Origin of the sequence: Acetobacter okinawensis (assembly GCF_002153655.1) — a bacterium.
Lineage (GTDB): Bacteria > Pseudomonadota > Alphaproteobacteria > Acetobacterales > Acetobacteraceae > Acetobacter > Acetobacter okinawensis_A.
This window is the reverse complement of record NZ_JOPJ01000017.1, coordinates 1-56,318: the sequence shown is the minus strand read 5'-3', so window position 1 is coordinate 56,318 and position 56,318 is coordinate 1. Positions and strand designations below refer to the sequence as shown.

Sequence of the window (56,318 nt, the reverse complement as noted above, 5' to 3'; positions counted from 1 at the left end):
GTTGTTTATGGAATGCCACGGGTGGCGGCCGAGATTGGGGCGGCATGCCAGGTTGTGGGGTTGCGCCAGATTTCTGCCGCGGCCATGGCCATTCATACACGCTGAGTACAAAACAGGCGGACCATAACCGCCGTGTGTAGCTGATGCCGGTCTAGTATGACCGGACTTGAGACTAGGAATAAGGGGGAGACAAATGCCTGCCGCTTCACAAATCAAGGCTCTGATCGTTGATGACCAGGCCTCTATCCGTCAGGTTCTGGCCAATAGCATGGCCGAAATCGGGTTTACCAACATTGCCCAGCGCAAGGATGGCAAGGAAGCTCTGGAATATCTGGACCAGAATCCCACGCATCTGGTCATATCGGACTTTAACATGCCGGTTATGGATGGTCTGGCCCTGCTGCGCGCGGTGCGGAGCAACCCAAAAATCCAGAAGGTGGCCTTTATTATTCTGACCGGCGAGGCCAGCAAGGATCTGGTGCAGGAAGCGGTCAAGGCTGGTGTTAACAACTTCCTTGCCAAACCTTACACCGTATCCAAACTGCGTGAGGTGCTGGAAAAGGTGTTCGGGCCGATAAAGTGAGCGATCACGCCACAGTTAAAACGGTTATTCAGGGGGAAGTGGAAATTTCTGGCGATTCGTCAGTAGTTTTTGCAACACTGCTGGGGTCGTGTGTTTCGGTCTGCATGTTTGACCCGATCGCGCGCGTGGGGGGCATTAACCATTTTCTGCTGCCCGATGGGGGGGAAAGCCACTCGGGTACCGCCATGCGCTTTGGTGTCAATTCCATGGAAATGCTGGTCAACGGTCTGCTCAAGGCCGGTGGGCAGCGTAGCCGTCTGGTGTGCAAGGTGTTTGGCGGGGCGGCTGTTGTGCCCAGTCTGGGCCGGATCGGGCAGGAGAACATCCGTTTTGTCACCCATTATCTGGTAGACGAGCGGATCCGCTGTGTGTCCCAGAGTTTGGGCGGCACATTGGCCCGGCGCATCCGGTTCTGGCCCACCACGGGGCGGGCGCAGCAGAATCTGGTACAGGATGTGCAGGGTATTGGCAGGCAGGAAGTCGCCTACAGCCGGCGTGAGGCTGAAGCAGAGCGGAAGTGGGCCACAGAGGCCAGTTCCGAGATCGAGCTGTTTTAAAAAAAAGCCGGGCCGGAGAGGATAATTACATGGATGTCGTGCACCCCCTGTCAAACAGTGCTGCGGGAACAAAACGCAGCGCGCAGGACGTAATGGACCACCTTGTTACGTTGCTGGAGGAGACCTGCCAGGATTTTATGGGGGTACAGCGCGTGGTGGGGGAGAGCATGTCTGCCGCCCCTCTGAGCGATGCGGACGTGCAGGCCCTGCAAAAGCTGGATTCCGCTACCCAGACAGTCGAGGCTGTGGCCACTGTTTTAAAAAATCTGGCGCTCTGCTACGCGCAGCGCAACGAACTGCCGCTTGATGTTGCGGCGCTGAGCCAGAGTGTAAAGCTGAGTCATGTGGTGGATGTGCTGAGCCATGGCACACAGGCCAGCCAGACCAGCCATGCGGGTGAAGTTGACCTGTTTTAAAAACGGTTTTTTCCAAAACGTTTGACCTTTGCGGCAGCCCTGTCAGGCTTTAGCCGCTCAGATTGTGCCAGTGCCAGTGCCAGTGCCAGTGTTGCGTGTGGTGGTGCGGGCCAGAGCCAGCCCCCACCCCAGCATCAGAAAAACCCAGCCCGCCGTCCGCTCCGTAAACAGCGAACTGGTCGAGGCCAGCGGCCAGAACAGCATGCACAGCGTAATCAACAGCATGGACGGCATAAGCTCTGTTGTGGCCAAGGCCGCACGCAGCACGGTTCTGAGCCAGTACAGAACCAGACAGGCAAAAACAGACAGGCCGCTCAGGCCACTGAGTATGGCAATTTCCAGATAGATATTGTGGGGGTGGATGTTGCAGCCCGCCGCCGGGTCCTGCCCGAGCATGAAAGGGGCAAACTGCGGCACACCATAAAAATAGGCAGGCTCGGCGCAATGCCTGCGGAAACCATCAAACCCCAAACCCAGCAGCGGGTGCGCGTGCAGCATATTCAGCCCACGGATGTAAAGCTGACCATAGGGGGAGTGGGCAAAGCTGCCCATCTGCTCAACAAAATGCAGAACCAGCTTGTTATAGGCCGGGGGGGAGAGAACAGGCAGCAGCGCCAGCCCCACCACACCTGCCAGAATGGACAGGGCCACAGCAATCCGGGTTGTTTTGACCAGAACGGCACAGATAAAAAACCCGAGAAAGACCAGCAGTGCAGGCATTCTCTGCCCGATAATGACCATGCTCAGCAGCAAAAAGGACATAAGGGCCAGTGCGAGCAGTTTTTTGCCCAAGGCCCGGTTTTGCACCATGCGCATGGGGTACACCATTAAACCGGGGAACATGATGACCATAAGCGCCGGGCCTGCGCGTGGAGCAAAAAACGGGCCGGTTAACGCGCCATCCCTCCATCTGGGGTAACCCCAGATATTGGCCCCGAACAGATATTGCTCCCAGCACTGACCAAGCACCCATAGCCCTGCCAGTGTGACTGTGGCTCCCAAAAACTGCTGTTGTGTTCTGCCTGCCAGCAGCCATTCTTCCAGTGCTTTGGCAAATACAAAATACCGGACAATGGCCAGCGCTGCCAATGTGCTCTGGAGGGAACCATCCAGTATGGAGGAGGTAACAATCAGCCCCCAGAGCAGCATGGCGTAGGGGAACCACCCACGTTGCAGGCAGGCATAGTGTTTTTTAAAACTGCAATGCAGCAAAAAAACTATGGCAATAAAAGAGATAATAAAGTCGGCAATGGCGCGGCCGCGTAATTGAAAGAACGGTAGAAAACACAGGAGCACAAAAGCGATTTTCTGCCAGACCACAGCCTGAAGAATGGAAATATTTTTTAAGGTCATGCCGTAGAGCTCCAAGTGCTCTTCTTGATAAAATACTCTTTTTGTAAAAGCTATTCTTAAATAAAGCTGTTTAAAGCCGTATAGCGCGGGCCCGCAACCAGATGCGCCACATGGTGGAGGCGTTGCGGTGTGCAGGCCCGGTGCTGCCGTATGCAGGCTGGCAGGGCGCTGGGCTTGTGTGCGGGGCGTGCACCGTGGGTGCGCGGGAGCCTTGGTGCCGCGTCATCTGCGGCAAAGGCTCCCGGTGGCTCAGGACGGAAGGGTCAGGAGCCTGTTGGCCAGAATACTGGCGTTAAGGGGGACAAGCCCGCCCACAATGCTGGACGAACAACTGCCGTATGTCAGGCTTAAACCGCAGGCGGCCGCAGCAATAATACCGCCAACCCGGCCTGCCTGATCCATTTTGCTGGCAACCATGGTGGTCGCGCCGCGTTGGGCAAAGGCATAGCCTATGTCGGCAGATTCCTCGGCATCCAGCCCGGCGGGCAGAACAAGGCTGAGCGTTGCGCCAATGCATTCGACCATCTGCATCATTTTGCCCATGCTTACGGGGGAGTACACGCAAATGCCCGGTAGATCGACCAGAATGGGTTGCCCCGGCTCCCTGTGCTGCACGGCATCGGCCAGAATGTCGGACGTGCTGCCTTGAATGATGGGAATATTATAGGGCTGGAGCAGGGCAGACAGCTTGGCAAAGCTACCTGCGGTGTGGTCGCACGCAATAATCAGCGGGGGTGGGCTGTCCTTGTGTTCCTCGGCAAGGATGTAGCGGGCGGCCAGCTTGGCCAGCACCAGCGTTTTGCCAGAGCCGGAGGCACCGCCAAAGGCCAGCGGCGCCTGTGTGGCATCGGGCAGGGCGCCAAAGGACAGCACATTGTCCAGACCATCAGCCAGTGTTTTGCCCGCAAGGGCGTGGATCAGCGGCTGGGGCACGGAGTGCCAGCGCAGAATGTCCTCAACCGTCAGATGGCTGACCGGCAGGGATACGCCACTGGGGGGAGCCGCATCCGTGTCCGCCACCGGCTCGGGTGCGGGCACTTCCTCGGGTGTGGCGCTTCCCTGACGGCGCTCCGCAACCTGCTGGTTTGCGGTGTCGGAGGGACTATCCTGCATATTCTACTCCCATGGTGCGGTCTGCTGGCTGAGTGTCACGATATGGTCGCAACCGTCTTGATCCGGGCACGAGGGTATATCTCAGCTTGTGACAGAACGGAAATGGAAGGACGGACCCGTTCGACAATGGCGTGCATGGAATCTCTTACAGGGGAGGCGACAACAATAACCGGAATTTCACCGTTGGTGGAAAGGGCGTTAAACGTATCGCGCAGCTTTCCCACAAAAACATTGAGCATGGAAGGTGGCATGGCAAGCTTGCGGTCTTCCGCCGGGCCGGTGATATGCGCCATGAAGTCCGATTCCCATTTGGGGGAAAGGGTGACGATGGGAATATACCCCCCCGGCCCCACCAGTGTGTTGCAGATCTGGCGCGACAGCCGCATGCGCACATGGTTGGTCAGCGGGCCAATGCCGCGCAGGCCCATGCCGCAGGCCTCCTGAATGCTTTCCAGAATGGTGGGCAGGTCACGGATGGACACGCGCTCGGCCAGCAGGGCCTGCAACACGCGCTGCACGGTGCTGAGCGGCACCTGCGAGGGAATAAGGTCGTTGACCAGCTTCTGCTGTTCACGCGGCATGTCGTCCAGCAGGGCCTGCGTGGCCACGTAGGTCAGCAGGTCAGGCAGGTTCTGGCGCACGCTCTCGCTCAGGTGGGTGACAATGACGCTGGCGGGGTCCACCACGGTGCAGTTCATGGCCATGGCTTTGGTTTTCTGGGATGGGTCTATCCATACCGCAGGCAGGCCAAAGGCGGGTTCTGTGGTTTTTTCGCCCGGTATGGGCGGCACGCCTCCAGAGGGGGTCATGGCCAGCAGCTTGTGGGGTTTGACCTCGCCGGATGCGATTTCAATTTCCTTGAGCTTGATGACGTATTTTTCCGAGGCCAGATGGATGTTGTCCTGAATGCGCACAGGCGGGGTGACAAAGCCCATTTCCGTTGCCACGGAGCGGCGCAGCGCCTTGATCTGCTCGGCAAGCTGGGGGGTGTCTCCACCCGTCAGGGGCAGCAGGCCAAAGCCCAGCTCAAGGCGGAGCAGGTCCAGCTTGAGAATGTCGGAAATGGGGGAGGCCGCGGGCTGTGGCGTAATTTCGGTCACGTCCCCGTCGCTGTCGGCTGCGGGGGCGCGGCTGCGCAGCCATGCACCCGTGCCAGCGGCCACCGCAATGGCCAGAAAGGGGAAGGCGGGCAGGCCGGGCATCAGGGCAAACAGGGCGGACAGGGCGGCAGCCACACCAAGGGGTTTGGCGTTGCCGCTGAGTTGGCGGGCCAGAATAACGTCCGCCGTGCCATCCGTCCCGCCCTTGGTGACCACAATACCCGCAGCGGTGGAGACCAGCAGCGCAGGGATTTGCGAGACAAGGCCGTCACCCACGGTGAGCATGGTAAAGGTGCTTGCCGCCTCGCTTAGTGGCATGCCGTGGCGGAGCACGCCAATGGTCAGCCCCCCCACAATGTTGATGGCGGTGATGATGATGCTGGCAATGGCATCCCCACGCACAAACTTGGCCGCACCGTCCATGGAGCCGTAGAAGGCGCTTTCCTCCTCCAGTTCCTTGCGCTTGGTGCGGGCCGTGCGCTCGTTGATCGCGCCGGAGGCCAGGTCCGCGTCAATGGCCATCTGCTTGCCCGGAATGGAGTCCAGAAAGAAGCGGGCCGCCACCTCGGCAATACGCCCCGACCCCTTGGTGATGACCATAAAGTTCACCACCAGCAGGATGCAGAAGATGATCCCCCCGATCACCACATCCCCACCCATAAGGAACCCACCAAAGGCGGCCACCACGTGGCCTGCGGCATAGGGGCCCTCGCTCCCGTGGCTGAGGATCAGGCGCGTGGTCGCAATTTCAAGCGCCAGGCGCAAAAGCGTTGTCAGCAGCAGCAGTGTGGGGAAGGAGGTAAAGTCCAGCGGGCGCTCAAGGAACAGTGCCACCATAAGCACCAGCACCGAGGAGGTGATGGAGATGGACAGCCCCATGTCCAGAATAAAGGTGGGCAACGGCAGGATAAGGATGGACAGCAAAAGCACAACGCCGACCGCCAGACCAATGTCCGTGCCGGGGAACATGGTGCGCCACGGCAGGGCCTTCCACCCGCCATTGCGCAGGGTCCCGGCTGCGTGGGTCAGCATGCGCGAGCCAGATGCCAGTCTTACGCGTGCGGCCGCAGTCCTGTCCGCCAGTGTGCCAGCAGCGGCTTTTTTGACCGAGTTGCCATCGGCAGTATCCAAGAACCACGTATCCTTTTGTGTTTTTAACGGCACGGTCTATGGCGGATTCCGCAACAGTCCATCTTGCTCCAAACCCTGACAGAGTGCGCCATTAAGGCCCATGTCCGTGCTGTGCAAGTACAGTTATCATCAAGTGCAATCCAAGGCCAGAAAATGGTTTTGGTCTGGCTGCCTGCCGCCCCGTGGCCTGCGTGGTTGGGTATGGTTAAGTCGGGCCGGTATGGTAAGGTCGATTGTAACAACCACAGGGATGCAGATCAGCCGACATGAAAGCGACTTGGGAACCTGAAAAAGCCAATATGCAAAAGCTGGTGGCCCGGAAGGAAGCCGTTCTGCAAAACCCCACCCCGCTCAGTGTCGGCCAGTTGTGCGAGGAGCTGTGCCGCTCGGAACTGGCGGTGGAGGCAATCCGCCTGTCGCTGGAAATGGTGCGGCGTGAACCCGACAATGTGGCCTATCTGCTGATCGCAGCGTTTGTGCTGACCAACCATGTGTTCCGCTACGACATAGCCGTGCCCCTGCTGCGCAAGGCCACCCTGCTGGAGCCAGACAACCCCGCCATCAAAATCATGCTGGCGCAGGCGCTGATTGTGAATGGTGATCTGGCCGGGGGCTCTGCCCTGTTTGCGGATATCATCAAACTCTACCCAAGCCAGCGCGTTGTCGCCACGTTGCAGATTTCCCAGACCTTTTTGCGTATGGGCTACCCTATGGAGGCGCTGAACATCCTTTTGTTCGCCGTCCGTCAGGAGCCTGCGCAGCCTGCGCTGTATAACGCCATTGGGTGTGCGCTCGGGTGCCTCAACCGGGCGGAGGAGGCCCTGCCGTGGTACGAGCAGGCCCGGCGCATGGCCCCCCATGACGAGGGGATTTTGCTGGGTTCCGCCATTGCCACGCTCAAGGCCGGGCACTACGGCCCGGGCTGGGCGCTCTTTGCGCAAAGAGCCAACAAGCTGACCGCAGTGACAAAATGGTTCGCCCAGTTCCCGCAGCTCCAGCCCGGTGATGAGGTGTCGGGCAAAAGCGTTGTGCTGTTTCAGGAGCAGGGGCTGGGGGATACGCTCCAGTTCATCCGTTTTGCCTCGGTTCTGGTGGAGCGCGGTGCGCAGGTTACCATTGCCGTGGGGGCTGCCCTTGTGCGCCTGATCGCCCAGTCCTACCCCGAGCTGGTGGTGCGGGACGCCATCTGCTTTGGGCTGGGCGAGATGTTTGATTATGCACTGGCCATTCCCAACCTGCCGTATGTGACCAACATGCAGACTGTGGCCGATATTCCCGGCACGGTGCCCTACCTGCGGGCGGATGCGCAGGACGTGGAGCGGTTTGCTGCGCTGCTGCCCGTGGCGCGGCCACGCATTGGCCTTGTCTGGTCGGGGGACAGGCGGATGTCCGCGCAGGATGTCATGGCCAACCAGCTCCGCTCCAGCACGCTGGCGGTTATGGGCAGGGCGCTGACCCCGGTGGAGGCAACACTGGTCAGCCTTCAGTTCGGGAGCCCGCGTGAGGATATGCAGAGCTGGACCGGCCAGCCGATATGCGACCCGATGGACCACGTAAAGGATATGGCCGACACCGCCGCCGTGATTGAAAATCTGGACCTGATAATCTCGGTCGATACCTCGGTCCTGCATCTGGCGGGGGCATTGGGCAAGCCTGTGTGGCTGCTCAGCCGGTGGGACGCCTGCTGGCGCTGGCTTGATAAGGGGGAAACCACGGCCTGGTACCCGAGCATGCGTATTTTCCGCCCACAGGAGCGCTCCTTTGATCCCGTGCTTGGCCAGATGGGCGAGGCCCTGCGCGCATGGGTGGCGGCATGGAGCGCTGCCCATACGGGGGCGGACCGGGCAGCCCCGGCGCAGGACGGGCCACTAGAGCGCACCCTTTGAGCCGCAGGGTGTGCCGCCAATGATGACGAAGGACCACAGGATGGAACAGCCAGCAGACGCCGCCCCCATAAGGCTGCCCCAAGGCATGACGGTGGAAGGGTTGTGGGCGGCGCGGCAGGCGCTGATGCAGAACCCGACCCCCGAAGGGCTGAAAACTCTGGCAACCCAGATTTTTGCCGTGCAGCAGCATGTGGCCGGTGAGCGGCTGGTGCTCGATGTCATTGGCGCACATCAGGACAATCTGGCCGTGTTGCTGGCGGCGGCTGATGTGCTGGCGACCTACACCATGCGCTATGACCTGATCGTGGCCATTCTGGGCAAGGTGCTGCTGGCGCTTCCACATCTGAGCCAGCTCAAGGTCTTTCTGGCTACGGCGCTGGTCAGAAAAGGCGATGTGACGGCAGGGTTGCGCATTTTTGCCGAGATCATGCAGCAGCACCCCGAGCATCATCAGGATGCGTGTGAGCACCTTGTTGTGGCCCTGCTGGATGCGGGCTACGCGCAGGAAGGGCTTATGGTGCTGGAATCGTGGTTCCGTGGCGGCAAGCCTGTGACCACCGCCCTGCTGAGCAATATGGGCTGCGTGCTGCAACGCATGAACCGCTCGGAGGAGGCGCTGGCGTGGTACAGGCGGGCGCTGGAGCGCGAGCCACACAACAGCGCAGCCTGCACAGGCTATGCCGTGGCGCTGTTCAAGGCCGGACATTTTGGCGAGGGAGCGCCCTATTACCTGCACAGGGAAGGGCTGGCCCCGGATTCGGTCAGTTGGTATCTGTCCCTGCCGCATCTGCGCAAAGGGGAGCCTTTGCAGGGCAAAAAGGTTATTTTCTATCAGGAGCAGGGGCTGGGGGACACGCTCCAGTTCATCCGCTACCTGCCTATGGTGCTTGCACAGGGGGCGCAGGTCACGCTTGTCTCGCCCGACACGCTGCTCCGCCTGCTCCGGCTGGCTTTTCCGCAGGTGCACGTTGTGGCGGAAAAGGACTTTACCCGGCAGGACGGGTACGATGCCATTCTGCCCATTCCCGACCTGCCCTTTGTCATGGGGCTGCAAACGCGGGCCGATATTCCCGCGCAGGTTCCCTACCTACAGGCTCCCCCGGCTGATGTTGCCCGTCTGACGGCATTACTGCCCGCACAGCGGCCGCGTATTGGTCTGGTCTGGTCTGGTGGGCGGCGCACCAAATCTGCGGATGTGCTGACCGACCAGCGACGCTCCACAACGGCGGAGCAGGTGCTGGGTGCGCTTACCCCGGTGGCGGCGGCGCTGGTCAACCTCCAGCTTGGTCCGCGCCGGGAGGACCTTGCGGCATGGCGTGGCCAGCCGGTGTGCGACCTTATGGACCATGTGGCGGACATGGCCGACACCGCTGCCCTGATTGAAGGGCTGGACCTGATTATCTCGGTCGATACATCGGTGGTGCATCTGGCTGGCGCACTGGGCAAACCCGTGTGGCTGATCAGCCGGTGGGATGGATGCTGGCGTTGGGGGGATACGGGCGAGACCTCGCCATGGTACCCCACCATGCGTATTTTCCGCGCGCAGGAGCGCACACTCGGGCCAGTGCTGGAGCAGGTGGGTGCGGCCCTGCAGGCGTGGGTCGCCACATGGCAGCCGGGCAGGGGCGCGCTGGACTAGCCAAGCACCGGGCGGTTATGCCGCCCGAGGGCTGCGACCAGCCAGAAGGCCGGTTTGTCGCGGGTGGGCTTATTCGTTCCCTTGGGAAGAGGCAACGCGCTGGGTGCTGGCCCGCGCGACAGGGGTAGCGCGGTAGGAGGCCAGCGAGCGGCCGTGCATGCCACTTCCCCGGCTATTCCCCACAGGCCCGGCCTCTACAAAGTTCCGCATACCCTGAAAAGGGTGGAACACCTTGGGGTGCGAGACCTGGGGCATGCCATCCGGGCCTGTACCCATATTGGCCTCGGCCACCATCATGGGTGGGTGGCGGACCGAAGGGGTAACCGGGTGCGGGAACACCTGCGCCATAAGGGGGGATTTTTGCGGGGGTTGTACCCCATCACGCCCGTCCTGCGGTACGGCCCATGCCTCCAGCACCTTCCACTGGTAGGGGGTGCCTATGCCGGGGGTCTGGGAGTGGTAGGCCGCTGCGGCGCGGGGCCAGCTCCCCATTTTTTCATACATCTGGACCAGAAAGCTGCCCGCATACATGGCGTTGCGCACCGGGTCGAACGCCTGATCGACGGAGGGGAAGGCCTCGGGGTGTTGTTGCAGGTTGACCTGCATGCACCCTACGTCAATGGACATGATGCCCTGCTGGCGGAAGCTCTGCACAGCGGCCACGGCCTCGGCCCGGCTGTTGTAGTGGTAGCCAATGCCGCCTGCGTTAATCGTCCACGGCCAGGCGGAGACCGTACCATCGGATTCGGTCCGGCCACTTTCCACCCGCCCCATGGCGGAGAGAAACCCGTCAGGAATATGCAGGCTGCGCTCGGCCTGCGCCATGGCCTCCGTGCACAGCCCTGCCTCGGCCGAGTGTGCATTGGCCCGCGATGTTCCCACGGTGGTGTGCACACAGCCTGCAAGCAGTGCGGCGCTCAGCAGCCAGCGGGTGGGTGGGGTGCGGGGGGGCGGTGCGGTCATGCGGGGTTCTGGCAGGGGCCGGGTCGTGTCCGAGCGGCGGGTCCCTTCTCTCCTTGGCTGTTGCTGGCTCTATGCCAGCCAATGCAAAAAGCGGCAGGGGTGGGCGCGCAGGGGTGCGGGCCTGCCCGGCTTGGCCTTACACGGCTGTATTCCCCCTGTGCGGATCGTGCAAGGATTCATGTGGGGGTAGTCCGGGCTGCAAAGGCTGGCCAGAGTGCGGCGCGCTGGGGGTATGGGACCGGCTTTTTTGCTGCGGGTCTGTGGGCTTCGGGTTTAATGGTATGATTTTGCATGATCTTTGGTGGGGGCTGTCTGCTGCTGGCCAGCCCCGTGCGCGGCCCGTGTGCGGGCAGGTGGTGCATGCGGGGGCAAAAAAAGGCTTTTGGGCATGGGCCGGGGCAGGCTACATGGGCATTGAATGTGATGGCCAGCGCGCCTATTCTTATGGCACAAAGGCTATGTGATGGCCCTTGCACCCCGTGCAGGGCCGATCAATCAGGGGTACGCAGGTATATGAGCAACCGCCTCAAGGCGAGCAACGGGCATGGCGGTGCGGCCTGCCAGCATGGCGGCAGTGTGGCGGTCTCTCCGGCCCGTATGGGGCAGGGTATGCCACGGTGGGCCAGAGCCTTTATGGCCGCCGTTTTTGTGCTCTCCCTGTTTGTGCCGCTCGCTCCCGCCCACGCCATTTCCGTGCGGGTGAAGGATATTGTCGATTACGAAGGCGTGCGGGACAACCAGCTGGTCGGCTACGGGCTTGTGGTGGGCCTGCATGGCACGGGCGACCGTCTGACCAACATCATCTTCACGCGTGAGACGTTGATCAGCATGCTCAACCGTCTGGGCGTGAACATCCGTGACCGCGAAATTCAGTTGCAGACGCATGACGTGGCCGCCGTAATGGTTACCGCAACCCTTCCCCCGTTCTCGCACGGGGGCGGGCGGATTGACGTGACCGTCTCCGCCGTGGGTGACGCGCAGGACCTGACCGGCGGCACCCTGCTGGTCACCCCCCTGCAGGCCGCGGATGGCGAGGTCTATGCCGTGGCGCAGGGCTCGCTTGTAACCAACGCCTTTACTGCGGGCGGGCAGGCCGCCACGGTCACGCGGAACATCCCCACCAGCGGGCATATTGCCAATGGCGGGGTGGTTGAACGTGAGGTGCCGGTCAAACTGGGTGAGACAGGAGTGATCCACCTCTCGCTCCACAACCCCAATTTTACCACCGCAACCCGTGTGGCCGAGATTATCAACCGCAGCATAGGCGCGCGCATGGCGCAGGTGGATGACCCGCGCACCATTGCCGTGGACCTGACCGGGCGCAACGCATCGCTCACCCTCTACCGTATCGGGGATTTGCAGATAGAGCCCGACACCATGGCCAAGGTTGTGGTGGACGAGGCCAGCGGCACCATTGTGATGGGGGACAGCGTGCGGATCAGCACCGTGGCCATTGCGCAGGGCAACCTGACCATTCAGGTGACGGAAACCCCACAGGTGGTCCAGCCCGCACCGTTTTCCAACGGGGTGACTGCCGTGGTGCCACGGACACAGGCCAATGTGAGCACGGACAGCTCGCACAGGCTTGGCATCCTGCGTGAGGGGCCAACACTGGCCAGCCTTGTTGCAGGCATGAACGCGCTGGGCATGGGCCCGCGTGACATGATCGGTATTTTGCAGGCCATCAAGGCGGACGGCGCTCTTCAGGCCGATCTGGAAGTCAGGTAGTCAGGCATGAGCACAATAAGCAGTGTGAGCGCGGCCCAGATGGCCGCCGCCCAGAATGCGGCAGCCCAGAACACCACCCAGAGCACCGGCTCCGCCCAGTCGGGGCTGAGTGCGAAAACGCTGGAGAAAATCCGCCAGTCCGCCATCGAGTTCGAGGGCGTGACCATAGGCGAAATGCTCCAGCCGATGTTTGATACGGTGGATACGTCCAACGGTCTGTTCGGCGGTGGTGCTGCGGAGGCCCAGTTCCGCTCCATGCAGGTGCTGGAGTTGGGCAAGCAGATTGCCAATAACGGCGGCATTGGTCTGGCAGACAGCGTATACCGTCAGATGCTGGCCATGCAGGAAACCGCACAGCAGGAAAAAACGCAGCAGAAGAAGGCAGACCATGACCAGTAAGCCAGATGACCTGCAAGCCCGCCTGCTGCAGGCCCTCGGGGCTGTCAGCACCCTGCTGGAGCAGGAGAACACCCTGCTCACAGCGGGCCAGTGGCAGGATGTGGAAAAACTGCTGCCGCGCAAGCGTGAGCTGATGCAGGCGCTCCACAAGCTGCTCCCTGCCGCCAAGGCGCAACCCCTGACCGCCGAGCAGCGCAGCGCGCACATCAGCCCCGAGACAGAGGCCGCCTTCAACCACTTCAATACGCTCGTGCGCGCCAATGACACTCTGCTGCAAAGTGCCATGGCGGCGCAGGACACGCTGATCAAACTTGTTTTGGAAGATGCGGTGCAGGAGCAGCGCACGGGCTATGGGGCCTCTGGCGGGTATGCCATGGGGGCCCACACCAACGCTCTGGCCCTGCGGAGCGACGTCTAGCCCTCAGTTATGGCTAGGCCCGACGCACAGGGCCGTTGCGGGGCAGGTTTGCCCCAGCCACCTTTATGCGGCCCAGTGGGTGGCGCTTACCAGTAAGCGCCGGTGACCTTGCGCGGCTGGTCGCCAGCAGGGTCTGCCCCTGCGTACCATGCGCTCCAGTCCCACAAAAATGTGTCACGCCGGTTTTCTGCCGTCATGCTTGCCAGTTCATCCACAACAGGTGTGGGCTGCTTGTTTTTGGCCCGCATCTGGGTGGCGTCCATTTCCCGCAGGGTGCGGAAGGCGGTCTCGGACCCCATGTACACACATCCACAACCCAGCGGGTCCGCGTACAGATAGATCGGGCCGGAGGGGGATGGCCGGTAGGTCAACTGCCCCGGTGGCAGCAGGTTCATCATGGCGTAGCGCGCGGTGGTGTCCGCCTGATGGGCAATAAACCCTGCCTCGGACAGGGTTCTCCCCTTTTCCAGATACGGGGCGGCGGGGGACATGCACCCCGCCAGCGCAAGGCACCATAACCCGGTTGCGGCCTGCGCCACCCGTTTTATGCTGCGGGGTGCGGCTTTGGGGGGGAGGGAGCTGCCTGTATGCATCTGCCGGGTTCCGTAATGAAAAAAAGGGGTTTTACAGTGCGGATGGGGTCGCGTCTGCCATGCACAGGGGCGGCACGCAGGCGTAGGCCTTGATGGTCGAGTAATGCAGGCTCATCAACTGTTCAAGCGTTTGCGCCGGCGTGCCGCCGTCCAGCGGGTTGGCGGCGGGTACGGTGGTGCTGGTCAGGGGCAGGCACGCCTTGATCAGCTTGTCCGCGCCAGAGGGGGAGATGGCATAGCCGCACACGCTGGTGGTGGTCATGAGCGGGAAGGCAAGGGAGGTGACTTCCATCTCGCTCAGGGCGGCGGCGCCATGGGCGGAGTAGGGGGGCTGTACCGCGCCGGTAAACAGGGCCAGATCGGGCAGGATGTCCAGCTGGAGCGTGACCCCCGGTGCGGTGCCCCACAGAACAAAGTCCCAGTCCTGTGGCAGGCTTGCCAGTATGCGGGTGCTCTCGGCCTCAAAGTTGGCGCACAGCACGGCATTGCCAGCAAATACATGGGCCGCCGTCTGGTGCTGGGCCACGTTGCCCCAGAGCGAAATATGCGAGAGGGCCTGCGCAAATGCGGCCTGCGTAAACAGACACTCGGCGGAGATCAGGTTCATCTGCCGCATGGCCTGCACGTCCAGCCCCTGCGCATCCACCCCTACCGAGCGCACAAGGTCGGGAACATGGGCGTTCAGGCGTGTAAAGCGCTCGGTCTGCTGTGTTGCTGCGTCACTGCTGATGAAGAACTTGAACATCTGGTGGTCCTGATCTGGTGACGCGCGCAAACGCCGCGTAATGAATGACATATCTGGCGCCGCCGCGCGCGGTATTAAAAACGCAGCAGCAGCCGGAATTGAACGGGCGTAAGGATAGGGCAGACGGGGGCGCATGGAAAGCCTTGGGGCCAGCCAAACCTGCCCGGGTATATTCCTGTGGCTTTGTCGGGTGCAAAACCGTATAATGACTGCGCTTAAAAGAATTTGCGGGTCATAGACAGCCAGGGCCCGGTGTTGGTGTATGCACACGTGAAGGATGAGGACTGATGAGCATTAGCGGGATCTCGCCGGTAAGCCAGTATCTGACGGCCCTGAAGAATGAAGATACCGCTGCCTCCACCTATGCCAAAACGGATGTGACCACCAAACAGGCCACCGCTGCGTTTGAGCAGTCCGCGAGCACCATTAAAAGTGTTGATGCGCTGATGAAAAACTACTCAGCGCTCAATGTGGTGCTGGGGGCGTATGGCATGGGGTCGTATTCCACCGCCACGGCGCTGATCAAAAAACTGCTGACACAGGACCCCACATCCTCCACATCGCTCGCCAAAAGCTCGAGCAATGCAACGTGGCTGGCTTTTGCAGATGCCTTCAAAACATGGGGTCAGGGCGGGGGTACGGTGCAGACAAACCCGCTGACGTCCTCCAGCATTGCATCCATTGTCAACGAATATGAGACCGACACAGCGACGTCGCTCAGCAGCGACCTGAAGACCTTCAATGCCGCGGCCTCCAGCATTACCACGGCCTCCGCCCTGCTGGCCAACACCACGGTGCTCAATGTGGTGCTGACCGCATACGGTCTGGATTCGCTCGAAGGCGATACATCGGTCCTCAACGCGCTGCTGACGCAGGACCCCACCTCCTCCACATCGCTGGCGCAGACGTCGGGCAATGCGGCGTGGCAGGTGTTTGCCAATGCTTTTCAGGACATGGGTAAAAATGGCGGCACGGCCACGGCCTCGCCTTTTACCAGCATGACCATGACAACCATTTCCCAAGGTTACAGCATTGCGGTCAATTCGGCGGTAGACAGCAACGCCAACGCGTTCAAGGCCGAGGCCGCCACCATGACCTCCGCCTCCGACCTGCTGAATAACGACACCGTGCTGTCCATGGTCATGTCCACCTACGGGCTGGATACCAGCACGGACAACTCCAAGATTCTCAGCGCACTGCTGACGCAGGACCCGACCTCCTCCACATCGCTGGCGCAGGCATCGGGCAGCACCGCATGGCAGGATTTTGCCACGGCCTTTAAAAACATGGGGCAGAATGACGGTACGGCAACGTCCACCCCGTTTACCTCCGCGACCATCAGCTCCATTGCGTCCAAATACACATCCGTGATCGATAGCGGCACCACAAGTGCCATTGCCTCCTTCAAAAGCGATGCGGCGGGCATTAGCTCCGTGAGCAGCCTGCTCAGCAACAGCTCGGCCTTGCAGGTGGTGCTGGGGGCCTATGGTCTGGGCTCCCTTGCCTCAGACCCTGCGGTGGTCAAAACCCTGCTGACACAGGACCCGGATTCGTCTACCTCGCTGGCGCAGACCTCGGGCAACACCGCGTGGCAGACCTTTGCTCAGGCGTTCAAGGCATGGGGGCAGAACAACGGGCAGGGGGCTATTATGTCCACGTCCTTTGTGGCGTCCCTGACATCGAGCTTCCAGTCCAACACCGACTCACTGGTGCAGTCGAGTGTTGCCAGCTTTGAAAGTGCGGCAGGCTCCATTACCACCGCGTCCGCCCTGCTGGCCAATACGGTGGTGCTGAATGTGGTTACCGGGGCGTATGGGGTGGATGCGTCCAGCAATGAGTCAACCCTGCTGAATGCCCTGCTGACACAGGACCCCACGTCTTCCACCTCTCTGGCCAGCGCCTCGGGCGATTCAACGTGGCAGAGCTTTGCCACCGACTTCAAGGTCTGGGGGGCAAATGGCGGCAGCGTCAGTGCAACACCGTTCACGTCCACAAAAATCCAGAGCATTGTGGATGATTACCAGTTGCGCCAGTACGAAAGCAGCAAGGACCTGAGCGATAACGGTGTTGGTAACGCCCTGTATTTTACCCGCACCATGAGCAGCATTACATCCTTGTCGCAGCTGATGTCGGACCCGACCCTGCTCAAGGTGGCAGAGACCGTATCGGGCTATGACCCCGACCAGTTTGGTGCGTTGGACTATGACCAGCAGGTACGTCTTTTGTCCAAGAAGGTGGACCTGACCAAGCTGTCCACCCCCAAGCAGATCCAGCAGTATGCGGAGCAGTATCTGGCCATGTTGCAGATCAACCCGCAAACGCCCGATACGCCTGCCTCCATGCTCGACCTGTTCGGTGGCAGCAGTGATGATGACATTCTCTCCCTGTTCGGGGATTCCTCATCTTCGGGTGATCTGTACTCCAGCCTGTTCTAGGCCCGCAGGTTCCACCCCGGCTGTATGGGGTGGGGCGGCATAACCCCCTCTCTGTCTGGTTGGTAACGTGAGTTCGGACCCGCATTCTCCCTCGCCTGTCGATGTCTCCGTTTCTGCCCTGTCCGGTGTGCTGGATGCGGTGCGCGGGGCCATTGCCAGCCCACGCCATGATGTGCCGGTAGGGGTGCTGGAGGGGCGGGTGACCGGGCTTTCGGGCCTGTCCGTCTCGCTCAGTGGTCTGCGGGATTTTACGGGTGTGGGCGACCGCGTGACCATTTACGGGCTGGATGGGCGGCAGACGCAGGCCGAAATTGTGGCCTTTGCGCAGGACATTGCCATTGCCATGCCCTTTGGCTCGCTGGAGGGCATTGGCTCGGGCTGCCGCGCCACCTTCCGCCTGTATGATCAGGAGCAGCGTCGCCTGAGGGCGGGGGGCACGCTCATGGTCAATGCCGCGTGGCAGGGCCGGGTGGTGGACCCCATGGGCCGCCCGATGGATGGCAAAGGCCCGCTCCCGTCCGAGGGCACAGCCCAGCGGCTCCATGCCGCCCCGCCCGAGGCCGCCATGCGTGCCCGCCTTGGCCCGCGCATAGACCTTGGGGTGCGCGCGCTTAACCTGTTCACCACCTGCCGCGAGGGCCAGCGTCTTGGCCTGTTTGCAGGCTCGGGCGTTGGCAAGTCCACCCTTATGGGCATGCTCGCGCGGGATACGGCGTGTGATGTGGCGGTGATTGCGCTGGTGGGCGAGCGTGGGCGCGAGGTGCGCGAGTTTGTGGAGGATGATCTGGGGCCGGAGGGGCTGGCCAAGTCGGTTGTGGTTGTGGCCACGTCCGACACATCCCCCCTTATGCGGCGCGAGGCCGCCTATGCTGCCATGGCCGTGGCTGAGCACTTCCGCGATCAGGGCAAATCGGTGCTGATGCTGATGGATAGCGTCACCCGCTTTTGTCAGGCGCTGCGCGAGATCGGGCTGTCCTCGGGCGAGCCACCGGCAACACGCGGCTACCCGCCCAGCGTGTTTGCCGAGCTGCCCCGCCTGCTCGAACGCGCAGGGCCGGGGCTGATGGACGAGAACGGCCACGCCGGGCAGATGACGGCCATGTTCTCCGTACTGGTGGAAGGGGATGACCAGAACGAGCCTGTGGCCGATGCGGTGCGCGGTATTCTGGACGGGCACGTGGTGCTGGAGCGGCGCATTGCCGAGTCCGGGCGTTACCCTGCCGTCAATGTGCTGCGCTCGCTCTCCCGCACAGTGCCGGGGTGCCTGACGGAGGAGGAGGGCCAGCTTGTGTTGCAGGCCCGCTCCTGCCTGTCCACCTGGGATGAGATGCAGGATATGGTCCGCCTTGGCGCGTACCGCCCCGGCAACGACCCGCGCGTGGACGAGGCCATTCGGGTGGCTCCGGCGGTGGAGGAGATGCTCAAGCAGCGCAAGGGCGAGCGCGCCACCTTGGCCGAAAGTTTTGACGCCCTGCGCGGCGCGCTCTCCTAGCTGATCGGGGATGAGTAGCGCGCGAATCCGCTCCCTGCGCGCGCTTATCCGCGTGCGCAAGACGGAGGTGGACGAGGCCCGCGCAGGCATGTCCCGTGCGCTGGCGGCCGAGAGTGCGGCCATGGCCGAGCTTGAGCGGCAACTGACCCAGATTGAAGTGGAGCGGGACGAGGCCGAGGGCGATGCAGGGCGGGAGTCCTTCCGCCTGTGGCTGCCCATTGCGCAGGAGGAGGTGGCGCGCGCCGAGCAGGTGGTGCGCCGCACCCGTGCGGACTCCCAGCGGGTGCGCGAGGAGCTTATTCAGGCCAATGCCGCGTTCAAGGCCGCGCAGACCCTGCTGGAAAAGCGCGAGGAAGAGGAGCGCGTTGTGCGCGCCCGGCGCGAGCAGGCCGAACTCGATGATCTTGCCCGCCGCCGCCGCCCGCCTTTTCTGTAAGGTGGGGCAGGGCCACTGTTTGGTGGCGATAAACTGCAAACCCATGAAAAAACGATGGCAAATGGCTCTTTTCTGATGTTTGATCCTTGAGAAAGCAGTGTGCGCCCGCTATCGCTTACAGATGGTAAGGGGCTGACAGTGATCGTGTACCATGCGACCCGTTTCTCCCCACACTCGTGAGTGATTAGGAAAACGTATGCAACAGACAGCGCTGCCACCTGCAAAAATTTTTATTGCAACGCCATGTTTCGGCGGGATGGTGACACAGGAGTATATGGAATCCATTATTGCCTGCGCCGGTGTTCTTCAGGTTCCCATGACCCTCTCCCTTCTGGGGGATGACGCCATGATCACCCGCGCGCGCAATACGCTGATGCACAAGTTCCTAACCCTTTCCGATGCAACCCACCTGCTGTTCATTGATGCGGACATCGGCTTCCCGGCCGAGGCCCCCGCCCGCCTGCTGGCCGCTGGCAAGGACGTGGTGGCCGGTGCGTACCCGATCCGCGAATACTTCTGGGACAAGACAACGCAGGAAAACATGCTGCATGGTGAGCCGCAGGACACTGCCTCCTTGCGTTATGTGGGCGAGACAGAAGCCATGCACCAGCAGATTGAAAAAGGACCTATGGTCCAAACGCATTATGTCGGCACGGGTTTCATGCTGATCAGCCGTCAGGCGCTGGAGCGGATGGTCAAAGCCTACCCCGAGACCGCCTACACCCGCATAGACGCCGCCAAAGGGGAGACGGGGAGCACCGCCTACGCCCTATTTGATGGCAGCATCGACCCCGAAACCGGAACCTACCAGAGCGAAGACTTTACCTTCTGCCGCCGCTGGCGCGAAATTGGGGGGGAAGTCTGGCTGGATACGTCCATCAATCTGACACATGCAGGCCGTGCCGCGTTCCATGGCAAACCGGGCTGCCGTGTTGGCATGGTTCACCACAAGGGCGCCTAAGGTCGCAGTAGCACCACATGCCAGATAACAAAAAACGCCCCATCATTATCAAACGTGGGGGTGATTCAGGCGAGCATGGTCACCACGGTGGCGCATGGAAAATTGCGTACGCCGACTTCATGACCGCCATGATGGCCTTCTTTCTGGTTATGTGGCTGCTCAATGCGACAACGGAGGAGCAGCGTAAGGGTATTGCGCAGTTCTTTAACCCCATGGCGGAAAAAGACACCCGCCTTGGCTCCTCCAATGGCATGCTGGAGACCTCTCCATCCCCCCTTACGGCAGGGACCACCCTGCGCAAGGTCAAGGATGGGGATGCCCCCGAGGATGACGGGGGCGAGCAGTCCGGTGCAAAAGACGCTCCCCGCCGCTCGGAGGAGGGGGGCTCGCCCGACAATATTACCCGTGGGCTCAAGGCGCACCTGACCCCCGCATCCCCCGCCATTATTCCTGTTGGCGGGCCGGAGAGCGGCGGCGGCAAAAGCATTGGCACCATCGGGGTGGACAACCCCGTGGCCGCTGCGGCCGAACAGTCCAAGATCGACAACATGGTGCAGGGGCTGGAGCAGTCCGTGGCGCAGAACCCCGATACGCAGCAGGCGGCCAAGAACATGTCCGTCTCCTTCGGGCGCGATGACATCCGCATTGAACTGCGTGACGCCAACAACACCCCCATGTTCGACACCGCTTCGGCCACACCCAATGCGGCAGGGCGCAAAATGCTGGAGCAGATTGGCGCATGGCTGGCCCCCATGCCCGAGCAGCTCTCCATTGTAGGGTATACCGATGCCGACCAGTACCGCGCCTCCAAGCGTGGTGGCATGTCCAACTGGACCCTGTCCGCCCAGCGGGCAGATGGCGCGCGTGAGGTGCTGGTCAGGGCGGGCTACCCGGACCGCAATATTCTCAGCGTTTCTGGCCGTGCGGACCGTGACCTCGCCTTACCGGCAGACCCCGCTTCCGCCGCAAACCGGCGCGTGGTGCTTATTCTGCACCGCCGGTTTGTAAACCCCGACCAGCCCGGTGGGGCCATTGTGCCCCTGCCCGCGGGTGGTGGTGCTCCGGCGGCTCCCCCAGCCAGTGCACCGGGTGCTCCGGGCGTTCCGGCGCAGGCTCCGGCCCTTGGGGCTGCTGGGTCTGCCAATGGGCCTACCAGTGGGCCTACCAGTGGGCCTGCCAGCCCTGCAACGGGTGGTGCGGCCCCTGCGGCGGTTGCTCCGCCAGCCCCCCCGGCTGCAGCACCCGCCCCGCCCACACCTGCACCGGCCGCTGTGGCGCGGCGGCGGCAGGGTGTGCGGTTGCGCGCAGTCACACGGCCAGCAGCACCACAGACCACGGCCCCGGCCGCGCCAGTGGACCAGCCTTTTCAGCCCTCGCAGGATACGTGGACACCCGCGCCGCAGTAACCCGCCCGTAACAGACGATATCGTGCCGCAGGCCAGAGTGCCCACCCGGTACAAGTAGATGAAAGTGGAGACCGTTAAATGCTGTTCATCGGGGGGCTCATTTTTGCGCTGCTCTGCGTATTTGGTTCGTTTGTGGCATCCGGGGGGGCACTGGCACCCCTTATTATGTCCATGCCGTTTGAGCTGCTGACCATTCTTGGGGCTGCGGTGGGTATTTTTGTCATGTCCAACTCCAAGGACGTGCTCAAGGAGTTCCCGCACTACCTGCGCCGTACCATCAAGGGGCCACGCTATAACAAGGCGGCCTATACGGAGCTGCTGGTCACGCTGTTCCGCTTTATGCGGCTGGCGCAGGCCAAGGGCAACATGGCGCTGGAAGAACACATTGAAAACCCCAACGACAGCTCCATTTTTGCCCTGTCGCCCAATGTGCGGGACGATCTGGCGACCCGCAGCCTGATCTGCGATTACCTGCGTCTGGTCAGCCTGAACATGGATGACGCCTACCAGCTTGATGAGGTCATGGGCCGCGAGCTCAAAAAGAACCTGAGCGAGGAACTCCATACCGCCGAAAGCCTGCAAAGCATTGCCGACGCCCTGCCAGCTCTTGGCATTGTGGCCGCCGTGCTCGGGGTTATCAAAACCATGGCCTCCATCAGCAAGCCGCCGGTCATTCTGGGTGAGATGATTGCAGGCGCACTTGTCGGGACCTTTCTGGGTGTGCTTTTGTCTTATGGTGTTGTGGCCCCGCTTTCGTCTAGAATGCGCGATGTGGTCATGCAGGACGCCCGCTACCAGGACCTGATCCGCACGGTGTTTGTGGCGCATCTGCAAGGCAACCCGCCGCAGATCTGCGCGGAAATCGGGCGTAAGGACATACCGCATGCGTTTATGCCAACCTTTGCCGAGCTGGATTCCGCCTTGTCCGAGGCGACAAACCCGGGTGCGGCGGCAGCAGCCTGACGCAGCAGCCACACAGGCGGCAGACCTGAGGGCAAACGCCCACGGGTGGGATGGAGGAAGTGATGGGTATTAAGTCAACAAATGCCGCCAACCTGAGCGAAAGCGCACAGGATACGCCGCTTGCCTCCCTGCTGGCCGCCGTTGCCGCACGCAGCACCACGGCCACCACAACCCCCGCCACCTCACAGACCAGCGGTTTTGCCGCGGTGCTCAAAAGCATGTCGCCGTCCACCACACAGGCGCGTGCTGCCAGTACCCGGCAGAGTGCAACCACACCATCCGCCAGCAGCGCCACCCCGGCAGATACGGAGCAGGTAGGCAGCACAACGGCGGACACCACAAGCCAGAACACGCCCGACCAGAGTGCTACCACGCAGGGTGCGGCCAGCCGGTCCAGCCAGTCTGGTGCGTCTGCCGCCACGGGCAGCAGCAAACAGGCCGCGACCAGCGCCTCGGCCACTGCAACGCAGGCCAGCTCCCCCGCCAGCGCCAAAAATCAGTCCAACTCCAGCGTGCAGGATGATGCCACGCAGGCGGCAGACAGCACGGCAGACACCAGCACAACCACAACTGCGGCGGATGCCAGCCAGAGCAGCACGGTCTGGAGCATGGCGGAAACTCTTATGCAAATGGCCATGCAGGGTGCCGCCGCCGTGCAGGCCCAGACGCAGGGCACGGACGCCACACAAGCCAGCACCAACACCGCAGGTACGGACGCCACACAGGCAGATGCGGTAGCCACCACCGGTGCAGGGGCGGCACTCCAGGCCGCCGGGCAGGATGTGAGTGCACTTCTGGCTCAGGCCGGTGTGCTGTCCGCTACAGGCCAGACCGCGGCGGATGCGCTGAGCGCACTGGGGCTGACCCCCATAACCGCACAGGGGGCTTTGGCATCGCTCGGTGCTGGTGCGTCTGCCGTGGCTCTGGGGGCGACCTCGGCCATGGCGCAGCCTATAACCAGCGGTGCAGATACCCTGTCTGCCTTTGCCGCAGCACAGGCAGGGGCAGCATCGGTTGCAGCCCTGCCGGTGGCGCAGCTTACACTGGCGGAGACTGCGGTGCAGGCTGGCGCGGCTACGGCTGCCACCAAGGGCCTTGGCGCAACAGGGGCTACCAGCAGCGCGGCCACACAGGCAGCCAGAACGCAGGCTGCGGGCAGCGCAACGGATAATACGGCGCAGCAGGTCGCCCTGACGCTCCAGCAGGTTACTGCGGCTGTGAGCAATGTGAGTGTCACGCAGTCTACCCAATCCACGCAGCAGGGGGCGGGGCTTGCGACCTCTGGCGGGCTGAATGGCCTGTCGCTGGATACCACGGCCATGGTAGCGCTGGGCAGCACGGTGCAGGAGAGCACGGCCCAGAACGCATCCGGTTTTTCCGACCAGTCCGGTAGCGGTGCAGAGGGGGAAGGGCAGGCCCTGCTGGCCGAGACCCCGCTCCAGAGCGGTGCGCTGGCGCAGAGTGCCGCACAGGGCGTCTCCAGCTTTGCTTCTACCCTTGGTGGCGCGCTGGAGGGGCAGAGCACGCAGGCGGCTCCGGCACAGGCCGCCGCAGCCACGGCCTCGGCCACGCAGGGGGATGAGCCGACTACAGGGCTGTTCTCTCTGGCCAATGCAAACAGCACGGATACGGGCGTATCCGTAACCGTTATGACCGCCGATTCCACACCGGTGCATGTGCGTGTGCAGGGTACGGATGGGGTGACCACAGGCGTTGTGCTGCAAAGCGAGGACGCGGCAACCGCCCACCATCTGGCCAGCACACGGCATGAGCTTGTTGCAGCACTGGACGCAGCAGGTGTAAACGTGGGACAGCTCAAGATAGATGTTGTCAACGCGAGCGATGCTGGCAACAGCACCTCCTCGCAGGATAATGGCGCGGGCAGTGCGGCAGGTGGCGCTTTTGGTGGTGCTGGCACCAGTGCTGGGCAGGGCGGTGGTCAGTCCGCTGCCGGGGCGTCATGGACCGCCAGCACGCTGGCTGGTGCTCAGGACGGCGTAGCAGAGGGGGCGGACAGCAGCGCGCCCGCATCTGGTTCGCGCGCATATGATGGACGTGGGGTTAACATTACCGCCTGACCCCGGGCGTATAGAGGCAGACAGGAAGGAAGCAGGCGTATGTCCACGACATCACTGACAACAAACGAATACAACCTGCTTTCGGCAGCGGAATCGACCGCCAAAAGCTCTGCGGCTACGTCCTCGTCGTCCGGGTCTTCGTCGTCCACATCTTCAACGGCGGCGCTGTCCTCGCTCGCCAATAACTACACCACCTTTTTGACCCTGCTGACCACGCAGCTCCAGCATCAGGACCCCAGCAGCCCCATGAGCTCGGATTCATTTACGTCCGAACTGGTGCAGTTTGCCGGAGTGGAACAGCAGGTGCAGACCAACTCCAAGCTGTCCTCGCTCATCTCACTCAACGAGAGCGGGCAGCTCAGTGCGGACAGTGCGCTTGTTGGCTCCAAGGCCACGGCCACCTCCACCACCCTGCCGTTGCAGAACAGCTCGGCCACGCTCAATTACAAGGGCACGTCGGGGCAGACTGTGGCCATTGCCGTGTCCAACTCGTCGGGGACCATCGTCAAGGACGATCTGGTGACTGCCAGCAGCGGCACCAATACATGGACATGGGACGGCACGGACAACAGCGGCAACAAGCTGTCCGATGGGGCTTACAGCGTTGCGGTCAAAACCATGGATTCGTCTGGCACCACGTCCGATGTGTCGTTTACGGTTACGGGCACCATTACGGGTATCCAGACCGGCACCAACGACATGGAAGTGCAGATGGGCGGCGCGACCATACCCATGAGCAGTCTGGTCAATGTTTCCTCCTCCAGCTCTTCTTCTTCGTCGTCCTCGTCCACATCGTCCGGCACGTCGTCCTCTTCCACCACGGGGTCCTGAGTGCTCGGGGGGTATGGCCGCGCCATGCCCCCCTGAGCCGCGCGGGCGGGTTTGCCTGTTGCAGGCGCCTGAGGTGCAGACTGCCTGTTCTGTTTAACAGGGCAGAGCGTGTAACATTGGGCGTGCAGTTTGGCACGTAGGTGTGTGGATATATAAAAAAAGGGTGGTGTTCTTGTAGAACACCACCCTGAAAATACTATTATAAATAAAAATCTGTATTTATAATATGTAATACCGAAAAATCAGAACCATTCTTTTTTATTGACGACGTAAGTCTGGTAAAAATCCTGATCGCTTTTGGTAATGTAGATAATCCCTTCTACAAAAGCGATAATATAGATGGCAATGCTGGGCAGCCCAAAAAGGAAGAAGCCGAACAGCGTGACCAGCAGCATAATAATGCCGGCCTTGTTATAGCCAAGGTAGAACTTATGAATACCAAGACCACCAAGGAAAAGGGCAAGAACGCACGCCACAACCCGTGACTTTTCGCCCGAGGCGCCAAGGTTTATGCCGGGGTTTTGCCCGCTGATGGCAAAAATGGAAAATGCCTCGTTACCCTGCGTGTCAAAATCGATTGTCGTACCCTGCCGGATCGCATTAAAATCGGATTTTACATTGACGCCTTTAAAGTGATAGCGCTGGTTGTCATCCCCGCTAATAAGACCTTCTCCGGTTCGGGCGTCATAATTAATAATAGTTCCGCGCATAATTCCGGCTCCATGAATGAATCTTCTTTTTCTTATAAAATTTTTTTTTAAGGAGAGAAAGAAAAATTACAAGACCGACAGGTTACAGCTTTTTGTAACCTGAGTGCTGCCCGTTTATGCTGGAAAAACCAGAAAATACTGGAGCAGTCGGGCTTTTTTTCAAGCGTTTTGTGGGGTGCGGGGGAGCGCAGGCACCTAGGGGCTGGCGTGCTGTGCAAAGGTGCAGACGGGTGGGTGATGTATACGTCAGTTATGTCTTAACATTAAATTGACGGACCCCGGGGGAGGGCGGCTATGCTTGATGCAAATAATTGGCATTAAGGCAAAAAATTCCATGTTGGCCTGGTTTACCGAAAAAGCTCCTCTGCGGCGCAAAATTTCCATCGTCATGGCCTGTCTGCAAACCTATATGCTTTTGCAGATTCTGGTGCAGCTTGTCAGTTCAGAAATGGACCTGCCACTGTCGGTACAGCGTTATCTGGGTCTTGGTGGGTTTGCGGTCAGTTCGCTCATGGTTTTTCTGGCGCGCTGGGTGCTGATCAGCCGCGCTGCCGTACCGTTTGAGACCATTACCGCCCTGACCGAGCGCATTGCCGCGGGCAAGCTGGATGAGCAGATCCCCTACACAACATGGACCGATTGCGCGGGCCGCCTTGGCAAGGCGCTGGCCACCTTCCGCATGGCTCTGATCAAGCAGCTGGACCTGCAAAAAGTCGCGCAGGAGAGTGCAGCCGAGCAGCAGCGCCTGAGCGAGCTGGCACAGCAGCGCACGGAAGAGCAGAATGGGCTGATTGTGGAGTTGGGCAAAGGCTTGCGCACACTGGCCGACCGTAATCTGGCGTTCCAGTTTACATCCCCCTTTGCGCCCGAGTTTGACGCCCTGCGCCGGGACTTTAACGAGGCCGTTCATTCCTTGTCCGAGGCTATGGAGGACGTGGCCGCCGCTTCCGCCCTTATTCAGGGTGGGTCGATGGAAATTGCCGAAGCCTCGCAGGATTTTGCCCAGCGGACCGAGCGGCAGGCTGCGGCCATGGGGCAGATGGCGGCGTCCGTAACCAGCGTGAAAAACGGCGTGGACAACCAGTCCGAAGCCGCGCAGGAGGCGCGTGACGCAGCACAGAACGCCCATGCCGCTGTGCAGCGCTCGACCAAGGTCATGCTTTCTGCCATGTCTGCCATTCAGGAAATTGCGACATCTTCGGCCAAGATGTCCGCCATTATTGGTATTATTGACGACATTGCCTTCCAGACCAATCTGCTGGCCCTTAACGCAGGGGTGGAAGCCGCCCGTGCGGGCGATGCCGGGCGCGGCTTTGCCGTGGTGGCGACCGAAATCCGCGCTCTGGCGCAGCGGTCCTCCACCTCCTCGCGCGATATCCGTAGCCTGATCGAAATTTCCACCAAACAGGTGACCGAGGGCGTGCGTCTGGTGGAACAGACCGACAAGGAACTCCGTCTGGTGGCCGGGCAGGTGGAGGCCATTACCGGGCATGTGTCCAACATTGCTACGGTCGCGCGTGAGCAGGTGGGCAGTCTGGGCGAGGTCAACACCGCCGCCACCCATATTGACGCCACCACCCAGCAGAACGCCGCCATGGTGGAGCAGACCGCAGCCGCGGCCCATAACCTCAAGACCGAGGCCGCCAATCTGGTGAATGTGGTGGGCCACTTTACGCTTCCCGGTGGTACGGCTCTTGCCGGGCCAGCGGGTGGCAGGGCAAGGGCCGCGCTGGCCAGCCCTGCGGCGGCACCTCGCCGCCCTGCCGCCATTGCAGCCGAGCCGCGCGCACCCCGCCAGCTTGAAAGCAGCGTGGCGGATGGCTGGGCTGAGTTCTAGCATATTCCACCCCCTGCTGTTCAGGCGGGGGAGCGGGCAATGGGGCCGGGCACAGTGTGTCCGGCCTTTTTTGTTGTGTGGTGCGGGCGCTCACGCAAGTGTGGGGTTGGGCGCTGCTGAAAAACGGCAAAAATATAGAAATTTTTTATATATTGGTGCAACACTGCGCATAGAGGTTCCTTGAGGTTGCTCTGGCCACGCTCAGGCGCCGGGTGTAGAATGAATGACACACACGTTGCTGGTTTCTGCCCAAGGGGTAGGGGGCGGCTGATAAAAAAATGGTGCAATCATGATCCATCCCGCAATGCGCGCCTACCAGAATGTGGCAGGATACTCCCTGACGGACCGACAGGCCGATGCGACCTGCTTCAGACTGCTGATCGATGAGTTGGAAACGGCGTCAGCCAGCACCGACCCCTCCGTTCGGCTGAAGGCCCTGACCAAGAACCAGCGTTTGTGGTCCATGATCATGAAGGCGAATTCGCTGGATTCAGGTGCTACAAATTATGAAGACAGGGAACTTATTGTAAGGCTGGCCTCTCAGGCCCAGCGTTACGGCATTCGCGCTATTCTTGATAACACTCTGTCCCTCGCTCCCTTGGTTGGAATTGCAGAAACCGTTCTGGAAGGTTTGGAAACATCCGCAGGTGCCGGACAGGAGTTCGATACCGACGCCATGCTCTGAACGGTGGGGGAGCCAATATAAGGTGGCTCGACTATGGAAAATGCGGACGCGCGGGCAGGCCGGTGGCAGCCTGCCTCGATAGCTGACAGACTGTCTTTTATGGGCATAGAGCGGCGCGAGCGTGACACGCTGGCCAGCATGGGCCCGGATATGGCCGATATTCTGGACGAGAGCCTGTCCGAATTTTATCAACGTGTGCATGACGTGCCCGATCTGGCACGTTTTTTTCCAACTCAGGCAACAACAACCAAGGCCCGCAGCGCGCAGCGCATGCACTGGCAGACCATTTTGTCAGGCAAGTTCGGGCCGGATTATGTGGCGGATGTGACCCGCATCGGCCATGCCCACGCCCGCATTGGGCTGGAGCCACGGTGGTATATAGATGGCTACGCCGTGCTGCTGGACGCCATATGCCGCCGCCTGATCAAACGCGGGGTGCAGGGCGGCCCACGCTTTGCCCTTGGCCGTGCGGCATACGAGGCCGAAATGGGCGAAAAGCTGGGCCAGCAGATTGGGGCCATTCTCAAAGCCGCTTTTCTGGACATGGACCTTGTGATTTCCACCTATCTGGCACGGCTGGAGGAGGAGCGGCAGAAGGCTGCTTCCGAACGTTCCGCGCTGGAGCAGATCGCCCAAGCCCTTGAGCGGGTGGCGGAAGGGGACCTGAGCGCTACGCTGGCGCAGGATGTGGCCGAGCGCTCCCCCGTGCTGGCGGCAGCTTTTGCCAAGCTCAAAACCGGGCTGAACACGGTTGTGTCCGATATTCGGCAGGTGTCCACGCAGGTGGAGGACGCAGCGGTCTCCATCAGTCAGAGCAATGCCCGTATTCTCAGCCAGAACGAGGCGCAGGTCGGCTCCATCCACCGGCTGACCAACGCAACGGCCTCGCTCGAAGCCTCGTTGGATGATGTGTCGGACCAGACTTTTGCCGCCGAGAGTGCAGCGCGCAAATGCGTGGAGGCCGCAGCGCGGGGCAACACCAACATGCACGACGTGCGCGCCACCATGGCGGATATTCAGACGGCATGGAAAACCATCTCCGATCTGGTTGGTTCTATCCAGAACATTGCAGCCCAGACCAACTTTCTGGCGCTTAACGCCAATGTGGAGGCAACGCGGGCGGGGAGCATGGGGCGTGGTTTTTCGGTTGTGGCCATGGCCATCCGCGACCTGTCGGTCAAAACCTCCCATGCGGCACGCCAGATTGCAGCCAGTGCGCAAAAGAATGAGGCCGTTATCCGCAGTGGAGCGGACTCGGTTAATCAGATGGTGGCTGATCTGGCCGACATAGGGGCGGGCATTGCTGTGGTGAACGCGGCCATAAGCAAAATTAACAAGGAAATGGGCGGCCAGCAGCAAAGTGTAAAAGGCACCCATCGTGAGGCCGCCGCCCTGCGTGACCTGACGGAAAAAACCTCCGCCATGTCCGAGCATGCTTCCGCCGACTGCCATGACCTGAGCCAGCGCTCGGCCAGAATGGTGGATTTGGTGAGCAACTTTGTCCTCTCCGAGCATATGCAGGATTACGAGGACGATTACCCGATAGCCGCTGAATAGGCGGGCATAAAAAAACCGGCCTGCTTTGGGGCAGGCCGGTGCATAAGCACGCTGGTTTAAAGCGCGGCTTACTGCTTCATGGCGATGGTGGCCTGGAGGAGCTGGTCCGCCGTGGTCACAATCTTGGTGTTGGCGGTATAGGCTTCCTGCGCCACAATCAGGGCGGACAGGTCGCTTGTCAGGTCGGTGGTGGAGGATTCCACATAGCCGACTGTCAGGGAGCCTGTAGCGTTTTCACCCACAAGCCCGGTCTTGGCGCTGCCCGATGCGGCGGTGGCCGTGTAGGCCTGACCATCCTGCGACAGCAGACCGTTGACGTTGGCAAAGTTGCTGAGTGCGACCTTGCCGATCAGCTGTGTGTCCCCGTTGTCGAACGTCGCCATGACAGAGCCATCGCTTTCGATGCTGGCGCTCTGGTATGTGCCAGAAGTCACGCTGTCGCTCGTGGTTTTGGGTGTTGTGGCAGAGGTGCTGAGGGACATACCGCTTGTGCCACCAATCGTGCCGATGTTGACGTTTACGTTCTGCGTATTGCCATCGGGGTAGGTAATGGAGATCGGCAGGTTGGCGGAAGCCCCGTTCAGGGTGGAGGTCACGTTGTTGCCGGAGCTGTCGGTCACGGATTTCAACGAACCATCAGTGTTGAAGTCCACCGTATAGGCCGTTGTCGGTGTAATGGACATGCCCGTGGTGCTGGACGTGGCTTTTACAGTCCACTCTGTTGTGGAGGACTGCGTCCACGTCAGGGTGACATCCCCGGTGTTGTCCTTGGGTTTGGCCTGATTGTAGGTGCCATCGTAAACAGTGGTGTCTGTTGTAACCGCACTTGCACCACTGACGGAGGACAGGGTGCCTGTTGCTGTCAGCGTTGTGGTCTGTGTGGGCCGGAAGGTCACGTTGGCAACATTGATCTGGGTTACGCTGGACGTATCCAGCGCGCCGGTCGTGGAGTTGACCATGTAGCCATCAAGGTAGTAGCCGCTGGTGTTCTGCAGGTACCCGTCCTTGTCCTCATAGAACTCACCGTTACGGGTGTAGTACTGCTCGGCTGCGAAGTCAGCGCCGGTGGAAGTGACCGCGCCGGTCTTTTTGGAGACGTTGAACAGCCCGTTGCCCGAGATGGACATGGCCAGCCCGTCCGTGCTGGAGGAGGCGGTGCCCTGCGAGTTGACGTGCTGCACGGTTACGGCGGCCACGGAGTTTGCCACACCCTGCGCAAACGAACCGGAGGTGGAGCCGGCACCGGCCACAAAGTCCTGGAACGCGGTTGTATCGGCCTTGTAGCCGACCGTCTGGCTGTTGGCGATGTTGTTGCTGAGGTTGGTAAACGCGGTGGACTGAGCGTTAATCCCGCTGACAGCCGTGGTAAGGGAGTTGAAAATAGACATATGCCGTCCCTGCCTTGTGGATGCGCAGTTCTCTTACGCTGGCTGTCTGTGCCGGGGTGTGGGCACGCGCATCAGCCACTGGGTTGCTGGCGAGCAGGGCTCCGGGGGCTTTGACAAGCCTGACCATATGACCTGCGCCTTAAGTTACCCAACTGAGTAGCATGTAGGGCGTGGAACGCAAGTTTTTCCTGCATGACAGAACTGTAAACCGCCGTTTTCCAGCCCTTAGCGCCGCAGCCGTGGCGCCTGTTGTGCGGGCTGCTGCACGGGGGGGGGTACGGCCCGCGCGCCGGGGGTCTTGAGTTTCATTACATAGGCAATAATGGCCGCGACGGGCTGGAAGTATTCGGCCGGAATTTCGGAATCGATCGGCAGGGTATACAGGGCGCGCGCCAGTGGCGGGTTGGGCACAATGGGCACACGTGCCTCCTCCGCCGCCTCACGCATACGCGCGGCCAGCTCGTCCGTGCCTTTGGCAACAATTTTGGGGGCGCTGTTTACCCCGTTCTCGTACTGCAGGGCCACGGCGTAGTGGGTCGGGTTGGTGACAACCACCGTGGACTCCTTGACCGCCTGCACCATGCGGCGGCGGCGGCGCATACGAAGCTGGCGTTGGCGGGCCTTGACCTTGGGGTCCCCGTCCATTTCCTTGGTTTCGTCCTTGATGTCCTGAAAACTCATGCGTAGCTGTTGCAGGCGGTTCCAGCGTGTCCACACGTCATCGAGCACGGCAATGACGGCCTGCACCACCAGCACCACCAGCGTTGCATAGACAAACCACGAGATAAGCTCCCCCGTAAGGTGGCGCACGCTCCACCGCTCGGACACGGGGGCCACGCGCAGGGTCTCCTTGGCCACGCCGTACAGGACAAAGCCAAATACAATCAGCTTGATCAGGCTTTTGGCGGTTTCAATCAGGTTGTTTTTGCTGAACAGGCGCTTGATCCCCTTGGCGGGGGACAGGCGCATGATGTCGGGCATAATGGCGTTGGGGCGGAACAGGAACCCGCTTTGCAGCATGCCAAAGCACAGCGTGACCAGTATGCCCGTGCACACCAGCGGGGCGGCCAGCCACACCCCTTCCAGCATGGCCTGTATGCTGGCGCGGTAGAGGGAGGCCCGGTCAAAGGGGATGCTGTCAAAATGGGCCATAAGCCCATACATGTGTTTGACAAAGCGGAAGGCGGATACGCTGGTGGTCGTGGTAAAAACGATCAGAAACCCGCTGAGTATGACCAGTAGCTGCACCTCGCGCGATTGGGCAATGTTCCCTTCCTCACGCGCGGTTTCCAGCCGTTTGCCGGTTGGGGCTTGGCTCTTTTCGCCCGAGCTGTCGTCTGCCATGGCTCAGACTCCTACGGGTGCGGTGTGGCCGCGCCAATGCCGGGCAGGCTGAGCAGGAAGTCCCCCGTACGCTCCTGCCACACACCGCTCATGACCTGAATGAGTATGGCCAGCAGCAGCACCCCGCCCAGCAACTGCGCAGGCATGGCCATGGAATAGACCTGAATGGAGGGCAGCAGCCGGTTGAGCACCCCCAGCATGGCGGGCCACAAGGTGCCGATCAGCACAAATGGGGCAGAAAGCTGGAAGGCCAGCATAAAGCTCTGTGCCGTAACCTGCGTAACACTGCGTGCCATGTCCCCTACCATGGGCATATGGCCGGGGGGGAACACCGTGTAGGAGCCGGTTACGGCGGCCAGTGGCAGCACATACAGCCCCGAGGACATGAAAATGACCGGGACCAGAAACGCCGCCATATGGCTGATGGCCGTACTGCTTGCCCCCAGGTCGGGGTCGGGCTGGAGCACGCTGGCCAGCCCGGTAAAAATAGCCACAAACTGCATGGAAATGCCCAGCGCGAGCGAGATGACCCGCGCCAGCCAGCCAATAAAAATGCCGTAAAGGATTTCGCCCGCAATAATGGCAATGGCGCGTGCGGGCATGTGCAGCGCCTGACCGGATACGTCCTTGAGCGCGTTGTGCTCAATGGGCAGGATGGCAAAGGTAATGCAGATGGCAATGCCTGCGCGCACCACCATGGGGGATGTGCTCTCCCCCAGTCCGGGGGCGGCCAGCACCAGCGCACTGACCCGGCACAGCACCAGCAGGAACATGGCGGCCAGCACCTGTATGGACCCGCCGGGGAACAGCAGGTAGTCGGTCATGCCCGCTGGCTGGCCCGCAGTTTGGTGCGCGGGTAGGTCATGAGCCGCCAACCATGATGATCTGGTCAAAAATGGTGCGGGAGTAGGTGTTCAGGGTAGAGGCCATGTAGGAGCCGGTCAGCAGCAGTGCCGCCATGGCGGCTATAAACTTGGGCACGAAGGACAGCGTGGCCTCGCTCACCTGTGTCATGGCCTGAAACAGCGAGACCAGAACACCCGCCGCCAGCGAGGCCAGCAGGGAGGGGGCTCCCAGCTTGACCGCCACAAACAATGTCTGGCGCAGAATGTCGTGGATATCGACTGTATTGTGCATGACCGGGTCTTAAATCGTCATTTTCATGACATCCTGATAGGCCTGCACAACGCGGTCACGCACGGTGGTGACGGTTTGCAGGGTCAGCTTGGCCTCTTCCACGGATGTGGCGATGTCGCTCATGTTGCCTTTGCCCGACAGGCCGGCGGCGGTCTGGGCTTCTGCTGTTTTGCCAGTCTGTATGGCGCCCTTGAGCGCGTTATCCAGTGCTGACGTAAAGCTTGAAACAATATCGGCCCCGCCCGTGGAGCCTGTGCCCTGTTCGTCCGTGGTGGACTGCGCGTTCTTCTGGGTCTGCCCGTAGGCGTTGAGCGCATCGAGGCTGCGTGTGGTGATGTCGCTAATCATTGTGGCCCTGTCTGGCGCGGAGGGGAGCGGGTGCCGCCCATCCGCCACGGTAGTGGTCTGGATTATGGGGGCACTCTAGTCCATTTGGCCCCTGCAAGGCCAGTGGCTTTTATGCGCCCCCACCAATCTTTGCGCGTTAGAGCACGTCCATCTTGCTGATGGGGGAAATAACGTTGATTCCCCGTGTAACGGGCAGACTTGTCTCGCGCGAGGCGGGGGTGGCGCTGGCGTTGTGCGCGTTCATGCGCGCACCAAGGGGGATGAACGCCTGCTCGTTCAGCCTGTAGCCAATGCCCCACTGGGTGATAAAGGGGTCGGTAATGCCAAATTCGCGCATTTTTTTGCGGATTTTGCAGATCATTACGTCAATGATCTTGCCGTGTGGTTCCTCCTGCCCGGCGTAGAGGTTGTCCAGCAGGGCCTCCTTGCTGAGCACCTGATTTTTGCGCAGGGTCAGCAGTTCCACCACGTCATATTCACGCGGGGTCAGGGGCAGGGGGGTTTTGTCTATGCGGACCTGCCTGCGGTCCACGTTCACCACCATACGGCCTACGTGCAGGCTCAGGCTGTCATGCCCGCCGGTGCGGCGCACAATGGCGCGCAGGCGGGCCAGCAGTTCCACCGGCTCAATGGTGGAACTCACGCAGTCATCCGCACCAATGGACAGGGCGTCGGCTACCTCCGCAGGGGTGCTGGCCCGCACGATCATAATGACCGGGGTAGGAATGCGGCTGTTGCGGATGTGGCGGAGCAGGCGTGTGTCAGGCTGGGCAAGCTGGATGACAACAATGTCGTACTGTGAGCGGCGCAGGGTTTCCACCACCCCTTCGGGGCCGGACATGGTGATGGAGAGCGCCCCCTCCACCGCCGCTTCGGCCAGACCATGGCAGGGCCGGAGACCGCCGGGGGTTGAACTGTCTCCAATACACAACAGGCGCATATTTTATTCCGTCTTTTTTCCGTCTGGCGGTTCCGTGGTGTTGGCACGGGCATGCCCGCGCAGAACTGCGGCGCACCGGCCATATTCGGGGAGATGGCGTGTGGTGCTGGCCGGGTATTTGGGGTGTGTTCGGGCCTGCGCAAGACCAGACTCCAAAAAACACCTTGGCTAAGGCATGACCATCCCATAATCTGAGCGCAAGATTTTTTCTGCTGGTTTGCATACGGCCCCGCCGTGCGGCATACCGGCTTTAGTTTTTTATATATGCCTTTTAACCAGAGGGTCCATCAAATGGCAGATACCACGGTTGCAGCCCAGCTTGCCTCCAGCATGCGCAATGCCACGGTCCACATGACTCAGGCCGCGCACCGCTCGGTCCAGCCCGAAAATGTGGCTTCCAGCGCGGTCAAGCTTGCTTCCACCAGCCAGGACGGGTCCTCCTCCTCCATGCAGTTTGATGCATCCGGGCAGGTTGTGCCGTCGGGTACTACGCATAACAAGCACTCCGGTTCGGCAAGTTTTATCAATCTTCTGGCCTGACCACCCGGACCGGGCCGGGTTACCCCGGTCCAGCGCGGGTATCGGGTTGGTCGAAGGTGTTTTTTTATCGCATGGCGCTTCAGGGTATCCATGTCTGGCAGCGGGTCGCTCCCGGTCTGCTTTTGCATGGTTGACAGGCTTTTATGTCCTGCCCCGGTGGGCGGGTCGGTTGGTCACAGGTCTTTTGACCCCGCTCCCTTATGTGCAGCAGAGCCCCGCCTGACGGCAGGGCTATTGTTCGTTCAGGATTAACCAGACGTGTATTTCAGCAGATCCGTTTGTATGAGACGCTGCCTTCTCCCCCTTGCCCTGCTTCTCTCCTGCTCCGCCATGACAACCGTGGCCGATGCGGCGCGGCGTAACCATGCGCACCGCCCGACCCTGAGCCTGCCCCCCAAAGCTCCAGTGGCCGCAGGTGCCGCCGGTGTGGCGGCTGGAGCCGCTGCGGGTGTGGCTACGGCTGCTGCGGCCGGGGCTGCCATGGGGGCTACTCCGGGGGCGGCTGCACAGCCTGCACCCGGTGCGCCCACCAGCCCGACGGACCCTGCCGCCGCCGGTGCCGACCTGCTCAAGGGGCTGCCAGCCCCATGGAAGGCCACAGTGCTGGACGTGCCGCTGGCCCCCCCGCCGCCAACACCCAACCCCACACCCGCCAAAGGCCGCAGGCCGGGGCAGAAGGCAGGCCAGCCTGCCGGTGCAGGTGGCCGTCTGGCGGGCGATAGTTCCGGCCCGGTAAGCGTGCCTGCGTCCTCGACCAGTCGTGTGCTTATTCCTGTCTCCCCCCGCATGGGGCTGGCCGCCTTCCGCAGTGGCGACAGCTTTGTGATTGTGGTGGACAATGCAGAGCCAATGGACACCAGCGCTCTGCGCGGGGATGGCGTTTTTTCTACCCTGACGGTCACAACCCTGCCCGGTGCCACGCTGTTGCAGGTCAAACTGCCCGATACGCGCCAGTTCTTCCTCTCCCAGCAGGCCGAGGGCTGGATACTGGGGGACAAGCCCCCACCGGGTAACGTGTATGGCGACCGGCGGGTAATTAACCCCATTGTGGCGGATGGGGGTATTCTCTACCCCATGCGCAAGCCCGGCCGGGTGCTGACCATTGCGGACCCCGCCTCGGGCAAAAAGCTGTTTGTGGGCACCTCCACCACGGATGATGGGGGGATTCTCGCCTTCCGTCATGGGGATGGGTACGATGTGTGGCCCACAACCGAGGGCGTGGTGGTGGCCGCAAGCTCGCCCGATGTGGGGCTGCGCGCCACACCGGAGGGGGCGTTGCTGACCTCTGCCGTAAGCCCGCTGGCCGACAGCAAGGTGGCGGTGTACGCCAACACGGTTGATCTGGACTGGCTGGGCTTGCAGAACCTGCCCGACGACCAGCTTGAGCAGCGCCTGCACAAGGCTTTGCTGGCCGCGGCTGATTCCGACCCCGCCCAGCGCTTTGCCGCCCGGCTGGAGGAGGCCCGTGCGGCCTTTGGTGTTGGCGCTTTTCTGGAGGCGCGCGGTATCCTGACCGTGGCTCTGGAGGACGACCCCGAAGAAGCCGTGCGGCCGGAGGTCAGCTTTCTGCTCGCCGCCTCCGAACTGCTGAGCGGGAACATGGATGGCGCGTTCCTGCTTGAAGGCCCGTGGCCTGATAACGAGCAGCGGGCCACACAGCTCTGGCGCGGTCTCTACCTTGCCTCCAAGGGTGGGCATGAGGCCGAGGCGGCGCATCTGCTGGCGCGTGATTTTGCCCGTCTGGATAACTACCCCAACAGTGTGCGCAGCGTGCTGCTGCCCTTTGCCGCAGAGCAGGTTGGCCGTTATGGCTCTGCGGAGGACCTGAGCGTGCTGGACAAGCTGCCCAAGGGGGCGGTGTACACACTAGCAGGCGCCTTCCGCGACCTGCGCACGGGCAAGCGCGCTCAGGCGTATGATGCGTTTAACGCCCTTTCGGTCGACCCGGACCCCGTGGTGGCGGAAAAGGCGCTGGAGCAGAAAATCTCGCTCGATATGTCCGATGGCAAGCTGACCCCGGTTGCAGCAGCCGAGATGTTCAGCGGTCTTATGCCCGATGCCCGTCTGGCCGGGCGGGAGGCCACGGTGCGGCTGTTGCAGGCCGATGCCTACATGCGCGCGCACAAATGGCCCGAGGCACTGGCAACGCTGGACCTTGTCAAGGACACGCCCGAGCAGGTGTCCGAGCCTGTGCTGTCCCCCATGCTGTTCCAGACCCTTGCCGCCGTGGCGTCCGAAGTGGTCAAGGACACGGACCGCGATGCCATTCTGCACGGTGCGGCCATGCTGCGCGCCCATCTGTCCGCCTTGCAGCCGGGGACCAAAAAGGGCGAAATCCTGATGGCTTACGGCAAAATGCTGCTGGGCCTTGGTCTGGCGGATGAGGCGCAGCAGGCGTTCTCCGATGCCGTGCCCATGCTGGACTCGCCCGAGCTCAAGGCGCTGGCAGGGCAGGGGCTGGCCGAATCCTACATTGCGCTCAAGGACCTTGATGGCGCGACCGATGTGCTCAAACGCACAGACGACCCCAACCTGCCCGATGACATGAAGTCCTCCCGCCGCCGCCTTCAGGCCCGGATCAATCTGGCCCGGGGCGACCAGACGGCAGCCCTTGGCCTGCTGAACGGGGACAGTTTTTCCGACTCGCTGGACATGACCGCCCGCATCCACGAAAGCCGGGGCGAATGGCCCGCCGCCGTGGCCAGCGTGCGCAAAATGGCCGAGGCGGATATTCCCCCCCACGGGCCACTCAACGCCACCCAGCAGACACTCGCGCTGCGTCTGGCCTCCGATGCCTCTCAGGCGTCGGATGCGCAGACACTGGCATGGCTGGCCCAGCTTGTGGGCGACCGCACCATGGATGGGGAGAGCGGGCGCGTGTTCCGCCTGCTAACGCAGGTGGGTGCGCCCAAACAGGTAGCCCCCGCCAAGCCCGGCGCCACTCCGGCCCCGGCGGCCACAACACCCGCCCGCCCATAAGGTGCGGGTCTGGGGGTCAGCCCCCCAGTAGCAGCCGCGCCCAGTGTGGCAGGGCGGGGTTGCTGGCCAGCAAAAATACCAGCAGCAGGCCAAGGGCTGCGGGCAGGGTCGTTGGGTAGCGCCAGACAGGGCGCGCACTGGCAAGGGGGGCCGCCTGCACAAACGGGGTGCGGAACTGCCCCCGCACCGCGCGCACGCCCAGCAGCGCACAGCCTGCAAACAGCATAAACGCCCACAACCCACCCAGCCCCACCCATGCCCCACATGCGCAGAGCAGCAGCATATCCGCGCCGGACAAAAAATTGCCGCGCAGGCGCACGGACAGGCCAAACAGCCCCAGCCCACCGAGCACCCAGCCCACACAGGCTCCCGCAATGGCGCTGCCTGCATGGTCCAGCACCACACCGGCCAGCAGCCCGCATAACAGCAGCGGCATGAGCAGGGCATTGGGGAGCCAGCCCTCGCGCCGTTCAAACTGGACCAGCAGGTTGGCAAGGTTCAGGGCCACCGCATCGGCCAGAGCAGGCAGGGGGGAGGTGGTTATCAGCAGGGCAAGGGTGCAGGCTGCCACCAGCAGGCAACCGGCAACCAGCTCATTTTGCTGCGTTGTGCGGTCCTGTGTGTGGGGGCGCATGCCGCAGGCCACGGGCAACCATTGCAGCGCTACTGCATAAACGCGGATGGAGGCGGGGAACCACAAAGCCACACAGACCCCGGCAAGGGCTGCGGGTGTTGTGCGGGCCAGCAGGCTCCAGAGCAGCATGGCAAGGGTGGCTGCGGTTTGCAGGGTTGTCTCATTCAGCCTGATGGTGCGCATGGTCCGCTCGCTATGGCCACGGGGTGTACGGCCCCTTCCTGCCTTGCCATAGCGCCGTGCGGGGCGTCTGTCATCGGGGGTGTTGTGCGCTGTGGCGGGCGGGGTGGCTGTGTTGGGGGGAATAAATCTGTGGCTATCAGGGGCAAGGGAGGTTATTATGGACCACCTGCCATGAGCATGGGGGCCACGTAGCACCCGCCACGGCACTGCATAGCACACAAAGGGAGCTGGCATTTTATGCTGGAGGCACTGTCATCCCAGACCGCGCTGACCCATAGCGGGACGGACCTGTTTGCATTGGCCGAGCGCCGCCTGCAATGGCTGGAGGCCCGCCAGTCCGTTCTGGCTGGCAACGTGGCCAACGCCAACACGCCGGGTTACGTCTCCAAGGATGTCTCACCGTTTTCAGGTGTGTTGCAGGACCAGATGACCATGGCCATGGTCCAGACCGAGCCGGGGCATATGGCCGGGCCGGGTGATACCGCACGGGCGCGCAAAACCACGGGCGGCACCAGCTCCATAGATGGCAACGAAGTCCGGCTGGAAGATGAGCTGGGCAAAATAGCCGATACCAACGACCAGCAGCGTTTTGCCACCACGGTTTACACCCGCTACATGGGCCTGTTCTCCACCGCGCTTGGCACCAGTTCGTAAGGACGGAAGCAGCAGATGGATTTTACAAACACAATTGGCATTTCCGCCGATGGCATGCGCACACAGGCCGAGCGCCTGCGCGTATCGGCCGAGAACCTTGCCAACAAGGACACAACCGGCTCCACCCCCGGTGCAGACCCCTACCGCCGCAAGACCATTACCTTCCAGACCACGCTGGACCAGGCCACGGGGGCGTCGAGTGTGAAGGTCAAGTCCGTCGGGCAGGACCACACACCGTTTGAGACGCGCTACGATCCCTCCCACCCTGCGGCGGATGCCAAGGGCTATGTGAAGGTGCCGAACGTGAACACCATGGTCGAAATTATGGACACGCATGACGCCCAGCATTCGTACGAAGCGAATCTGAACACCATGCAGATCACCCGCTCCATGCTGACCCGCACCATCAATTTGATGAAATAAAGCCCGCGGCCAGCAGAATACTGGAGTGTCCCATCCAGTGCTGTGCATGGCGCTGGCGCATGGTGCTTTGTATTGGGGTTGACCCGGCCATAGCCGAGTAAAAACATGAACTCTTTTGGTTTATCCCCCCTCCTGCGGCAGGCGTTGCAGGGGCAGGATATTACGCATTATCGGGCAGAACTGCTTAACAAAGCCGCGCAGCAACCCGATGCGCAAACCCTGCTTGATCTGGCGCTGATCATGCAGTTGACGTTTGAAAACGAACAGGCCGAAGCTTTTTTATCTGCCGCCCTAGGGCTGCAACAGACCTTTAACCTTGCCCGCGCTGGCAAGGACGCCCTGCGGCTGCTGGTGGTGAAAACCCCCGGAGACCTGACCGCCAACACCCCCATTGAGTGTATTCTGGAAAACGCACCCGTGCATATGGACGTGGTGTATGTTGGCGCGGGCCTTGCATGGCCGCAGGAACTCCCCCCGTATGACCTGATTTTTGTAGCCGTGGGCGAGGCCGATACCCACAACGCCGTACTGGCCGATCTTGCAAAAGCACTGGCCCATAGCCCGGTGCCGGTGCTGAACAGGCCGCAGTATATTCCCCAACTCTCCCGCTCCGCAGCTTATGACCTGCTGCACACGGTGCCGGGCCTGTACATGGCCCAGACCTACCGGCTGGAGCGCACCATATTGCAGCAGCTTGGTGCGGAGCAGGTAGCGCTGGAGACGTTGGGGCTTAATCTGGCCTATCCGATTATTGTGCGCCCACTGGGCCTGCACGGCGGGATTGGCCTGCGCAAAATAGACAGACCTGCGGACCTCAACACCTATCTGGCCGATGTTGGGGCAGAGCTGTTCTTTGTTGCCAATTTTATCAACTACGCATCGGGCGACCAGCTTTACCGCAAGTACCGCGTGGTGCTGGTAGAAGGGCAGCCCTATCTGGCGCATATGGGTATTTCCGCACATTGGATGGTGCACTACCCCTATAAGGAAATGAAGGAATTCGCCTCCCGCCGGGAGGAGGAAGCCCACGCCATGCTCCATTTTGATCAGGAGTTTGGCCAGCGCCACGCCGCTGCCCTGAGCGGTATTTATGACGCCGTAAAGCTGGATTATTTTGGCTTTGACTGTGCCGAAACCACAGATGGCAAGCTGTTGGTGTTTGAACTCTCCAACGCCCTGATTATCCATGCCTGTGATGATACGGCTGTTTTCCCCTATAAATTACCGCAGATGCACAAAATCTTTGCGGCATTTTATGCCATGCTCAAAAGCAGGGCCCGGGTGCTGGCCGCTCCGTAACACGGGGCGGGTGCTTTTGGGTATGTGGCCAGCGTGGTGTTTTGGGCGCTGTGTCTGGCCCTGCCAGATGTCTGGCGTATTCTCCGGTCCCTTGTCTGGCTGCTGCTTTGCCCTGCGTTGTTTTGCACGCGCATGTGGGCGTGTTGGGGGCTGAGCGAATAATCCACTCTATCGGTGACGCACATCTTCTGCCTGCTGGGGCAGTAGGGTGGTCTTATGCGTTTTTTTTGGGGGGATTGTGAGCCCTGTCTGGCTCGTGCCGCAAAGTGCGGTCCTTGTTGCCATGACCTGAGCACCAGCCCGGTGGGGCTGCGGGTGTAGCCTGTCAGGCAAAAAAATACCCCCGGCTTTCGCCGAGGGCATTTTTCGTCGACTGTATCAGTAATATTACTGGAACAGGGACAGGATGTTCTGGGACTGACCGTTGGCGATCGAGAGGGACTTGATAGCCAGGGACTGCTTGGTCTGCAGGGAGGTCAGCTTTGCGCTTTCTGCGGACATGTCAGCATCGGTCAGGGAGCCAACGCCGGTGGTCAGGTTGTCAGCAACCGTCTGGCCGAACGTGGTCATGTTGGCGATGTTCTTGGTGTTCTGACCCAGTTCAGAGGTCACGTTCGTCATAGCCGTGATGGCTTTCTGAACAGCAGCGATAGCTTTGGTCAGGTCGAATGCACCCGAACCACCACCCCAGGAAGACTGCGTGCTGCCAGCGGAGGTCAGGAAGCCGTTGGAAGAAGCAAGGCCATTGGCGTCAACGCTGGTGGACAGGCCCAGAGCTTCGGTCAGGGAGGCGGTGGAGCCGGTTGCGGTAACGCTGCTGACACCGTTGATGATGCTGAACAGGTTGTTGATGGTAGCCGTGCTGCCCTGCAGGCCGGTCACGTAAACAACGCTGGCAGCGGTGATGCCGTTGAAGGAACCCGTTGCAGATGCGCTTGCGGAGCTGACCAGCAGGTTCACGCCGTTGGTGGTGGCGTTGGTTGCAATGGTGTCGATCTGCTTCAGGTAACCCGTGATTTCGGTGTTGATCTGAGCGAGGGAGGTGTTGCTACCTTCGTTGCTGCCGATGGTGGTCACAGCAGCCTGAACTTCAGCCAGAACGGACAGGATCTGGTTGGCAGCGCTGTTGGTGGAGCTCACAACGGTGGAAGCGAAGGACAGGCCGTCGTTCACTGCACCCTGACCGGCAATGTTGCCGTTCATCTGCGAAGCAATGCCGAAAGCTGCCGGGCTGTCAGAAGCGTTGGCGACTTTTTTGCCGGTGGAAACGGCGTTTTCGGTGGCGCTCAGCTGCGTCTGGGTTGCGTTCAGGGTTTCCAGAGCAACCATTGCAGAGGTGTTGGTGTTAATCGAAAGGCTCACGTTGTGATCTCCAGTTCGGTGGGCATTCGCCCGTGTTGCAAAGCTGAATAAACTCCCGAACGGCTAAGAGAAGGTTAACGCGATCATTTTTTTTTGATGGTCGGGCAAAAAAGTTCCCTCACGTCTGGGAATATGGCCTTCACAATAAGGATTATGAGCAAAAAACTGGCAGTTTTCTGCTGATTTTTGCGATTTGTTTTTTTTCTGGCGGGCATAAAAAAACCTCCCCACAAGGGGGAGGTCGGGGCTAGAATCCAACAGAACTCCGGCCAATACGGTTAATAATCGGGTTTAACCGTTAAGCACTTGCGCGGTCTTGGGTGGTGTCCTGTGCTTTTTCCAGCGCACGCAGGTAGGGCCGCTCCTTGGTCAGGGTTGCGGGCATGGGCATGTCCAGCGTGTCGGCAAAGCGGGTTGGGGCTGGGGTGTCCTGCGGCTGTGTGGGCTGTGTGGCGGCAAGGGCTGCGGCGCTGCTGGCCGCCGTTGCACTTTCCAGCGCGGATTGCACAAGCTGCTGGGCCGTATGCTGTGCGCTCTGGCTGGCCTGCTCCAGTTTTTCCAGCGTTTCCTCAATGGACAGGCGGGCGGATTCGGCCTGTGTGATCAGGCTTTCCATCCGCCGCTCCTGCGAGGGAACCTGCGTGAGCACCGAGTCTAGCCGGTCTGCAACCGAATCGGCCTTGGTGGCCATGTCATCCAGCTCGGTGCCGGTCACCTTGGCCTGTTCGATCATGCGGCTGAGCGGGCGACCGCTGACCTCGCCTGCCACGCGCAGCTTGTCCACGCCCTCTTCTGCCTGATTGACGCTGCTTTCCAGCTTTTCCACCAGTTCGAGCAGGCTGGCCCGGTCGCGTTTGAGGCCACCCAGCACTCGCCCGAGGTAAAAGCTGTAAATAATGCCAAGGAACAAAAAGACGGAGAGGATGATCTCTATGATCATCTGGATCTGTGTGAACATCATTCAGGTGACCCTACAGTCTGGTCCTGTGTTGCGGTTGCGGCGGGTGGCTGCGGATGAGGGGGCTGTGGCGGCACGCCAAGCGGGGGCGGCAGGTGGTGTTCTTCCGGCGGGACAAGCCTGCGCTGGATTTTAACCGCGTTTTTGTTGCCCAGCTTGCCCAGCCGGCCATCAAACAGCGGGGTCTGCCCGCATTGCAGACGAATGGGGAAGGGCGCGCCCTGCTTGTGCGGGAAGGTCATGAGCGAGCCGATCTTGAGGTTGAGCACCTCGGAGAGCGGGACGATCTTCTCGTCAAACACGGCGGAGACCTGCGCGTCCGTTTCCAGAATTTCGGAAAACAGATGGTCTTCCCAGATCGAGTCGCGGCCGAACTTTTCCCCCATGAACTGCTGGGAGAGCTGGTCACGCACCGGCTCCAGCGTAGCGTAGGGGATAATCAGGTCCATGTTGCCGGTGCGGTCTTCCATATCAATATGGAGTTTGGCCAGCACAATGGCGTTGGAGGCGCGGGCAATGGCGGCAAAGCGGGAGCTGACTTCGAGCCGCTCAAACGCAAGGTCCACATTGCACACGGGGTTGAAGGCGACCGACAGGTCGTTCAGGGTCAGGGTGATCAGTTTTTCAATCAGCGCGCGTTCAATGGCGGTGTGGGGGCGTGTTTCCACCCCCGCGTGCCCAACCCCGCGCGGACCACCCATAAGAATGTCGATAATGGAGTAGGACATGGCCGAGTCCACAACGACCAGCCCGTAGTTGTCCCACTGAACAGCTTTGAACACCGCAAACATGGAGGAGGACGGCACAGCCCCCATGTAGTCGCCAAAGCGCAGGGAGCGGATGCCTTCTATGGTAATTTCAACGTTGTCGTTGGTGAAGTTACGCAAGGTGGCGGACAGGATGCGCACAAGCCGGTCAAAAACAATTTCCAGCATGGGCAGGCGTTCGTAGGCCACAAACCCGGCCTTGATAACGCGTTCCATGCCGGTTTCTTCCGGCTCGTCAAACCCGCCAAAGGTGTGGCCCAGCAGGTTGTCAATTTCGGACTGGTCCAGCAGATGGCTGCCAAACGGGTCTTCCTCCGGCGTGGCCTCCTGTGCGCCCTGCCCGGTGTCTGCCGCGTGCTCATCGGGGGGTGTGGCGGGGTGTTCGGTCCCGTCATTTTCCGGTGCGGCGGCGGGGTGGTCTTCGTGCGCAGGCTCAGTGTGCGCGGCCTCATCCTGCGGCGTGGGGGGCTGCCCGGCGTCGTGCCCCTCTTCCGTATGCGGGGTATCGGGTGCTGCGTCTGCCTCGGGTTCGTGGGGTCCCGGGCCTGCTGCTGTGTCGTCTACATCCTGCATGTGGTTTGTCGCTACGGTTCCTGAAAGGGGGCTGTTTACGCGGGTGTCAGAAGCAGGAGCGCTTTACTGGACAAGGAATTCAACAAGATACAGGTTTGTCACCTGCAAGGGGGCAAGCTGGGCGCGCAGGCGGCGCAGAATGGATTCGCGCAGCCGGTAAATACCGTTCCCACGGATGTCCTGCGGCCGGGTTTCGTGCAGGTAGGTCTGGAACACGTCCTGAATTTCGGCAATCCGGTCCTGCAGTGCGGCCTCGTTCGGCACGCCGTTGATTTCCACCTTGGCGGTCAGCTTGACGTAAACAGGGTGCCCGCCTGACGTATCGAGGTTGGAGACCATGGGCGGAATACCCAGCAGAATAGGCGGATGCATGGCGGCTGCGGCCTTGCTGCCCACGTTCTGCTTGAGCTTGGAGGTAAAGATTTTATCCTTTTCCCAGAACACGCCACCACCAATAAGGAGAACAAGACCGGCAGCACCCGCCATCATCAGTTTCCGCTTGGACTTGGGGGCGTCTGCTCTGGGAACTGCTGCGGCAGCATCTGCTTCTTGTGCGCCGGTTACAGTCTCGCTCATGTCTGGTGGGCTCCGGAATGGTTAATCAATCATGTCTCTTACCAGTTTAACCGCTGGCGCGCACCTACTCAATGCTGCGTGGTTGGCTATTCCATGATAGTTTCTGCCCCAGTCTTATTTTAAGGTGGGATAGTCCCGTCAGGTCAATTGATTTGGAGTGGTGTACGGTGCGTTACCATGTGCTTAACCTAGCCAGAAGTCCGGAACGCTTGGCGACATTCCGCCAGAACAACCCAGAGTGCGGGTATTTTGCGGCGCGTATGGCAGTCGATGGTAAGGCAGTCGATAAAGAGGCGGTCATTCATCAGGGGTTAATGCAGGCAGGTCTGCCATACACGGATGGGGCTGTCGGGTGTGCATTGTCGCATATGTCTTTGTGGATGGATGTTGTGCAGCGTCAGGAGGCCGCGACAATTGCGGAAGATGATGCCATTTTGCGCGATGACTTCCGTCAGGAGCAGGAAAAGCTGCTTGCCCGTTTGCCGCAGGACTGGGAGCTTGTTCATTGGGGCTTCAATACGGACGCGTATGTCACATTCCAGCTTATCCCGGGTGTAACGCCGTTTACCGGAACGATGTACCATGATCTGGTTCTGGCACATCTGGAAGAATTCCGCCGCAGCAGAGTGCAACCCAGACTTGAATCGCTCCTGAGGTGCCATGGCACAATGTGCTATTCCATTTCTCCCCGTGGAGCAAAGCGGCTGCTTGAGCATGTTGTGCCGCTTCGGCCCATGTCTGTTGTTTATCCCGGTTTAAGTCACCAGAAAATCAATACTGGTATTGATGACATGATGGCAGATTATTACGGGCAGATGAAAGCCTATGTCTGCTTTCCGCCTCTTGTCGTGTCATTGCATGATGCGCAAAACAGTTCCGTGCAGACGCAGGACACACCACCTGCCCAGCAGCCTGCAACGCTTTTGCCGGAAGAAAAGACGTTGGATGAAGAGGCGCTGCTGACCCACCCCTTATGGCGATGCGTCAATGGGGACGGGCAGGTGGTGGTGCCCCGTATCGGTCTGTTGCCAGACGGGCGGCTTGGCGGTTTGCCAGAAAAGGTGAGCGGGTGCTCATGGAGCCGGCAGGGGCAGCATCTGCTCTTTAAGGATGCAAAAAATGCGCCATTGATGAAGTTCTGCCTTCAGTCTGGCGTTTATAAAAGTGAGGGTGGGGCGGAAACCCTTGTGCCTGTAAAGGATTTTCCCCTTCCTGCTCCGGTTTTTCCATCTGTGCGCAGCAAAGGGCCGCAAAGGCGCAATCTGGTGATTGTCCGTGCGGGTTCGTCTTCTTTGCACCCGCAGTGGCTGGAAGGGTTTACTCCGGAGGAAAGGGAGTGGGATCTCTGCGTCAGCTATTATGGCACTGAAAGCGAATTTCTGCAGCTTGATGGTTGCGAATACGCCATTTTGCAGAACAAGGAGCGTAAATGGCCAGCGATAGCTGCATTGCTGGGAGATGAGAGTCCTTTTTGGCATTATGATTATGTGATGATGCCGGATGATGATCTGGCAATGACTGGTGCCGATATCAATCGCTGTTTCTCAATTATGGCGCAATACAAGCTGGACCTGGCACAGCCGTCTTTGCCAGCAAGCACGCCCTCCACACAATATTCCCATGACCTGACTTTGCAGCGTGCGGGAAATGTTCTGCGCTACACATCGTTTGTGGAGGTCATGACCCCCGTGTTTTCACGCGAAGCACTGCGAGAGTGCCTGCCGAGCTTTAACCTTTCTCAAAGTGGCTGGGGGCTGGATTGGGTCTGGCCATCTATTCTGGGTTACCCTAAAAATAAAATTGCAATCATTGATAGTGCGGTTGCATACCATACGCGCCCAGTAGGGAATAATTATGCGGGTCTGACACCAACGCTGGATGAAAAAAAACTCGTAGCGTTGTTCGGTACAGGTAAAGAATTGCAGAATTATGGGGTTGTCCCACTTGGTTGAGTGGGGAGCGCGCGATTTAACCAGTTTTTTTCAGGCGTGAGGTTTTGATGGTTGTTTATACTCGTGACGATGTTTTGGATGTTGCCGCCGCTTATTATGACTCTACCCAGACCAAGGCGTTTGTTCCGGGGGAGACATTCATCCCGTGTAGCGGCAAGGTTGTGGACTCTGACGATTTGCGGTCTTTGGTCGATGCCTCTTTGGATATGTGGCTGACAACCGGGCGTTATGGTACGGAATTTGAAAAAGAGCTGGCCCTTAAAACAGGTATTAAACATGCCAGACTCACTGTTTCCGGGTCGGCCTCAAATCTTCTGGCGTTTTCATCTTTAACGTCATGGAAGTTGCAGGAGCGGCGTATCCAGCCCGGTGATGAGGTGATTACGGTTGCGGCTGGCTTTCCCACCACGGTCACGCCCATTGTGCAAAATGGCTGTGTGCCGGTTTTTGTGGATGTGGACCTGCCAACAGCCAATATTGATGTGTCTTTACTGGAGGCGGCGCTTACGCCCAAAACCCGCGCCATTATGGTGGCCCATACCTTGGGCAACCCGTTTAACCTGCAGGTGGTCAGTGATTTTTGCCGCACGCATAACCTTTACCTGATAGAAGACTGCTGCGATGCGCTGGGCAGCACATTTAATGGCAAAGGTGTGGGGCAATGGGGGGATCTGGCGACACTGTCTTTTTATCCGGCCCACCATATTACCACGGGCGAAGGTGGCGCGGTTCTTACCAACCGTAAATCTTTGGCCACTCTTGTTGAATCTTTTCGTGACTGGGGGCGGGATTGCTGGTGCCCCCCCGGTGTGTCCGATAGCTGCCATAAGCGGTTCGACTGGAAAATGGGCGAGTTGCCGGTCGGGTATGACCACAAATATATTTACTCTCATATTGGCTACAATATGAAAGTGACGGACATGCAGGCTGCGCTGGGTGTTAGCCAGTTGCGTAAGGTTGACGGCTTTGTGCAAAAACGGCGCGAAAACTTTGCCGCATTAACACAGATGATCAAAGCCGCCGGTCTGGAGGATTATTACATTCTGCCAGAGGCAACGCCCGGTTCGGACCCAAGCTGGTTCGGGTTTTTGCTGACCATACGTGATGGTGTCAGTCTGGACCGCCGTGCGGTGACAAAAGGACTGGAAGAGCGCAAGGTTGGAACCCGCCTGCTGTTTGCAGGTAATCTGACCAGACAACCTGCTTTTCAAAGAGTGGATTATCGTGTTTCCGGCTCCTTGGAGCGGACAGATAAAATTATGAAGGACAGCTTCTGGATTGGCGTGTGGCCAGGTATTGGGGCACAGGAGCGCGAATACATGGTTGAAGCCTTGCTTGAAGTGACGCGTAGGGAATTGCGATGAAAACAGTCATACTTGCAGGTGGGTTTGGTTCGCGCCTGAGTGAAGAAACCGACAGCATTCCCAAACCGATGGTTCAGATCGGTGGGCGTCCGATCCTGTGGCATATCATGAAGATATACAGTGCCTATGGCCTGAATGACTTTGTGGTCTGTCTTGGATATAAAGGGCACCTTATTAAGGAATTTTATGCCAATTACTTCAGGCATATGAGCGACATGGTGGTTGATCTCTCCAATGGTACAATCGAGTACCAAAGGGGGGATGTCGAGCCATGGCGCATTACGCTGATCGATACGGGGTTGAACACCCAAACGGGTGGGCGGCTCAAGCGGGTTGGCCATCTTTTACAGGATGGTCCGTTTTGCATGACCTACGGTGATGGTGTGGGAAATGTCGATATCCGCAAATCCATTGATTTTCACAAAGAACATAAAAAAAAGGCCACGGTTACCTGTGTTGTGCCTCCCGGGCGCTTTGGCCTTATGGAAGTTGAGGGTAACGCGGTAAAAAGATTTTCTGAAAAAACCGACAATACAAAAAATCTGGTTAATGGCGGTTTTTTTGTGCTTGATCCCTCAGTGCTTGATTATATCGAGGGAGATGATGTGCTGTGGGAGAAGGGGCCCATGGAGCATCTTGCCAGAGATGGCCAGCTGGAGGCCTTCCATCATTCTGGTTTCTGGCAGCCAATGGATACCCTGCGTGACAAACGTCTGCTGGAAGATTTGTGGAACCGTCAGGTGGCACCATGGAAGATATGGTAAGCCGTTTTGCCGTAGACAAACGGTTCTGGTCCGGGCGCAAGGTTTTTGTGACCGGGCATACGGGCTTTAAAGGGAGCTGGCTGACGCAATGGCTGGCCGATTTGGGGGCTCAGGTCACCGGTTATGCCCTTGCGCCGGACACACAGCCCAATTTGTTCGGGTTGGCGCAGTTGGACAAGGTTTGTCGTCATACTATTGGCGATATCCGTCATCTGGAAGATGTCCAGCGTGCTCTGGCGTCTTCCGCCCCAGAGGTGGTGATCCATCTGGCGGCACAGCCACTGGTGCGTCGCTCTTACCAGCAGCCGTTGGAAACATTTTCCACCAATGTCATGGGAACGGCAAACATATTGGAGGCCGCACGGCAGCAGGCAAGCGTTAAGGCCGTGCTCATTATCTCGTCCGATAAATGCTATGACAATCGTGAATGGTCATATGGCTACCGCGAGAACGATGCCCTTGGCGGGCATGACCCATACAGTGCCAGTAAAGCCTGCACAGAAATTGTAACCAATGCATGGCGTAACTCTTATGCTCATGGACCACTGGTTGCCTCGGCCCGGGCGGGTAATGTGTTCGGGGGGGGGGACTGGAGTGAAGACCGGTTACTGCCAGATGCCATAAAGGCTTTTTCGGCAGGAGAGACGCTTATTATACGCTCCCCCCTTGCCGAGCGGCCATGGCAGCATGTGGCAGAGCCGCTTGCCGCCTATCTTATGATTGTGCGGGCCATGCTTGAGGAGGGGGCATTATATGCAAGAGCATGGAATGTTGGCCCACGCGTGGAAGATATTGTGTCTGTGGAGCAGATTGTAAAAATGCTCGCACAGGCTTGGGGGCATGGCGCACGGTGGGAGGTGCGGGCGCCCGCCGTCATGCTGCATGAAGCGGGCCTGCTGCATCTGGACTCCTCGCAGATTGCCCGCCTTGTTGGTTGGCGCCCATCCGGTTTGCTGGAGCAGGCCCTGAACGCAACAGTCGCCTGGCGCGCAGCCACGACGACCGAAGACGCAGTTCAGTTCATGCGTAAGGATCGGGCGGTTTTTGCCAGAGCCAACATAGCGTGTTCCGAACCGGCATGAAAATTCTCCTGACAGGTGCCACAGGTTTTATTGGCTACCACCTGCAGCGCAAGCTTGTTGCGCTGGGGTGGGAGGTTGATGCGCTGGTGCGGCCAACATCTGACTGCAATCGCCTTGATCCGGCTGTGACACCACGGGTATGGGATGGTCACTCCGGTTCGTTATGTGATCTGCTCAAACAGAGTAACCCTGATATTGTGTTCCATCTGGCCACACATTTTTTGGCCCGGCATGATATGGACGACATACCTGCGCTGGTACGGAGCAATATTGAATTCCCCTCTCTGCTGCTGGAGGCCATGCGCGCGGCGGGGTGTAGCAGGTTTATCAATACCAGCACGGCATGGGTTCATGTTGGTCCTCTGGCCAACGAAGCCACATCTTTTTACGCAGCGACAAAGCAGGCTTTTGATCAGATTTTGCGTTTTTATCAGACGGCCTACCAGTTTCAGGCGACGACCCTGACGCTGTGTGACACCTATGGTCCGTCTGACCTGCGTGGAAAAGTCCTGTCTCTTCTTATCAGCACAGCGTTGTCCGGCCAGAAGCTGGAGATGTCGCCCGGCGAACAATGTCTGGATCTGGTCCATGTGGATGATGTGAGTGAGGGTTTTATACAGGCGGCCCGTTTGTTGCAAAATGGTGTGACGGGTACGTTCAGTATTACCTCTGGCCGTTTAATCAGCCTGAAAAATCTGGCGCAGAAGGTTGCGCAGGCAACGGGCTGCAAACTTATGATTGAGTGGGGTGGACGCCCTTACCGTGTGGGGGAAATCATGTTGCCATGGCAAGGGGGCGTTCCTTTGCCCGGCTGGACCCCCATGGTAGACCTTGAGGATGGCATAAAAGGTTTGTTGTCATAATGTTTGATCAGGTTCCAACGGCCCTGTCTGGCGTTTTTATGCTTCTACCCATCGTGCGTAAGGATGAGCGGGGGAGCTTTACAAAGCTGTATCATGCCGACTGTTTTGCCCAGATGGGAATGAACAGGCCGGTTGTAGAACAGTATGTTACAAGCTCGCACAAGGGTGTCCTGCGCGGCTTGCATTTTCAGAAACCGCCTCACGACCACGACAAACTGGTCACCTGCCTGTCGGGCGAGGTGCTGGATGTGGTGTTAGACCTGCGGCGTCAGTCCCCAACGTATGGGCAGCATTGCTGCTTGCGCCTGAATGGGGAGGCGCGCATGCAGGTTTTTGTCCCTTCTGGTTGCGCTCATGGTTTTTATACTCTGAGTGATCAGGCTGAGTTGTTGTACTCAGTCAGCTCTGTTTACAATCCAGAGTATGATGATGGTATTTTATGGCATAGCGCTGGCATAGACTGGCCTGATCAGTTTCCGCTTGTATCACAGCGGGATCAGGAGTTTCAGGCTTTTGCGGATTTTAAGAGTGAATTCTGATGGCTGATCATCTGGTTTGTGCCAGATGATCTTTCCATAAGACAATTCGGGTGCGGGGTATTCCTGCACAGCCAGACACATGCTTTTGCACTCCCGCATATGGGAGACGGGTTGTATCTCCATCACCGGGGGGGAGGAACCCGATGTGGGTCAGTCCCCGGTGTGCAGCAGCCTCCCTTATCAGGGTTGTGGCTCCCCTTACTGCCCTGCGGGAATGGTCGTGTTCACCCGCTCGGCCAGACGGATGACCAGCCCGCGCATGAGTGCCGCCACATCGGCGGCGGAACCAACATTCCCTGTCGCCACAAGGTGTACGCGCTCACGCGTAAGCGGCAGGTTGGGGTCACGCGGGAGCACGGCCCATGTGGCGTCCAGCGTGCCTACGCCGTTTGTATCCACATCAAAGCGCGAAATATCGACCTGTATACGCATGGTGGCCACATCGGCCAGCGGCTGGTCGGTAATCAGCTCGGACGGGCGCTTGTTGGACAGCACGTTGGTCAGCAGGTCAGTCACACCAATGGACAGGCGCGTGGCCCAGCGTGCGCGCGCACTCCGCAGGATTTCCTCCCCCTGCCGGGTGATGATGTCCTGCGAGTCCAGATAGTCGGGCAGGATCACGCGGCTGATGGCGATGGTGGCCGCGCGGGAGGAGAGGTGCGGCTCGCTGACGTTGGCGTCCGAGGGCACACCCAGCGTGTACAGCCGCAGCGGGGGCGAGGCGCACCCGGCAAGGGTCAGGAGCGGGGCGCAGGCCATAATGGCCAGCAGGGTGCGGCGTGGCGCGCAGGTCATGGGCGGCGTCCCATCAGCAGGAGTTGCGGGTTGCGTTCAATATCGGAGGAAAAGCCACGCAGCGATGCAGCGGTGGCGGCAATGTCACGCAGGGCCGCGTCCAGATTGGCGCGGTCAAGCGAGCGGGGGGAGAGGATGCTCTGCAACGCATCCAGCGTTTTGGTGGCCGAGGCCAGTGTGGCGTGCAGGTCCGCGCCGCGCGCGTTCAACTGGGTGTTCCCCGTCTCCATCAACTGGTCCATTTTGCCCAAGGTGATGTCCAGCTTGTCCTGTAGGGTTTTTATGGCGGCGGTTGCGGCTTCTATGGTGGCGTGCGAGCTGTCGGCTGTCTGTTTTGCACTCAGCAGCAGGGGCGGCAGGTCACGGTTCAGGCTCTCGCTCAGCTGGGTGACGGAGAGCAGAGCCGCATCCGCATGGTGGCTGATCTCCTTGATGGGGATCTGCCCCAGCGAGTCCTTGAGTTTTTCCACCGCCGACATGCGCACGGGAATTTCTGGCAGGTCGGTAATGCGCGGGTGCAGCACGGGGGGGACTGCGCGGTCAAAGTCCAGTTCGATGTTGGACTGACCCGTAACAAAGCTGAGCAGGTTCAGCTCCGCGCGCAGGCCAATGCTGATGAGTTCCTGAATACTCACCTTGTCCCCGCCCGGTACGTCCTTGACCACGTGAATCTGGTCAGGCTCCAGCGTGAGCACAACGGGAATGTAGGCTTTGTGGTCGGCGGGGTCAAAGCGTAGGGTAATGCTTTTGACTGTGCCCACCTTAACCCCGCGGAAGTTGACCGGAGCGCCAATGGACAGCCCGGTAATGGAGTTCTGGAACACCACCACCGCCTCGCGCGAGGGGGCGAGGAAGCTCATATGCCCAAAGGCCATAACAATAAATAAAGCCAGAAAGCCGCCCAACAGCACGAAGGCCCCGATAACGGTTTTGCGGTTTGTGCTCTCAGACATGCCGGTCTGCCTTTGTCTCGTCTGTCGTGGGGATGGTGGAGGAGCGGTTCATGAATGCCATGACTTCGGGAATGCTGCTGGTGTCGCGCAAGGTGCGCGGGGCGCCGTGAGCAATGGGCCGGTGGGTGCGCGCGTCCAGAAAAATGCCATCGTCAGCAATGGCAAACAGGCTTGGCAACTCATGGCTGACAATTACAATGGTTGCCCCCAGGCCGTCACGCAGGGTCAGGATCAGGTCGTCCAGCCGGGCGGAGGTAATGGGGTCCAGCCCGGCGGAGGGTTCATCAAAAAACAGAATGTCGGGGTCAAGGGCTATGGCCCGCGCAAGGCCCGCGCGCTTGCGCATCCCGCCCGAAATTTCGGACGGGTACAGGTCAATCGCCTGCTCCATACCCACAAGCCCGAGTTTGACCTCCACCAGCTTGCGCACCACATCAGGCGGCTGGGTGGTGAACATTTCCAGCGGCAGGGCCACGTTCTCGCCCACGGTCATGGAGCTCCACAGCGCACCGGACTGGAACAGAACGCCAAAGCGGTGGTTGATCTGGGTCCGCCGGTGCTCGTTCTGCGCCCAGTAGTCCTCCCCACCCACCAGTACCTGCCCGGTGGTGGGGGGGAGCAGCCCGATCATGCTTTTGAGCAGGGTGCTCTTGCCGCAGCCCGAGCCGCCCATGACCGCAAAAATGGAGCCACGTTTGAGGTCGAACGACACGTTCTGCTGGATGATCTTGGGACCAAAGGACAGTTCCACATCCCGCACGGAAATAAGGGTATCGCTTTGCGGCATTGCTCAGATTCCCAGCGCGTTGGCCATAACGGCGAACACGGCGTCCATGGCGATAATGCCGACAATGCCAATAACCACCGCACGGGTGGCGGCAATGCCCACATCGGCGGCACTGCGCCCGGCCATAAGCCCCACGCGGCAGGCGGCAAGGGCGATAAAGCTGCCAAAAAAGAAGGCTTTGACAAACCCGAAGGCGAACTCGCGCAGCTCCACCCCGTTTACGGTGGACATCCAGTACCCCATGGGGGAGACGTCCATCATGCTCATGCTCACCACAAACCCGCCAAAAATGCCAATGAGCGTGCCATACAGGTAGAGCAGGGGCATCATGAGTGAGAGCGAGAGAATGGCAGGCAGCAGGATATAGCCCGAAATGGGAATGCCAAAGACCTTGAGCGCGTCTATCTCCTCATTCCCCAGCATGGTGGAAATGCGCGCAGCATAAGCCCCACCCGTGCGCCCGGCCATGATAATGGCGGTCATAATGGCCGAAATCTCACGCGCGCAGGCAATGCCGACAAGGTTGGTCACATAAATTTCGGCGGCAAAGCGGCGCAGTTCCACCAGCCCCACAAACGCCAGAATGGCCCCGATCAGAAAATTGACCACACCCACGATCAGCAGCGCATTGGGGCCTGCGTTCCACAGGTCGGTAATCAGGTCCTTGGTGCGCATCCGGCTTTTGCCGTGCAGGGCGTGCATGGCCCCGCGCGTGGTTTCCGTCGCCAGCGTGGTCACGATCCCTGTCTCGGTCAGGGCGTTCAGGGTCAGGTCGCCGGTTTTTTCCAGCAGGGTCTGTTTGCGGCTGTCGTGGCGGGCGGGGGCGGCGGGTTTGGGGGGGAGGAGTGCCAGCAGGCGCTGGGCGGGCGTGGGCAGGCCGTCCTGCTCAAACGCAAGCCCAGCCCCTGCTGCCGCCTGTTTGACCTCCCACAAAAAGGAAATGAAGGACGAATCCCACTCCGTAATCCCTGCCGTATCCACGCTCAGGCTGGTGGCGTGGGGGGCTGGCGGCATGTCCGCCGCGCCAAAGGGCATGACCCCGCCGTTGTGTACGGTCCATGCGCCGCGCACATGCAGGCAGGGGCCATTGGGGCCGTCC

54 protein-coding genes (1 of these 54 running past the window's edge) are annotated in these 56,318 nt (G+C 60.4%); 32 read left to right on the top strand and 22 right to left on the bottom strand.

Annotated elements, in window-relative coordinates; translation table 11 throughout:
• The 4 genes from HK26_RS08770 to HK26_RS08755 all read left to right on the top strand — a co-directional run.
• Positions 1-105 carry the end of a protein-glutamate methylesterase/protein-glutamine glutaminase gene (locus HK26_RS08770; RefSeq protein ID WP_086639435.1) on the top strand. 936 nt of this gene lie to the left of the window's left edge, so 105 of the gene's 1,041 nt are visible here — the last part of the coding sequence; its start codon lies off the left edge, out of view; it ends in the stop codon at positions 103-105.
• A gap of 88 nt (positions 106-193) precedes the next feature.
• Entirely contained in the window at positions 194-583 is a 390-nt protein-coding gene (locus tag HK26_RS08765; protein ID WP_086639434.1) for a response regulator, read from the top strand.
• A complete protein-coding gene (locus HK26_RS08760) occupies positions 580-1,140 on the top strand; it encodes a chemotaxis protein CheD (RefSeq protein WP_257640938.1) in 561 nt (186 codons plus the stop codon). The genes HK26_RS08765 and HK26_RS08760 overlap by 4 nt, the downstream gene beginning before the upstream one ends.
• Positions 1,141-1,169: 29 nt before the next feature.
• Complete coding sequence (locus HK26_RS08755) at positions 1,170-1,556, top strand: hypothetical protein (RefSeq protein ID WP_086639433.1); 387 nt, start codon at positions 1,170-1,172, stop codon at positions 1,554-1,556.
• Between the two features lie 57 nt (positions 1,557-1,613).
• On the opposite strand, the gene HK26_RS08750 is transcribed toward HK26_RS08755, so the two are convergent.
• From HK26_RS08750 to flhA, 3 genes are all read right to left on the bottom strand, one after another.
• Positions 1,614-2,909, bottom strand: coding sequence for an O-antigen ligase family protein (locus tag HK26_RS08750; RefSeq protein ID WP_086639432.1), 1,296 nt, complete (start codon positions 2,907-2,909; stop codon positions 1,614-1,616).
• 249 nt (positions 2,910-3,158) lie between these two features.
• Positions 3,159-4,022, bottom strand: a complete 864-nt coding sequence (locus HK26_RS08745) for a P-loop NTPase family protein (RefSeq protein ID WP_086639431.1) — start codon at positions 4,020-4,022, stop codon at positions 3,159-3,161.
• A gap of 35 nt (positions 4,023-4,057) precedes the next feature.
• Positions 4,058-6,091, bottom strand: coding sequence for a flagellar biosynthesis protein FlhA (gene flhA, locus HK26_RS08740; RefSeq protein ID WP_180539463.1), 2,034 nt, complete (start codon positions 6,089-6,091; stop codon positions 4,058-4,060).
• Between the two features lie 428 nt (positions 6,092-6,519).
• Here flhA and HK26_RS08735 point away from each other — a divergent pair, with 428 nt between their 5' ends.
• Both HK26_RS08735 and HK26_RS08730 read left to right on the top strand, forming a co-directional pair.
• Positions 6,520-8,139, top strand: a complete 1,620-nt coding sequence (locus HK26_RS08735; protein ID WP_143296326.1) for a tetratricopeptide repeat protein — start codon at positions 6,520-6,522, stop codon at positions 8,137-8,139.
• Between the two features lie 40 nt (positions 8,140-8,179).
• Positions 8,180-9,778 (top strand): tetratricopeptide repeat-containing glycosyltransferase family protein, encoded by a 1,599-nt coding sequence (locus HK26_RS08730; protein WP_257640937.1) that lies wholly within the window; start codon positions 8,180-8,182, stop codon positions 9,776-9,778.
• 69 nt (positions 9,779-9,847) lie between these two features.
• On the opposite strand, the gene HK26_RS08725 is transcribed toward HK26_RS08730, so the two are convergent.
• Positions 9,848-10,741, bottom strand: coding sequence for a transglycosylase SLT domain-containing protein (locus HK26_RS08725; protein WP_086639430.1), 894 nt, complete (start codon positions 10,739-10,741; stop codon positions 9,848-9,850).
• Positions 10,742-11,022: 281 nt separating this feature from the next.
• Between HK26_RS08725 and HK26_RS08715 the strand changes: the two genes are divergently transcribed.
• The 4 genes from HK26_RS08715 to HK26_RS08700 all read left to right on the top strand — a co-directional run bounded on the left by HK26_RS08715 (position 11,023) and on the right by HK26_RS08700 (position 13,286).
• A complete protein-coding gene (locus HK26_RS08715) occupies positions 11,023-11,205 on the top strand; it encodes a hypothetical protein (protein ID WP_086639428.1) in 183 nt (60 codons plus the stop codon).
• Positions 11,206-11,374: 169 nt separating this feature from the next.
• Entirely contained in the window at positions 11,375-12,469 is a 1,095-nt protein-coding gene (locus HK26_RS08710) for a flagellar basal body P-ring protein FlgI (protein WP_257640950.1), read from the top strand.
• A 6-nt stretch (positions 12,470-12,475) separates the two neighbouring features.
• The gene (locus HK26_RS08705; RefSeq protein ID WP_257640936.1) at positions 12,476-12,868 is read left to right on the top strand and encodes a rod-binding protein; all 393 of its coding nucleotides are present in this window, start codon (positions 12,476-12,478) and stop codon (positions 12,866-12,868) included.
• On the top strand, positions 12,858-13,286 hold the full coding sequence (locus tag HK26_RS08700) for a hypothetical protein (RefSeq protein ID WP_086639427.1): 429 nt from the start codon (positions 12,858-12,860) through the stop codon (positions 13,284-13,286). The genes HK26_RS08705 and HK26_RS08700 overlap by 11 nt, the downstream gene beginning before the upstream one ends.
• A gap of 86 nt (positions 13,287-13,372) precedes the next feature.
• On the opposite strand, the gene HK26_RS08695 is transcribed toward HK26_RS08700, so the two are convergent.
• Together HK26_RS08695 and HK26_RS08690 are read right to left on the bottom strand one after the other, a co-directional pair.
• Positions 13,373-13,879 (bottom strand): hypothetical protein, encoded by a 507-nt coding sequence (locus HK26_RS08695; RefSeq protein WP_180539458.1) that lies wholly within the window; start codon positions 13,877-13,879, stop codon positions 13,373-13,375.
• 31 nt (positions 13,880-13,910) lie between these two features.
• Positions 13,911-14,675, bottom strand: coding sequence for a glycosyl transferase (locus HK26_RS08690; RefSeq protein WP_143296325.1), 765 nt, complete (start codon positions 14,673-14,675; stop codon positions 13,911-13,913).
• Positions 14,676-14,911: 236 nt separating this feature from the next.
• Here HK26_RS08690 and HK26_RS13880 point away from each other — a divergent pair, with 236 nt between their 5' ends.
• From HK26_RS13880 to HK26_RS08650, 8 genes are all read left to right on the top strand, one after another.
• On the top strand, positions 14,912-17,059 hold the full coding sequence (locus HK26_RS13880) for a DUF1217 domain-containing protein (protein ID WP_086639425.1): 2,148 nt from the start codon (positions 14,912-14,914) through the stop codon (positions 17,057-17,059).
• 139 nt (positions 17,060-17,198) lie between these two features.
• Positions 17,199-18,551 carry a flagellar protein export ATPase FliI gene (gene fliI, locus HK26_RS08680; RefSeq protein ID WP_086639528.1) on the top strand — a complete coding sequence of 451 codons (1,353 nt, stop codon included), beginning with the start codon at positions 17,199-17,201 and terminating at the stop codon, positions 18,549-18,551.
• 10 nt (positions 18,552-18,561) lie between these two features.
• The gene (locus HK26_RS08675) at positions 18,562-18,987 is read left to right on the top strand and encodes a flagellar FliJ family protein (RefSeq protein ID WP_086639424.1); all 426 of its coding nucleotides are present in this window, start codon (positions 18,562-18,564) and stop codon (positions 18,985-18,987) included.
• A gap of 196 nt (positions 18,988-19,183) precedes the next feature.
• Positions 19,184-19,948, top strand: a complete 765-nt coding sequence (locus HK26_RS08670) for a hypothetical protein (RefSeq protein ID WP_086639423.1) — start codon at positions 19,184-19,186, stop codon at positions 19,946-19,948.
• 17 nt (positions 19,949-19,965) lie between these two features.
• A complete protein-coding gene (locus HK26_RS08665) occupies positions 19,966-21,354 on the top strand; it encodes a flagellar motor protein MotB (RefSeq protein WP_086639422.1) in 1,389 nt (462 codons plus the stop codon).
• Positions 21,355-21,432: 78 nt separating this feature from the next.
• Positions 21,433-22,317 carry a flagellar motor stator protein MotA gene (gene motA, locus HK26_RS08660; protein ID WP_086639421.1) on the top strand — a complete coding sequence of 295 codons (885 nt, stop codon included), beginning with the start codon at positions 21,433-21,435 and terminating at the stop codon, positions 22,315-22,317.
• Between the two features lie 62 nt (positions 22,318-22,379).
• Positions 22,380-24,395, top strand: a complete 2,016-nt coding sequence (locus tag HK26_RS08655) for a hypothetical protein (RefSeq protein WP_143296324.1) — start codon at positions 22,380-22,382, stop codon at positions 24,393-24,395.
• Positions 24,396-24,434: 39 nt separating this feature from the next.
• Positions 24,435-25,226 carry a flagellar hook assembly protein FlgD gene (locus HK26_RS08650; protein WP_086639419.1) on the top strand — a complete coding sequence of 264 codons (792 nt, stop codon included), beginning with the start codon at positions 24,435-24,437 and terminating at the stop codon, positions 25,224-25,226.
• A 242-nt stretch (positions 25,227-25,468) separates the two neighbouring features.
• Here the strand turns inward: HK26_RS08650 and HK26_RS08645 are convergent, their stop codons facing one another.
• Positions 25,469-25,936, bottom strand: coding sequence for a TM2 domain-containing protein (locus HK26_RS08645; RefSeq protein WP_086639418.1), 468 nt, complete (start codon positions 25,934-25,936; stop codon positions 25,469-25,471).
• Positions 25,937-26,270: 334 nt separating this feature from the next.
• On the opposite strand from HK26_RS08645, the gene HK26_RS08640 reads away from it, so the two are divergent.
• The 3 genes from HK26_RS08640 (at position 26,271) to HK26_RS08625 (ending at position 30,015) form a co-directional block, all read left to right on the top strand.
• Positions 26,271-27,773, top strand: coding sequence for a methyl-accepting chemotaxis protein (locus HK26_RS08640; RefSeq protein WP_180539456.1), 1,503 nt, complete (start codon positions 26,271-26,273; stop codon positions 27,771-27,773).
• A gap of 289 nt (positions 27,774-28,062) precedes the next feature.
• Positions 28,063-28,458, top strand: coding sequence for a flagellar biosynthesis regulator FlaF (locus HK26_RS08630; RefSeq protein WP_086639415.1), 396 nt, complete (start codon positions 28,063-28,065; stop codon positions 28,456-28,458).
• 33 nt (positions 28,459-28,491) lie between these two features.
• Positions 28,492-30,015, top strand: coding sequence for a protoglobin domain-containing protein (locus HK26_RS08625; protein ID WP_086639414.1), 1,524 nt, complete (start codon positions 28,492-28,494; stop codon positions 30,013-30,015).
• A 68-nt stretch (positions 30,016-30,083) separates the two neighbouring features.
• Here HK26_RS08625 and HK26_RS08620 read toward each other — a convergent pair whose 3' ends face one another.
• The 6 genes from HK26_RS08620 to HK26_RS08595 all read right to left on the bottom strand — a co-directional run bounded on the left by HK26_RS08620 (position 30,084) and on the right by HK26_RS08595 (position 35,172).
• Positions 30,084-31,403: a flagellar hook protein FlgE gene (locus HK26_RS08620; RefSeq protein WP_086639413.1), complete on the bottom strand. Its 1,320-nt coding sequence runs from the start codon at positions 31,401-31,403 to the stop codon at positions 30,084-30,086.
• A 225-nt stretch (positions 31,404-31,628) separates the two neighbouring features.
• On the bottom strand, positions 31,629-32,747 hold the full coding sequence (locus tag HK26_RS08615; RefSeq protein ID WP_086639412.1) for an EscU/YscU/HrcU family type III secretion system export apparatus switch protein: 1,119 nt from the start codon (positions 32,745-32,747) through the stop codon (positions 31,629-31,631).
• Positions 32,748-32,758: 11 nt separating this feature from the next.
• Positions 32,759-33,571 carry a flagellar biosynthetic protein FliR gene (locus HK26_RS08610; RefSeq protein ID WP_257640935.1) on the bottom strand — a complete coding sequence of 271 codons (813 nt, stop codon included), beginning with the start codon at positions 33,569-33,571 and terminating at the stop codon, positions 32,759-32,761.
• A 37-nt stretch (positions 33,572-33,608) separates the two neighbouring features.
• A complete protein-coding gene (locus HK26_RS08605) occupies positions 33,609-33,884 on the bottom strand; it encodes a flagellar biosynthetic protein FliQ (RefSeq protein ID WP_086639411.1) in 276 nt (91 codons plus the stop codon).
• Between the two features lie 9 nt (positions 33,885-33,893).
• A complete protein-coding gene (fliE, locus tag HK26_RS08600; protein ID WP_257640934.1) occupies positions 33,894-34,280 on the bottom strand; it encodes a flagellar hook-basal body complex protein FliE in 387 nt (128 codons plus the stop codon).
• 88 nt (positions 34,281-34,368) lie between these two features.
• The gene (locus HK26_RS08595; protein WP_086639409.1) at positions 34,369-35,172 is read right to left on the bottom strand and encodes a response regulator transcription factor; all 804 of its coding nucleotides are present in this window, start codon (positions 35,170-35,172) and stop codon (positions 34,369-34,371) included.
• Between the two features lie 291 nt (positions 35,173-35,463).
• Between HK26_RS08595 and HK26_RS08590 the strand changes: the two genes are divergently transcribed.
• Both HK26_RS08590 and HK26_RS08580 read left to right on the top strand, forming a co-directional pair.
• Positions 35,464-35,712 carry a hypothetical protein gene (locus HK26_RS08590; protein WP_086639408.1) on the top strand — a complete coding sequence of 83 codons (249 nt, stop codon included), beginning with the start codon at positions 35,464-35,466 and terminating at the stop codon, positions 35,710-35,712.
• 282 nt (positions 35,713-35,994) lie between these two features.
• Complete coding sequence (locus tag HK26_RS08580) at positions 35,995-38,691, top strand: tetratricopeptide repeat protein (protein ID WP_180539454.1); 2,697 nt, start codon at positions 35,995-35,997, stop codon at positions 38,689-38,691.
• A gap of 16 nt (positions 38,692-38,707) precedes the next feature.
• Here HK26_RS08580 and HK26_RS08575 read toward each other — a convergent pair whose 3' ends face one another.
• Positions 38,708-39,742, bottom strand: a complete 1,035-nt coding sequence (locus HK26_RS08575; RefSeq protein ID WP_086639406.1) for a hypothetical protein — start codon at positions 39,740-39,742, stop codon at positions 38,708-38,710.
• Between the two features lie 3 nt (positions 39,743-39,745).
• Between HK26_RS08575 and HK26_RS08570 the strand changes: the two genes are divergently transcribed.
• From HK26_RS08570 to HK26_RS08560, 3 genes are all read left to right on the top strand, one after another.
• Complete coding sequence (locus HK26_RS08570; RefSeq protein WP_086639405.1) at positions 39,746-40,162, top strand: flagellar basal body rod protein FlgB; 417 nt, start codon at positions 39,746-39,748, stop codon at positions 40,160-40,162.
• A gap of 15 nt (positions 40,163-40,177) precedes the next feature.
• A complete protein-coding gene (flgC, locus tag HK26_RS08565; RefSeq protein WP_086639404.1) occupies positions 40,178-40,585 on the top strand; it encodes a flagellar basal body rod protein FlgC in 408 nt (135 codons plus the stop codon).
• Between the two features lie 105 nt (positions 40,586-40,690).
• Entirely contained in the window at positions 40,691-41,884 is a 1,194-nt protein-coding gene (locus tag HK26_RS08560; RefSeq protein WP_086639403.1) for an ATP-grasp domain-containing protein, read from the top strand.
• A 387-nt stretch (positions 41,885-42,271) separates the two neighbouring features.
• Here the strand turns inward: HK26_RS08560 and HK26_RS08555 are convergent, their stop codons facing one another.
• From HK26_RS08555 to HK26_RS08540, 4 genes are all read right to left on the bottom strand, one after another.
• Positions 42,272-43,246, bottom strand: a complete 975-nt coding sequence (locus HK26_RS08555; protein ID WP_086639402.1) for a flagellin — start codon at positions 43,244-43,246, stop codon at positions 42,272-42,274.
• 298 nt (positions 43,247-43,544) lie between these two features.
• Positions 43,545-44,207, bottom strand: a complete 663-nt coding sequence (locus tag HK26_RS08550) for a DUF6468 domain-containing protein (protein ID WP_086639401.1) — start codon at positions 44,205-44,207, stop codon at positions 43,545-43,547.
• Positions 44,204-45,544, bottom strand: a complete 1,341-nt coding sequence (gene fliM / locus HK26_RS08545) for a flagellar motor switch protein FliM (protein WP_086639400.1) — start codon at positions 45,542-45,544, stop codon at positions 44,204-44,206. Before fliM ends, HK26_RS08550 begins: the two co-directional genes overlap by 4 nt.
• A 63-nt stretch (positions 45,545-45,607) precedes the next feature.
• Positions 45,608-46,120, bottom strand: coding sequence for a flagellar basal body-associated FliL family protein (locus HK26_RS08540; RefSeq protein WP_086639399.1), 513 nt, complete (start codon positions 46,118-46,120; stop codon positions 45,608-45,610).
• A gap of 71 nt (positions 46,121-46,191) precedes the next feature.
• Here HK26_RS08540 and HK26_RS08535 point away from each other — a divergent pair, with 71 nt between their 5' ends.
• Genes HK26_RS08535 through rfbC form a run of 6 tightly spaced genes read left to right on the top strand, consistent with a single transcriptional unit; the run spans position 46,192 to position 52,684 of the window.
• Positions 46,192-48,072: a DUF707 domain-containing protein gene (locus tag HK26_RS08535; RefSeq protein ID WP_086639398.1), complete on the top strand. Its 1,881-nt coding sequence runs from the start codon at positions 46,192-46,194 to the stop codon at positions 48,070-48,072.
• Positions 48,073-48,119: 47 nt separating this feature from the next.
• Positions 48,120-49,436 carry a lipopolysaccharide biosynthesis protein RfbH gene (gene rfbH, locus HK26_RS08530; protein WP_086639397.1) on the top strand — a complete coding sequence of 439 codons (1,317 nt, stop codon included), beginning with the start codon at positions 48,120-48,122 and terminating at the stop codon, positions 49,434-49,436.
• Entirely contained in the window at positions 49,433-50,200 is a 768-nt protein-coding gene (gene rfbF / locus HK26_RS08525; protein WP_086639396.1) for a glucose-1-phosphate cytidylyltransferase, read from the top strand. The genes rfbH and rfbF overlap by 4 nt, the downstream gene beginning before the upstream one ends.
• Positions 50,185-51,282 carry a CDP-glucose 4,6-dehydratase gene (gene rfbG, locus HK26_RS08520; protein ID WP_086639395.1) on the top strand — a complete coding sequence of 366 codons (1,098 nt, stop codon included), beginning with the start codon at positions 50,185-50,187 and terminating at the stop codon, positions 51,280-51,282. Before rfbF ends, rfbG begins: the two co-directional genes overlap by 16 nt.
• Positions 51,279-52,145, top strand: coding sequence for an NAD-dependent epimerase/dehydratase family protein (locus HK26_RS08515; RefSeq protein ID WP_086639394.1), 867 nt, complete (start codon positions 51,279-51,281; stop codon positions 52,143-52,145). The genes rfbG and HK26_RS08515 overlap by 4 nt, the downstream gene beginning before the upstream one ends.
• On the top strand, positions 52,145-52,684 hold the full coding sequence (rfbC, locus tag HK26_RS08510; protein ID WP_086639393.1) for a dTDP-4-dehydrorhamnose 3,5-epimerase: 540 nt from the start codon (positions 52,145-52,147) through the stop codon (positions 52,682-52,684). Before HK26_RS08515 ends, rfbC begins: the two co-directional genes overlap by 1 nt.
• Before the next feature lie 198 nt (positions 52,685-52,882).
• Here the strand turns inward: rfbC and HK26_RS08505 are convergent, their stop codons facing one another.
• The 4 genes from HK26_RS08505 to HK26_RS08490 all read right to left on the bottom strand — a co-directional run.
• Positions 52,883-53,479: a PqiC family protein gene (locus HK26_RS08505; protein ID WP_257640933.1), complete on the bottom strand. Its 597-nt coding sequence runs from the start codon at positions 53,477-53,479 to the stop codon at positions 52,883-52,885.
• A complete protein-coding gene (locus HK26_RS08500; RefSeq protein WP_086639392.1) occupies positions 53,476-54,432 on the bottom strand; it encodes an MlaD family protein in 957 nt (318 codons plus the stop codon). Before HK26_RS08500 ends, HK26_RS08505 begins: the two co-directional genes overlap by 4 nt.
• A complete protein-coding gene (locus tag HK26_RS08495) occupies positions 54,425-55,219 on the bottom strand; it encodes an ABC transporter ATP-binding protein (protein ID WP_086639391.1) in 795 nt (264 codons plus the stop codon). Before HK26_RS08495 ends, HK26_RS08500 begins: the two co-directional genes overlap by 8 nt.
• A gap of 3 nt (positions 55,220-55,222) precedes the next feature.
• Positions 55,223-56,318: ABC transporter permease (locus HK26_RS08490; RefSeq protein WP_143296320.1), on the bottom strand; the 1,096-nt coding region annotated here is incomplete at its 5' end.

Excerpts from the sequence above, each read along its gene's own strand:
- HK26_RS08645 (WP_086639418.1), bottom strand. The coding sequence starts at position 25,936 with ATGCGCGGAACTATTATTAATTATGACGCCCGAACCGGAGAAGGTCTT.
- HK26_RS08670 (WP_086639423.1), top strand. The coding sequence starts at position 19,184 with ATGCAACAGACAGCGCTGCCACCTGCAAAAATTTTTATTGCAACGCCA.
- HK26_RS08700 (WP_086639427.1), top strand. The coding sequence starts at position 12,858 with ATGACCAGTAAGCCAGATGACCTGCAAGCCCGCCTGCTGCAGGCCCTC.
- HK26_RS08690 (WP_143296325.1), bottom strand. The coding sequence starts at position 14,675 with ATGTCATTCATTACGCGGCGTTTGCGCGCGTCACCAGATCAGGACCAC.
- HK26_RS08505 (WP_257640933.1), bottom strand. The coding sequence starts at position 53,479 with ATGACCTGCGCGCCACGCCGCACCCTGCTGGCCATTATGGCCTGCGCC.
- HK26_RS08590 (WP_086639408.1), top strand. The coding sequence starts at position 35,464 with ATGGCAGATACCACGGTTGCAGCCCAGCTTGCCTCCAGCATGCGCAAT.
- HK26_RS08695 (WP_180539458.1), bottom strand. The coding sequence starts at position 13,879 with ATGCATACAGGCAGCTCCCTCCCCCCCAAAGCCGCACCCCGCAGCATA.
- HK26_RS08640 (WP_180539456.1), top strand. The coding sequence starts at position 26,271 with ATGTTGGCCTGGTTTACCGAAAAAGCTCCTCTGCGGCGCAAAATTTCC.
- HK26_RS08540 (WP_086639399.1), bottom strand. The coding sequence starts at position 46,120 with ATGAGCGAGACTGTAACCGGCGCACAAGAAGCAGATGCTGCCGCAGCA.
- flgC (WP_086639404.1), top strand. The coding sequence starts at position 40,178 with ATGGATTTTACAAACACAATTGGCATTTCCGCCGATGGCATGCGCACA.
- HK26_RS08655 (WP_143296324.1), top strand. The coding sequence starts at position 22,380 with ATGGGTATTAAGTCAACAAATGCCGCCAACCTGAGCGAAAGCGCACAG.
- flhA (WP_180539463.1), bottom strand. The coding sequence starts at position 6,091 with ATGTTCCCCGGCACGGACATTGGTCTGGCGGTCGGCGTTGTGCTTTTG.
- HK26_RS08580 (WP_180539454.1), top strand. The coding sequence starts at position 35,995 with ATGAGACGCTGCCTTCTCCCCCTTGCCCTGCTTCTCTCCTGCTCCGCC.
- HK26_RS08705 (WP_257640936.1), top strand. The coding sequence starts at position 12,476 with ATGAGCACAATAAGCAGTGTGAGCGCGGCCCAGATGGCCGCCGCCCAG.
- HK26_RS08515 (WP_086639394.1), top strand. The coding sequence starts at position 51,279 with ATGAAAATTCTCCTGACAGGTGCCACAGGTTTTATTGGCTACCACCTG.
- HK26_RS08630 (WP_086639415.1), top strand. The coding sequence starts at position 28,063 with ATGATCCATCCCGCAATGCGCGCCTACCAGAATGTGGCAGGATACTCC.
- HK26_RS08570 (WP_086639405.1), top strand. The coding sequence starts at position 39,746 with ATGCTGGAGGCACTGTCATCCCAGACCGCGCTGACCCATAGCGGGACG.
- HK26_RS08550 (WP_086639401.1), bottom strand. The coding sequence starts at position 44,207 with ATGATGTTCACACAGATCCAGATGATCATAGAGATCATCCTCTCCGTC.
- HK26_RS08535 (WP_086639398.1), top strand. The coding sequence starts at position 46,192 with ATGCTGCGTGGTTGGCTATTCCATGATAGTTTCTGCCCCAGTCTTATT.
- HK26_RS08725 (WP_086639430.1), bottom strand. The coding sequence starts at position 10,741 with ATGACCGCACCGCCCCCCCGCACCCCACCCACCCGCTGGCTGCTGAGC.
- HK26_RS08745 (WP_086639431.1), bottom strand. The coding sequence starts at position 4,022 with ATGCAGGATAGTCCCTCCGACACCGCAAACCAGCAGGTTGCGGAGCGC.
- HK26_RS08625 (WP_086639414.1), top strand. The coding sequence starts at position 28,492 with ATGGAAAATGCGGACGCGCGGGCAGGCCGGTGGCAGCCTGCCTCGATA.
- HK26_RS08665 (WP_086639422.1), top strand. The coding sequence starts at position 19,966 with ATGCCAGATAACAAAAAACGCCCCATCATTATCAAACGTGGGGGTGAT.
- rfbG (WP_086639395.1), top strand. The coding sequence starts at position 50,185 with ATGGAAGATATGGTAAGCCGTTTTGCCGTAGACAAACGGTTCTGGTCC.
- motA (WP_086639421.1), top strand. The coding sequence starts at position 21,433 with ATGCTGTTCATCGGGGGGCTCATTTTTGCGCTGCTCTGCGTATTTGGT.
- HK26_RS08595 (WP_086639409.1), bottom strand. The coding sequence starts at position 35,172 with ATGCGCCTGTTGTGTATTGGAGACAGTTCAACCCCCGGCGGTCTCCGG.
- HK26_RS08750 (WP_086639432.1), bottom strand. The coding sequence starts at position 2,909 with ATGACCTTAAAAAATATTTCCATTCTTCAGGCTGTGGTCTGGCAGAAA.
- HK26_RS08755 (WP_086639433.1), top strand. The coding sequence starts at position 1,170 with ATGGATGTCGTGCACCCCCTGTCAAACAGTGCTGCGGGAACAAAACGC.
- HK26_RS08715 (WP_086639428.1), top strand. The coding sequence starts at position 11,023 with ATGATTTTGCATGATCTTTGGTGGGGGCTGTCTGCTGCTGGCCAGCCC.
- HK26_RS08710 (WP_257640950.1), top strand. The coding sequence starts at position 11,375 with ATGGCCGCCGTTTTTGTGCTCTCCCTGTTTGTGCCGCTCGCTCCCGCC.
- HK26_RS08730 (WP_257640937.1), top strand. The coding sequence starts at position 8,180 with ATGGAACAGCCAGCAGACGCCGCCCCCATAAGGCTGCCCCAAGGCATG.
- HK26_RS08735 (WP_143296326.1), top strand. The coding sequence starts at position 6,520 with ATGAAAGCGACTTGGGAACCTGAAAAAGCCAATATGCAAAAGCTGGTG.
- HK26_RS08615 (WP_086639412.1), bottom strand. The coding sequence starts at position 32,747 with ATGGCAGACGACAGCTCGGGCGAAAAGAGCCAAGCCCCAACCGGCAAA.
- HK26_RS08675 (WP_086639424.1), top strand. The coding sequence starts at position 18,562 with ATGAGTAGCGCGCGAATCCGCTCCCTGCGCGCGCTTATCCGCGTGCGC.
- fliM (WP_086639400.1), bottom strand. The coding sequence starts at position 45,544 with ATGCAGGATGTAGACGACACAGCAGCAGGCCCGGGACCCCACGAACCC.
- HK26_RS08610 (WP_257640935.1), bottom strand. The coding sequence starts at position 33,571 with ATGACCGACTACCTGCTGTTCCCCGGCGGGTCCATACAGGTGCTGGCC.
- HK26_RS08495 (WP_086639391.1), bottom strand. The coding sequence starts at position 55,219 with ATGCCGCAAAGCGATACCCTTATTTCCGTGCGGGATGTGGAACTGTCC.
- rfbF (WP_086639396.1), top strand. The coding sequence starts at position 49,433 with ATGAAAACAGTCATACTTGCAGGTGGGTTTGGTTCGCGCCTGAGTGAA.
- HK26_RS08500 (WP_086639392.1), bottom strand. The coding sequence starts at position 54,432 with ATGTCTGAGAGCACAAACCGCAAAACCGTTATCGGGGCCTTCGTGCTG.
- HK26_RS08560 (WP_086639403.1), top strand. The coding sequence starts at position 40,691 with ATGAACTCTTTTGGTTTATCCCCCCTCCTGCGGCAGGCGTTGCAGGGG.
- rfbC (WP_086639393.1), top strand. The coding sequence starts at position 52,145 with ATGTTTGATCAGGTTCCAACGGCCCTGTCTGGCGTTTTTATGCTTCTA.
- HK26_RS08575 (WP_086639406.1), bottom strand. The coding sequence starts at position 39,742 with ATGCCAGCTCCCTTTGTGTGCTATGCAGTGCCGTGGCGGGTGCTACGT.
- HK26_RS08765 (WP_086639434.1), top strand. The coding sequence starts at position 194 with ATGCCTGCCGCTTCACAAATCAAGGCTCTGATCGTTGATGACCAGGCC.
- HK26_RS08605 (WP_086639411.1), bottom strand. The coding sequence starts at position 33,884 with ATGCACAATACAGTCGATATCCACGACATTCTGCGCCAGACATTGTTT.
- HK26_RS13880 (WP_086639425.1), top strand. The coding sequence starts at position 14,912 with ATGAGCATTAGCGGGATCTCGCCGGTAAGCCAGTATCTGACGGCCCTG.
- HK26_RS08620 (WP_086639413.1), bottom strand. The coding sequence starts at position 31,403 with ATGTCTATTTTCAACTCCCTTACCACGGCTGTCAGCGGGATTAACGCT.
- rfbH (WP_086639397.1), top strand. The coding sequence starts at position 48,120 with ATGGTTGTTTATACTCGTGACGATGTTTTGGATGTTGCCGCCGCTTAT.
- HK26_RS08650 (WP_086639419.1), top strand. The coding sequence starts at position 24,435 with ATGTCCACGACATCACTGACAACAAACGAATACAACCTGCTTTCGGCA.